The sequence below is a fragment of the Chelativorans composti genome, assembly GCF_039541695.1.
In the GTDB taxonomy this organism is placed as follows: domain Bacteria; phylum Pseudomonadota; class Alphaproteobacteria; order Rhizobiales; family Rhizobiaceae; genus Chelativorans; species Chelativorans composti.
This window is the reverse complement of sequence record NZ_BAABGS010000019.1, coordinates 1-57671: the sequence shown is the minus strand read 5'-3', so window position 1 is coordinate 57671 and position 57671 is coordinate 1. Positions and strand designations below refer to the sequence as shown.

48 protein-coding genes and 1 tRNA gene (1 of these 49 running past the window's edge) are annotated in these 57671 nt (G+C 62.6%); 18 read left to right on the top strand and 31 right to left on the bottom strand.

Features of this window, described 5'->3' with window-relative positions; all coding sequences use genetic code 11:
* Positions 1 to 6: the beginning of a 30S ribosomal protein S21 gene (gene rpsU / locus ABD906_RS07165; RefSeq protein WP_345098817.1), read on the bottom strand. Its footprint begins 222 nt before the window's first position; only the first 6 of its 228 coding nucleotides appear in the window; the start codon lies at positions 4 to 6; its stop codon lies beyond the left edge, outside the window.
* 261 nt (positions 7 to 267) lie between these two features.
* On the opposite strand from rpsU, the gene ABD906_RS07160 reads away from it, so the two are divergent.
* Positions 268 to 594, top strand: a complete 327-nt coding sequence (locus ABD906_RS07160) for a hypothetical protein (RefSeq protein ID WP_345098816.1) — start codon at positions 268 to 270, stop codon at positions 592 to 594.
* A gap of 109 nt (positions 595 to 703) precedes the next feature.
* On the opposite strand, the gene ABD906_RS07155 is transcribed toward ABD906_RS07160, so the two are convergent.
* The 8 genes from ABD906_RS07155 to ABD906_RS07120 form a co-directional block, all read right to left on the bottom strand.
* On the bottom strand, positions 704 to 1480 hold the full coding sequence (locus tag ABD906_RS07155; RefSeq protein WP_345098815.1) for an SDR family NAD(P)-dependent oxidoreductase: 777 nt from the start codon (positions 1478 to 1480) through the stop codon (positions 704 to 706).
* A 251-nt stretch (positions 1481 to 1731) separates the two neighbouring features.
* On the bottom strand, positions 1732 to 2214 hold the full coding sequence (locus tag ABD906_RS07150) for a MaoC family dehydratase (protein WP_345098814.1): 483 nt from the start codon (positions 2212 to 2214) through the stop codon (positions 1732 to 1734).
* Between the two features lie 106 nt (positions 2215 to 2320).
* Positions 2321 to 5440 carry an efflux RND transporter permease subunit gene (locus tag ABD906_RS07145; RefSeq protein WP_345098813.1) on the bottom strand — a complete coding sequence of 1040 codons (3120 nt, stop codon included), beginning with the start codon at positions 5438 to 5440 and terminating at the stop codon, positions 2321 to 2323.
* A 22-nt stretch (positions 5441 to 5462) separates the two neighbouring features.
* A complete protein-coding gene (locus ABD906_RS07140; RefSeq protein ID WP_345098812.1) occupies positions 5463 to 6443 on the bottom strand; it encodes an efflux RND transporter periplasmic adaptor subunit in 981 nt (326 codons plus the stop codon).
* Between the two features lie 651 nt (positions 6444 to 7094).
* On the bottom strand, positions 7095 to 7373 hold the full coding sequence (locus ABD906_RS07135; protein WP_345098811.1) for a death domain-containing protein: 279 nt from the start codon (positions 7371 to 7373) through the stop codon (positions 7095 to 7097).
* The gene (locus ABD906_RS07130; protein ID WP_345098810.1) at positions 7374 to 7688 is read right to left on the bottom strand and encodes a hypothetical protein; all 315 of its coding nucleotides are present in this window, start codon (positions 7686 to 7688) and stop codon (positions 7374 to 7376) included.
* 39 nt (positions 7689 to 7727) lie between these two features.
* The gene (locus ABD906_RS07125; protein WP_345098809.1) at positions 7728 to 8846 is read right to left on the bottom strand and encodes a mechanosensitive ion channel family protein; all 1119 of its coding nucleotides are present in this window, start codon (positions 8844 to 8846) and stop codon (positions 7728 to 7730) included.
* A gap of 76 nt (positions 8847 to 8922) precedes the next feature.
* Positions 8923 to 9129, bottom strand: a complete 207-nt coding sequence (locus ABD906_RS07120; RefSeq protein WP_345098808.1) for a hypothetical protein — start codon at positions 9127 to 9129, stop codon at positions 8923 to 8925.
* 158 nt (positions 9130 to 9287) lie between these two features.
* Here ABD906_RS07120 and ABD906_RS07115 point away from each other — a divergent pair, with 158 nt between their 5' ends.
* Positions 9288 to 10073: a nucleotidyltransferase family protein gene (locus ABD906_RS07115; protein ID WP_378187994.1), complete on the top strand. Its 786-nt coding sequence runs from the start codon at positions 9288 to 9290 to the stop codon at positions 10071 to 10073.
* The gene (locus tag ABD906_RS07110; RefSeq protein WP_345098806.1) at positions 10070 to 10786 is read left to right on the top strand and encodes a metallophosphoesterase family protein; all 717 of its coding nucleotides are present in this window, start codon (positions 10070 to 10072) and stop codon (positions 10784 to 10786) included. The genes ABD906_RS07115 and ABD906_RS07110 overlap by 4 nt, the downstream gene beginning before the upstream one ends.
* Positions 10787 to 11012: 226 nt before the next feature.
* On the opposite strand, the gene ABD906_RS07105 is transcribed toward ABD906_RS07110, so the two are convergent.
* The 6 genes from ABD906_RS07105 to cpdR form a co-directional block, all read right to left on the bottom strand.
* Positions 11013 to 11207, bottom strand: a complete 195-nt coding sequence (locus ABD906_RS07105; protein ID WP_345098805.1) for a hypothetical protein — start codon at positions 11205 to 11207, stop codon at positions 11013 to 11015.
* 218 nt (positions 11208 to 11425) lie between these two features.
* Positions 11426 to 12064: a L,D-transpeptidase gene (locus tag ABD906_RS07100; RefSeq protein ID WP_345098804.1), complete on the bottom strand. Its 639-nt coding sequence runs from the start codon at positions 12062 to 12064 to the stop codon at positions 11426 to 11428.
* Positions 12058 to 13302 carry an autotransporter family protein gene (locus tag ABD906_RS07095; protein ID WP_345098864.1) on the bottom strand — a complete coding sequence of 415 codons (1245 nt, stop codon included), beginning with the start codon at positions 13300 to 13302 and terminating at the stop codon, positions 12058 to 12060. Before ABD906_RS07095 ends, ABD906_RS07100 begins: the two co-directional genes overlap by 7 nt.
* Before the next feature lie 17 nt (positions 13303 to 13319).
* Positions 13320 to 15341: a hypothetical protein gene (locus tag ABD906_RS07090; RefSeq protein WP_345098803.1), complete on the bottom strand. Its 2022-nt coding sequence runs from the start codon at positions 15339 to 15341 to the stop codon at positions 13320 to 13322.
* 1748 nt (positions 15342 to 17089) lie between these two features.
* Positions 17090 to 17164, bottom strand: a tRNA-Val gene (locus ABD906_RS07085).
* A 71-nt stretch (positions 17165 to 17235) separates the two neighbouring features.
* A complete protein-coding gene (gene cpdR / locus ABD906_RS07080; protein WP_345098802.1) occupies positions 17236 to 17598 on the bottom strand; it encodes a cell cycle two-component system response regulator CpdR in 363 nt (120 codons plus the stop codon).
* Positions 17599 to 17785: 187 nt separating this feature from the next.
* Between cpdR and ABD906_RS07075 the strand changes: the two genes are divergently transcribed.
* Positions 17786 to 18679 carry an N-formylglutamate amidohydrolase gene (locus ABD906_RS07075; protein WP_345098801.1) on the top strand — a complete coding sequence of 298 codons (894 nt, stop codon included), beginning with the start codon at positions 17786 to 17788 and terminating at the stop codon, positions 18677 to 18679.
* A gap of 373 nt (positions 18680 to 19052) precedes the next feature.
* Positions 19053 to 19832 (top strand): histidinol-phosphatase, encoded by a 780-nt coding sequence (hisN, locus tag ABD906_RS07070; RefSeq protein WP_345098800.1) that lies wholly within the window; start codon positions 19053 to 19055, stop codon positions 19830 to 19832.
* A 102-nt stretch (positions 19833 to 19934) separates the two neighbouring features.
* On the opposite strand, the gene ABD906_RS07065 is transcribed toward hisN, so the two are convergent.
* The gene (locus ABD906_RS07065; protein ID WP_345098799.1) at positions 19935 to 20969 is read right to left on the bottom strand and encodes an alpha/beta fold hydrolase; all 1035 of its coding nucleotides are present in this window, start codon (positions 20967 to 20969) and stop codon (positions 19935 to 19937) included.
* A 363-nt stretch (positions 20970 to 21332) separates the two neighbouring features.
* Between ABD906_RS07065 and ABD906_RS07060 the strand changes: the two genes are divergently transcribed.
* A complete protein-coding gene (locus ABD906_RS07060; RefSeq protein WP_345098798.1) occupies positions 21333 to 21794 on the top strand; it encodes an Hsp20 family protein in 462 nt (153 codons plus the stop codon).
* 94 nt (positions 21795 to 21888) lie between these two features.
* On the opposite strand, the gene ABD906_RS07055 is transcribed toward ABD906_RS07060, so the two are convergent.
* The gene (locus tag ABD906_RS07055) at positions 21889 to 22935 is read right to left on the bottom strand and encodes a threonine aldolase family protein (protein WP_345098797.1); all 1047 of its coding nucleotides are present in this window, start codon (positions 22933 to 22935) and stop codon (positions 21889 to 21891) included.
* Positions 22936 to 23475: 540 nt separating this feature from the next.
* On the opposite strand from ABD906_RS07055, the gene gltB reads away from it, so the two are divergent.
* Together gltB and ABD906_RS07045 are read left to right on the top strand one after the other, a co-directional pair.
* Complete coding sequence (gltB, locus tag ABD906_RS07050) at positions 23476 to 28140, top strand: glutamate synthase large subunit (protein ID WP_345098796.1); 4665 nt, start codon at positions 23476 to 23478, stop codon at positions 28138 to 28140.
* Positions 28141 to 28269: 129 nt separating this feature from the next.
* The gene (locus ABD906_RS07045) at positions 28270 to 29724 is read left to right on the top strand and encodes a glutamate synthase subunit beta (RefSeq protein ID WP_345098795.1); all 1455 of its coding nucleotides are present in this window, start codon (positions 28270 to 28272) and stop codon (positions 29722 to 29724) included.
* A 95-nt stretch (positions 29725 to 29819) separates the two neighbouring features.
* Here ABD906_RS07045 and ABD906_RS07040 read toward each other — a convergent pair whose 3' ends face one another.
* Both ABD906_RS07040 and ABD906_RS07035 read right to left on the bottom strand, forming a co-directional pair.
* Positions 29820 to 31052, bottom strand: coding sequence for an SGNH/GDSL hydrolase family protein (locus tag ABD906_RS07040; protein ID WP_345098794.1), 1233 nt, complete (start codon positions 31050 to 31052; stop codon positions 29820 to 29822).
* An 11-nt stretch (positions 31053 to 31063) separates the two neighbouring features.
* A complete protein-coding gene (locus tag ABD906_RS07035) occupies positions 31064 to 32287 on the bottom strand; it encodes a lytic murein transglycosylase (protein WP_345098793.1) in 1224 nt (407 codons plus the stop codon).
* Positions 32288 to 32460: 173 nt separating this feature from the next.
* Here ABD906_RS07035 and galU point away from each other — a divergent pair, with 173 nt between their 5' ends.
* Entirely contained in the window at positions 32461 to 33336 is an 876-nt protein-coding gene (gene galU / locus ABD906_RS07030; protein WP_345098792.1) for a UTP--glucose-1-phosphate uridylyltransferase GalU, read from the top strand.
* A gap of 136 nt (positions 33337 to 33472) precedes the next feature.
* On the opposite strand, the gene ABD906_RS07025 is transcribed toward galU, so the two are convergent.
* Positions 33473 to 34951, bottom strand: coding sequence for an outer membrane beta-barrel protein (locus tag ABD906_RS07025; RefSeq protein ID WP_345098791.1), 1479 nt, complete (start codon positions 34949 to 34951; stop codon positions 33473 to 33475).
* A gap of 240 nt (positions 34952 to 35191) precedes the next feature.
* On the opposite strand from ABD906_RS07025, the gene ABD906_RS07020 reads away from it, so the two are divergent.
* A complete protein-coding gene (locus tag ABD906_RS07020) occupies positions 35192 to 36184 on the top strand; it encodes a KpsF/GutQ family sugar-phosphate isomerase (protein WP_345098863.1) in 993 nt (330 codons plus the stop codon).
* Positions 36185 to 36306: 122 nt separating this feature from the next.
* Here ABD906_RS07020 and ABD906_RS07015 read toward each other — a convergent pair whose 3' ends face one another.
* The 5 genes from ABD906_RS07015 to ABD906_RS06995 all read right to left on the bottom strand — a co-directional run bounded on the left by ABD906_RS07015 (position 36307) and on the right by ABD906_RS06995 (position 41682).
* Positions 36307 to 36768 (bottom strand): NfeD family protein, encoded by a 462-nt coding sequence (locus ABD906_RS07015; RefSeq protein WP_345098790.1) that lies wholly within the window; start codon positions 36766 to 36768, stop codon positions 36307 to 36309.
* Positions 36769 to 36777: 9 nt separating this feature from the next.
* A complete protein-coding gene (locus tag ABD906_RS07010; protein WP_345098789.1) occupies positions 36778 to 37737 on the bottom strand; it encodes an SPFH domain-containing protein in 960 nt (319 codons plus the stop codon).
* Between the two features lie 133 nt (positions 37738 to 37870).
* Positions 37871 to 38872, bottom strand: coding sequence for a ferrochelatase (hemH, locus tag ABD906_RS07005; RefSeq protein ID WP_378188008.1), 1002 nt, complete (start codon positions 38870 to 38872; stop codon positions 37871 to 37873).
* A 203-nt stretch (positions 38873 to 39075) separates the two neighbouring features.
* Positions 39076 to 39459: an outer membrane lipoprotein Omp10 gene (gene omp10, locus ABD906_RS07000; RefSeq protein ID WP_345098788.1), complete on the bottom strand. Its 384-nt coding sequence runs from the start codon at positions 39457 to 39459 to the stop codon at positions 39076 to 39078.
* Between the two features lie 375 nt (positions 39460 to 39834).
* On the bottom strand, positions 39835 to 41682 hold the full coding sequence (locus ABD906_RS06995) for a M3 family oligoendopeptidase (protein ID WP_345098787.1): 1848 nt from the start codon (positions 41680 to 41682) through the stop codon (positions 39835 to 39837).
* Positions 41683 to 41815: 133 nt separating this feature from the next.
* On the opposite strand from ABD906_RS06995, the gene ABD906_RS06990 reads away from it, so the two are divergent.
* Positions 41816 to 43276: a sigma-54-dependent transcriptional regulator gene (locus tag ABD906_RS06990; protein ID WP_345098786.1), complete on the top strand. Its 1461-nt coding sequence runs from the start codon at positions 41816 to 41818 to the stop codon at positions 43274 to 43276.
* A 255-nt stretch (positions 43277 to 43531) separates the two neighbouring features.
* Positions 43532 to 45334 (top strand): peptidoglycan L,D-endopeptidase MepK, encoded by a 1803-nt coding sequence (locus ABD906_RS06985; RefSeq protein WP_345098785.1) that lies wholly within the window; start codon positions 43532 to 43534, stop codon positions 45332 to 45334.
* Positions 45335 to 45468: 134 nt separating this feature from the next.
* On the opposite strand, the gene ABD906_RS06980 is transcribed toward ABD906_RS06985, so the two are convergent.
* Positions 45469 to 46110 carry a 2-dehydro-3-deoxy-phosphogluconate aldolase gene (locus tag ABD906_RS06980; protein WP_345098784.1) on the bottom strand — a complete coding sequence of 214 codons (642 nt, stop codon included), beginning with the start codon at positions 46108 to 46110 and terminating at the stop codon, positions 45469 to 45471.
* Between the two features lie 214 nt (positions 46111 to 46324).
* Here ABD906_RS06980 and ABD906_RS06975 point away from each other — a divergent pair, with 214 nt between their 5' ends.
* Complete coding sequence (locus ABD906_RS06975) at positions 46325 to 47017, top strand: GNAT family N-acetyltransferase (RefSeq protein WP_345098783.1); 693 nt, start codon at positions 46325 to 46327, stop codon at positions 47015 to 47017.
* Complete coding sequence (locus ABD906_RS06970; protein ID WP_345098782.1) at positions 47010 to 47207, top strand: hypothetical protein; 198 nt, start codon at positions 47010 to 47012, stop codon at positions 47205 to 47207. Before ABD906_RS06975 ends, ABD906_RS06970 begins: the two co-directional genes overlap by 8 nt.
* A 97-nt stretch (positions 47208 to 47304) precedes the next feature.
* Here ABD906_RS06970 and ABD906_RS06965 read toward each other — a convergent pair whose 3' ends face one another.
* The 3 genes from ABD906_RS06965 to ABD906_RS06955 all read right to left on the bottom strand — a co-directional run bounded on the left by ABD906_RS06965 (position 47305) and on the right by ABD906_RS06955 (position 50011).
* Positions 47305 to 48393: a nickel/cobalt transporter gene (locus ABD906_RS06965; protein ID WP_345098781.1), complete on the bottom strand. Its 1089-nt coding sequence runs from the start codon at positions 48391 to 48393 to the stop codon at positions 47305 to 47307.
* Positions 48381 to 49034: a DUF1007 family protein gene (locus tag ABD906_RS06960; protein ID WP_378188021.1), complete on the bottom strand. Its 654-nt coding sequence runs from the start codon at positions 49032 to 49034 to the stop codon at positions 48381 to 48383. Before ABD906_RS06960 ends, ABD906_RS06965 begins: the two co-directional genes overlap by 13 nt.
* Before the next feature lie 68 nt (positions 49035 to 49102).
* Positions 49103 to 50011 (bottom strand): LysR family transcriptional regulator, encoded by a 909-nt coding sequence (locus ABD906_RS06955; RefSeq protein WP_345098780.1) that lies wholly within the window; start codon positions 50009 to 50011, stop codon positions 49103 to 49105.
* A gap of 700 nt (positions 50012 to 50711) precedes the next feature.
* On the opposite strand from ABD906_RS06955, the gene odc2 reads away from it, so the two are divergent.
* Positions 50712 to 51845 carry an ornithine/lysine decarboxylase gene (gene odc2 / locus ABD906_RS06950; RefSeq protein WP_345098779.1) on the top strand — a complete coding sequence of 378 codons (1134 nt, stop codon included), beginning with the start codon at positions 50712 to 50714 and terminating at the stop codon, positions 51843 to 51845.
* 76 nt (positions 51846 to 51921) lie between these two features.
* The gene (locus ABD906_RS06945; RefSeq protein WP_345098778.1) at positions 51922 to 52530 is read left to right on the top strand and encodes a GNAT family N-acetyltransferase; all 609 of its coding nucleotides are present in this window, start codon (positions 51922 to 51924) and stop codon (positions 52528 to 52530) included.
* 239 nt (positions 52531 to 52769) lie between these two features.
* Here the strand turns inward: ABD906_RS06945 and ABD906_RS06940 are convergent, their stop codons facing one another.
* Together ABD906_RS06940 and ABD906_RS06935 are read right to left on the bottom strand one after the other, a co-directional pair.
* The gene (locus tag ABD906_RS06940; RefSeq protein WP_345098777.1) at positions 52770 to 52919 is read right to left on the bottom strand and encodes a hypothetical protein; all 150 of its coding nucleotides are present in this window, start codon (positions 52917 to 52919) and stop codon (positions 52770 to 52772) included.
* Positions 52916 to 53308: a MarR family winged helix-turn-helix transcriptional regulator gene (locus tag ABD906_RS06935; protein ID WP_345098860.1), complete on the bottom strand. Its 393-nt coding sequence runs from the start codon at positions 53306 to 53308 to the stop codon at positions 52916 to 52918. Before ABD906_RS06935 ends, ABD906_RS06940 begins: the two co-directional genes overlap by 4 nt.
* A gap of 666 nt (positions 53309 to 53974) precedes the next feature.
* Between ABD906_RS06935 and ABD906_RS06930 the strand changes: the two genes are divergently transcribed.
* The gene (locus tag ABD906_RS06930; protein ID WP_345098776.1) at positions 53975 to 56968 is read left to right on the top strand and encodes a DUF6923 family protein; all 2994 of its coding nucleotides are present in this window, start codon (positions 53975 to 53977) and stop codon (positions 56966 to 56968) included.
* A 425-nt stretch (positions 56969 to 57393) separates the two neighbouring features.
* Complete coding sequence (locus ABD906_RS06925; RefSeq protein WP_345098775.1) at positions 57394 to 57573, top strand: DUF6923 family protein; 180 nt, start codon at positions 57394 to 57396, stop codon at positions 57571 to 57573.
* Positions 57574 to 57671 lie beyond the last annotated feature (98 nt).

Here is a 57671-nt window from a genome sequence, read left to right as displayed (position 1 = left end):
TTGCACGTGGTCTTCCTGTAGATCTGTTGATATTAGGCCCTAAACCTCGGAGCGGTCCAGGCAACCAAAGGCCAGCGCTCCACGCGGGAATGCGCGCTGTTACCAATTTCTGGGCCGCTTGTCGAGTCTGTAATGCTTCAAATGGCCCGAAACTGCAAGGCCTTCCGTGCGATTTTGTGCCTCGAATGTCGGCGATTGGGCCTGATTTCAGGCAGAGGAACCGCCAGGCCCCCTTTGGCATTGTAGTTCCGACAGAAGGAGGTGCCGATGCAAGGTCGTGACAGGATGGAAGAACCAGCGATCGACCCGCAGCCCTCGGTTGATGATCTGGAAGATCAGCTTGATCAGGGCCTGGAAGATACGTTTCCCGCCAGCGACCCCGTTTCTGTTACCCGCGCGACCCGCACCGGAGCCCCCGGCGAATTCGCCATGCGGACCAACCGGAAGCCGGAGCCGGAGGAGCAGGAGGTCGAGCAGGAGCTGGAGGAGGGGCTGGAAGACAGCTTCCCTGCCAGTGACCCGGTGTCCGTGACCGTGCCGACGCGGGTGGGAAAGCCCCGAAACCCTCCTGCTGACGAACCTGCGGAGGAATGAGACAGAACGTTTGTGCCTGATATTGTCGGGCTCGGAGCGGTTCCCGCAGCACTGGGGGGACCGCTTTCTCGTGTCCACACGCTGTGCTGGCTGCTTCCTGAAGCGCGGCTCAGATGGCGCTGACGCCGCCATCGACGGCGATGGCCTGCCCGGTCATGTAGCTGTTTTCCGGGTGAGCGGCGAACAGGATGGCTTCCGCCACCTCCTCCACCTCCGCCAGGCGCTGCATCGGCACGAGACGAGCCAGGCTCGCCTCCGCCTCGTCGGGGTTGCGGAAGGCGACACCCAGCTTGCCCATGACCATTGGCGTGCGTGAGAAGGACGGGCAGACGGCGTTCACGCGCACGCCTTTCGCGGCGTATTCCGCCGCGGCGCTCCTTGTCAGCCCGATGACCCCGTGCTTGGCCGCCGAATAGGCCGCCAGCCTGGGTGCGCCCTTGAGGCCTGCGTAGGACGACACGTTGACGATCGAGCCGGGCCGGCCCGTTTTCCTGAATTGCTTTTCCATGACGGGCAGCTGGTGCTTCATCGCGTAGAACACGCCCATCAGGTTCACGTCGATGATGCGCCGCGCCTCGTCCGAAGGCAGCAGGTGAAAGCGCACGAAGGACTGGGCGATGCCCGCGTTGTTGATGGCGATGTCGAGGCTGCCAAAGCGCTCCAGCGCCAGTGCGACCAGCCGTTCCGAGGTTGACTCGTCGGCGATGTCGCCCGCCAGCGTCACGACCTCGGCGGAAAGCGATTCCGCCAGTTCCCCCAGCGGACCGGCGTCGAGATCGGAAAGGACCAGCCTTGCGCCAGCGTCCGACAGGCGGCGGGCAAGCTGAAGGCCAAACCCGCCCGTTGCTCCCGAGAGCAGGACGGTGAGCCCTTCAAACGACCTCATGCCGGAAGGTCCCGAAGCGAGCGGATGGCGTGGAATTGCGTTGATCCAGGTCTGTGGTCTCGCGTTGTCATCTGCTCTCCTCGTAGATGTCCTGTAATTTCACGAACGGGCCGAGGATTTCAAGACAGACACCGCGCCTTTAACCGATAGTTGCAGTGCAGGTCCAATAACCTGCAGGATCGTTCGGGGTCGCGTTTGCGGGAAGATGTGCCGTAGCAAGGGAACCTGCGCAGTTGCGACCTCGGGAACGTCTACGACTCGCCGTTTTCGTTCCGGTCCGGCATGGCGAGCGTGAGCCACCGCGCGGTCAGGGCCGGCTTGGCGTTGTTCTCGATCTCGACGCTGACGTCATAGGCGCTCTCGATGATGCCCGAGGGGCGGACCTTGAGGTCGGAAAGAACGAAGCGGGCGCGGATGCGCGATCCGGTGCGCACCACATTGGTGAAGCGGATCTTGTCGAAGCCGAAGTTGACGCCCACGGAAGCGCCCTGCAGGCGCGGCACGGCCTCGAAGATCATGGCGGACAGCAGCGACAGTGTGAGGAAGCCGTGGGCAATCGTCCCGCCATAGGGAGACTCGCGGGCGGCCCGCTCCGGATCGGTGTGAATGAACTGATGGTCGTCGGTGGCGTCAGCGAACAGGTCGATCATCGTTTGGGTCACGGTGCGCCATTCGGAGACTCCGATCTCCTTGCCGACCATCGCCTTTGCGTCTTCTATTGTTATGATCTTCATGAGCCGGTTCCATTCTGTTCCGCCAGCGATCGCGGCACACATACTAGGACAGGCCGCATTTGTCATGCGGCCTGTGTGGAATGTCAGACATGCAGTGGGTAACGCCTCAGTGACCCGTGGCCACCTCCGCGGCTTCCGTCAGCTCGCGCTCCAGCCGCTTTTCCTCCTCCACCTTCGGGGTGACGAAACGCCCGATCAGGAGGTAGGCCACCGGCGTCAGGTAGAGGGTGGCGATCGAGGCGAGGCCGAGGCCGCCGACGATCACCCAGCCAAGCGCAATGCGGGCTTCCGCGCCAGCGCCGGAGGCCAGCACCAGCGGCACGCCGCCCACGATCGTGCAGATCATGGTCATCATCACCGGACGCAGGCGGATGAGCGATGCCTGTTCCACCGCCTCGCGCACGGAGAGTCCCTTGTCGCGCAGCTGGTTGGCGAATTCCACGATCAGGATGCCGTTCTTCGCCATGATACCGACGAGCAGCACGAGGCCGATCTGGCTGTAGACGTTGAGCGAGGTTCCCGTGAGGATGAGGGCGAACACGGCGCAGGCCAGGCCCAGCGGCACCGTCGACATGATGATGAGGGCGCTGACGAAGCTCTCGAACTGCGCGGCCAGCACCAGGAAGATGATGACCACTGCGAAGCCGAACACCGTCGACATGCTGCTCGCCGTCTCGCCTAGCGTTGCGGCTTCCGCGAGCGGGATGATGCGGGCGCCGGAGGGAAGCAGCGGCCTGGCGATCTCCTGCACCGTGGCATAGGCGTCGCCCAGCGCGAAATTGGGCGCCAGGCCCGCCGTGACCTGCACCACGCGCAGCTGCTGCTCGCGGGCGAGCGACGGCGGCACCGCCTCCTCGCGCAGTAAGGCGATGGTCGACAGCGGCACGAAGCGGTCGTCGCTCGTCCGGACGAAGATGTTCTCGAGGTCGGTCGGATCGTTGATCGGATTGGCGCTCGACAGCAGCTTCACGTCGAAACTGTCGTCATCGATGAACAGCGTGCCGATCTTTCGCCCGTCGAGCAGCGCCTGGATCGACTCGCCGAGGCCGTCGATGTTGATGCCGAGATCCGCGGCTTTCTGCCGGTCGATTTCCACCTTCAGCTGCGGCTGCGAAGCGTCCTGCGACAGGCGTGGCCGGTCGAAACGGGGATCCTTCTCCATTTCCGCGACGATGGCCATCGCCGCTTCGGTGAGCTTCTCGTAGCTGCTGCCGGCAACCGCGAACTGCAGGCCGCTGCCGGAATTGCGGATGTTGAGGCTGTTCGGCTGGAAGGCGAAGGCCCGCACGCCCGGCACCCGGCCCGCGCGCTGGTTCACCTCGTCCAGGATCTGCTGCTGGGTCCGCTCGCGCTCCTCCCATGGGGCAAGGCCCAGGATCAACATGGCGCTGTTGCTGCCGCCCATGCCGACGATGGAGAAGGTCGTCCTGATCTCGCCATTGTCGATGAGCGGCTTGATCGAACCTTCGATCTGCTGGAGCTTGCTCGACATGTAATCGAGGCTGACGCCCTGCGGCGCGGTGATGCGCATCATCGCCATCGCCCGGTCCTCGTTCGGCGTCAGTTCGTTCTTCACGTTGGAGAACATGATGGCCGCTGCCCCGGCGAAGACGATGGCAACCGCAAGCACCACCAGCGGCGCGTTGAGGCAGGCGTGCAGTGTCCGCTTGTAGAGTGCGGCGCCGGCGGAGCCGACGCGTCCAAGCAGTCCGCCCACGCTCTCATGATGTTCCGTATCCTTGAGGAAACGGGAAGCGAGCATCGGGCAGAGCGTGAGAGCGACGATCGACGACAGGAATACGGAGAAGCCGAGAACGAAGCCGAATTCCTTGAACAGGCCGCCAGCCTGACCGGGCAGGAAGGAGAGCGGCACGAAAACGGCGATCAGCACGGCCGTGGTCGCGATCACGGCGAAGAACACTTCCTGCGCGCCGAGCACCGCCGCGGCGCGCGGGCCCATACCCTGGTTGCGCCGGCGGACGATGTTTTCCAGCACCACGATGGCGTCGTCCACCACCAGGCCGGTTGCAAGAACCAGCGCCAGCAGGGTGAGAATGTTGATGGAGTAGCCCATCAGGTAGATCGCGGCGATTGTGCCGATGAGCGCCACGGGGATCGACAGGCCCGGGATGATCGTCGCCCGCCAGTCGCGCAGGAACATGTAGATCACGCCCAGCACGACCGTCACCGACAGGATGAGCGCGATTTCCACCTCATGAATTGCGCCTTCGATGAAAACGGCGTCGTCGCCGGTGATGAAGATTTCCGTGCCTTCCGGAAGGATCTCGCGGATGCGCTCCAGCTCCGCCTTCACGCCCTGCGAGATATTGAGCGTGTTGGATTGCGCCTGCCGCAGGATGCCAAGGCCGATGCCTGTCTTGCCGTTGGCGCGCAGTTGGCTCTCGCCGATGTCCGGCCCGAGCATGACCGTAGCGACGTCGCCCAGCTTCACGTTGCGCGAGAGCTGGATGTTCTCCAGGTCCTCGGGTGTGGTGATCGTCGCCGTCGCGCGGACGATCAGGTCCTGCGTCGTGTTGGTGATCGAACCGGCCGGACTGTCGAAGGAAACCGACCTGAGCGCATTGCCGATGTCGCCGATGGTAAGGCCGAGGCTGGCCAGCCGCGCCGGGTCAATATCGACGCGGAAGATCTTGTTCCTGCCGCCGTAAACCTGGACCGTCGCGACACCCGGCACCGACGAGAGCCGGTCGACGATCTCGTCTTCCACGAAGACCGTCAGGTCCTGCACGTTCATGGTACTGGACGTGACGGCGAGCCGCATCACTGCCTGGGCGTCGTTGTCCGCCTTCACGACCGTCGGCGAATCGGCATCGTCCGGCAGACGGTTCTGGATGCGGCCCACGGCGTCGCGAACGTCGGAGGCCGCGGCATCGAGGTCCACGTCCTCGCTGAACTCCACGGTCACGCGACTGCGTCCGAAGGACGAGGAGGACGAGATCGACGTCACGCCAGGCACCCGCGCGACGGCGCCTTCGATTTCCGAGGTGATCTGCCGGTCGATGGTTTCAGCGGCCGCACCGGAGAACGTGGTGGTGATCGTGATGACCGGCCGGTCGACCTGGGGCAGCTCGCGCACCTCGACGCCGTAGAAGGCTGCGAGACCCGCCACGGCGATCAGCGTATTCACCACGAAGGCGAAGACCGGCCGCCGGATGAAGAGGGCGGTGAAGCTGCTGCCGGCCTGGACTATCTTTTCGTTGATCATCGCAGCATCCTGGTAAAGGGGCTCAGCTGCCCTGCCGTCTTCCCTGCATTGTCGAGTTTGCGGCTACCGGCACGTTCTGGCCCTCGCGGACCGCATGAACGCCCTCGACCACGACCTTGTCGCCGGGTCTGAGATCCCCGCTCACGAGAACATGGTCGGAGTTCCGCTGCATGATTTTCACCGGCACCTTGACCGCCACTTCGTTACGGACCGCCCAGACATAGGCCCCGTCATTGCTCCACTGAACGGCCAGCGGGTTGACGGCCGGATACTGGTCGCCCGGGAACTGCATCTCCACGCGGAACGCCATGCCGGAACGCAGCGTGTCCGTGGGGTTGGAGATGCGGGCCTGAACGCGCAGCGTGCGGCTGGCGTTGTCCACCTGGTTGTCGATGGCGCGCACCGTGCCTTCGTAGGTCTCGTCGGGGCGGCCGACAGACTGGGCGCTCAGCGGCGCGCCGATCTGGATCTGCCGCGCGTAGCGCTCCGGCACCCAGAAGTCGACGAGGATCTCCGACCTGTCGTCAATTGTGGCGATGTCGGTGGAGCTCGTCACGTAGTCGCCCGGCGAGACCGGCAGGATGCCGATAATACCGTTGATGGGGGCGCGGATTTCGCGGCGGTCGAGCGCGAGCTGGTTTTCACGCAGCTGCAGCTCGGCGGTCCGCACGGCCAGTTCGGCGTCGCGCAATTGCACGGGCGTGATGTTGTTGGACTTGGCGAGCGCCTGCGCGCGCTCGAGCTTGGCGTGGGCGTCCTCAAGCGTGAGTTCGGCCCGGTCGACAGCGATACGCTCGGCCTCCGAATCCATGCGGGCGATCACGTCCCCGGCTCTCACCTCGCTACCGGGCTCCACCAGGATTTCCGTGAGGCGTCCTGAGGAATAGGGGCGCACGGCGACGGAATGGAGCGCGCTGCCCGTGCCGATGGCCGACAGGCGATCGTTGATCGTCGCCGTACCGACGTCTTCCGTGATGATGACGGCAGGGACGCCCATGCCCATGCCGGGACCTCCGCGGCCCGGTGCTCCGCCCGGCCCGCCGCCGCGAGGCCCGCCGCCACCCTGACTTTCGGCAGGGGCCGGTCCCCCGATCCCGAGTTTTGCTGTGACCTGCGCTGCGCCTGAAAAGTATAGGTACCAGATCAAGGCGGAAGCCAGGAGGACGACAACACTGATGATTGCCTGCTTCCACCAGCTCATAGAGTTCTCCGCAAGTGTTCGTCAGCGCATTGCATGGGTCTTCAACCTTCAGTCCTGAATGGAGCGCATGTACGGCAAGAGTGCGCGGTTTTCAGCAACAATATCATTAAATTATTGCAATGATCGTGCGGCGACTCGTCGTTCCTGAGCCATTTGCGGAACTTCTCCGCCCGTTGTCCATTGGAATTTCCAACAGAGGAGAGACCGATGCCGAAGGGTCACAACAGGATCGAACGACTGTCCGATGAGCAGAAGAGGGACTTCCTGCGCCGCTCGTCGATCACCTATCTGGAGTGCTGCATCGGCCTTATGCTAACGCATCTGACCAGCGAGGAAACCGCGGAGATCCTGGAGCGGCAGGCCCTGCTGCTGCGCGAGCTGGGGTTGGGGACCATCCGATCCCGACTGTTACAAGGCTCCCGGTGCGGCCGGCGCCCCACGGCCGGCCCTTGTTCACTTCGCCTTGCGGGCTTCCGTGGTGGTCCCGATAGCCCGCGCCTCCTCGAGAATGAGCCGGATTTCGCGCCCCCGCGCGCCTTCGATCGCAAAGGCCGGAACAGGCACGGCGCCTGGGTCTTCCTGATGATCGTTGCTGCTCCCGGCCTCTGTCAAAGGTGCCAGCAGCGCCTCGACGTCGGCGCCCTGCCGCTCGGCCCAGGAGAGCAGAATGGCCAGAACCTGGCGCTGGGCGTTCAGCCGCCCTTCCAGTTCTTCGACGCTGATGCTTGGCATTCAGTCTCCCTCCGGCAGCCCCAGGCCGCATTGCTCACGGCGTGTACGGCTCACCGCCGTAACGATGGTCGAGTAGGAGTCCGGGCGGGCAATGTGGTTCGCCTTGCGCAGGAACCGGAGCGGAAACAGCATTGCCTCGATGTTGGCAGACGAGATCTGGTCCGATCGCTGCTTGTCGGCGGCCAGGAGTTCCTCCGCGCGCCGCAGGATGTCGTCGATGTCCTCTTCCTCGACCAGCCCCTTTTCCCTGAGCAGTCTGCAAATGGCCGCCATCGCCATCAGAACGCCTTCAAGCTGCAGGTTCGCGGTGTTCATAGGTCTCCTCCCACCTTGCGCCACCGCCCCGCTTTGCCGTCAGGAAGAAGCGGGGCTCTTGGTCTTGCTATCTAGGGGTGGCTGCTGCGAAGGCAATGCAGCGAGGGGTAGCGCCCGCGGATGGTTCTCGACCAGATAGGTGACGAGCTGTTCGCGCAGGAGGGCGGCGAGTTCGGAGGCCGCGCTGGAGTTCTTCGCGCCTGCCGTGATCCGGACCTCCATTTTTGTTTCCTTGAGGTTCGTCACCGTCACGGCAAAACTCTTCCTGTCCCACAGCGGCGATGCTTCAACCAGCTCGCGCGCCTTCTGCCGCAGGGCGTCCACCGGTGTCGAATAATCCACGTTCATGATGGCGACGGCCGTCACGCTCGTGTTCTTGCGGCTCATGTTGAGGAAGGGCTGTTCGATGAAATAGTTGAGCGGCAGGATCATGCGCCGCCCGTCCCAGGTCCGGACCACCACGTAGGTGGAGGTTATCTCTTCGACCGTTCCCGTCTCACCCTGGACCTGGATGGAATCGTCGATGCGGATCGGCTGTGTAATCGCCAGTTGGATGCCGGCAAACACGTTCTTCAGCATCGGCTGAAGTGAGAGGCCGACGACCAGGGATGCGGCGCCCGCCGAGGCCAGCAGGCTGATGCCGTACTGCCGGACCGGATCGAAGGTCATCAGCATCGCGCTGATGCCGATCACAAGGATGACCGTGGTGCCGATCCGCTGCAGGATTCGCGTCTGCGTGACATGCTTGCGGGTCATCAGCTCGTCCTTGGATTCCTTGCTGATCCGCCGCAGGTGAAGCGACACGAACAGCTGCAGCGCGAGCTGGGCGATCCGTGTGAGGACGCCGATGAAACCGAGTGTCAGCACGTGCCGCAGTATGGTGGAGCCTGTGTCGGACAGAGGCGCCAGCGGCACGGCGAGCGCGAGCGAGAACAGGATCAGGCCGACGCAGATGAGGGAGGACGACTGATCCAGAAGTTTGCGCCAGAACTCATCCTGCCGCCCGACAAGTCGGCGAAAGATCGCCATCAGCACGGAATGGACAAGAAGCGCGGCGCAGACTGCGCCGCCGAGAACCAGCGTCAGGATAAGCCAATCGGGCCGAGCCCCGGCGATGGCTTCCACTTGAACGGCACCTTCCTGGAGCAACTCTTCCATGATCCCTCAGGACAAATGAGTGAACAGCTGCGAGCGCGCCCGGCACTCGCTTGAACCTTTCCCTGACGTGATCGATTCAAGCGCCTTCGGAGCGTTCGATGGGAGGGGCGGCTCGGGCTGCCTGTTCGTTGGACCGCTGCCTGGCCAGCGCATCCTGCAGCTCAAGGGCGAGCTTGAGCAGCCGCTCGGGCACTCGCTCTTTCTCGATCGCCGCGAGGATGGAGGTGATGTCGGCCGGCAGGCCGGCCGGTTCCTGGTGCGCGGTGTCGTCGAACGTGCTCATCGGTATTCCCGATTTTCCCCATGCCGGGAGTTTTGACAGGTTCGCGTGCTGTTGCAACAGCAAATAAGTATGATCGCATATTGTTGTGCGCGTCCCGGCGGGAACTGGACGGCTCGCTGCATGTTGATGGAAGCGGACTGTTATGTGCGCTGATCAGAATGGAGCAGGCCTTGCAGCAGCTGACGATCGTCGCGCGAGCGAAGCCCGTCCTCGGGACTGCCGAGCAGGAAGCCTTTTATGCCGGGGCCATCCGTGTTCTCGCCAGGGCCCGCATTCCGTTTCTTGTCGCGGGTACTTTCGCGCTCAGCGCCTACACGGGCATTTCCCGTCCGACCAAGGATTTCGACATCTTCTGCAAGGCGGGAGACTGGCCGCGCATTCTGTCCCTCTTCAAGGAGCTGGGGGATGAAATCCGCATCGAGGATGAGCGGTGGCTCGGCAAGGTCACCCGGGGCGACGCCACCTTCGATGTGATTTTCGGTTCATCCAACGGGGCAACGCCGGTCTCGGACCTCTGGTTCGAGCACGCCCGGAAGGGCAGGGCGCTGGGGCAGCAGGTCCGCTTCGTCAGTCCCACCGAACTTGTATGGTCCAAGTGCTTCATCCAGAACCGCGACCGCTACGACGGTGCCGACGTGGCGCATCTGATCCTGCGGGCCAGCGAAGAGATCGACTGGGAACGTCTTTTGCGCCACATGGAAGTCCACTGGGAGGTGCTGCTCATTCATCTGCTGAACTTCCGCTTCATTTATCCGAGCGAACGGGAAAGGATCCCGGGCTGGCTGATCGACGAGCTTCTCGACCGTCTGATGCACCAGCGCCGCCTCCCTTCGCCCGACAGGAAGATTTGTCGCGGACGCATGTTTTCCGCGGCCGATTTCGAGATTGACGTCCACAAGTGGGGTTTCACCGATATCCTCGGGGGCAGCGGAGGCACGGCATGAATGCTGCGGTGACGCGGGTGGCCGCGATCGGTGATCTCCACGTGCAGGAGGACGGCTCGGTGAGCTATCGTGACATCTTCGCCGAAATGTCGGAGCGGTCAGACGTCATCGTGATCGCCGGCGATCTGACGGATCTCGGCAAGCCAGCGGAAGCGCGGCTGTTGGTTGAGGACCTGCGGGCCTCCCGCGTGCCGGTCGTTGCCGTATTGGGCAATCACGATCACCAGAGCGATTGCGTCGAGGAAGTATCCGCCATCATCCGGGAAGCGGGTGTGTATCTGCTCGACGGCACCGCCGTGGAGCTGAAGGGTGTCACTTTCGCTGGAGTGAAGGGTTTCGTCGGCGGCTTTGGCAGGCAGATGCTGGCTTCCTTCGGCGAGGCGGCGATCAAGGCCATGGTTGCCGAATCGCTCAACGAGACCATCAAGCTGGAGAACGCGCTGCGCCAGATCCGCACCCCGAAGTCACTGGCGCTGCTGCACTATTCGCCTACCGCGGATACGGTCGAGGGTGAGCCTCCGCAGATCTGGCCGTTCCTTGGATCCGCCCGCCTTGGGGAAGTTATCGACCGCTACAGGGTGAGCGCCGTGGTTCACGGCCATGCCCACCACGGCACGCATGTGGGCAGGACCGCCGGAGGCATTCCCGTCTACAATGTCGCCCGTCATATCGAGAAGCCGGAAGGCAGGCCATATATCGTCCTGAAGCTCTAGGCGGTTCCAGGAAAGTGAAGACCGGTTTTCCGTCCGGAACCGCGACAAAACAATTACTTAGGAAATTCACAGTTCCGCGAAAATCTGAATTGCTCTAGGCTCTGGAAAGGCAATCCCCAGGCAGCCGGCAGCAGCAATCGTTAACTGGAGCGCCTCATGGTCCCCTGTGTCACGTGGAATGCCCCGGCCGCCGCGAACGCTCCCGGAGCCTTCTTTCGTGACAACCTCACACCCGCGTACCGCATTGGGTGCAGCGGTAGTTTCCCGCGCTCATGACGGTGATGATCAGCCAGACGATGCCCCACAGCCCGCCGGTGAAGATGGTGAGCAGCAGATGCAGGAGGTGGTTGGGCTTCACGCCCTGCGCCAGCACGCGCTTCTGGCATTGCGGGCAATAGGCGCCCTTTTGCTTGATGGACATTTGCTAGACACTCTGTTGGCCACGGCACTACATATGGTCTTCCGGCGCCCGTTGCGCCAGGCCTTTCGCCGCATGGGCAGACATGCGCGGGACGGAAGTATCCGGCCAGCCAGTGGGCACCGGTTTCCGCCTGCAATGGGTTCTCCTCCCGGACGGGGAAACAGATCGCCTGGAGCCCTTCAGCGGTTTCCGGAATGCTGGCCGCTCAAGGACGATCGTCAGATCACCTTCACCACGGCCCCGTTCTGCACCCGGTCGAAAAGGTCGATGACGTCCTCGTTAAGCATGCGGATGCAGCCGGAAGATGCCTCGGTTCCGATGGTCCACGGTTCGGATGTGCCGTGGATGCGGTAGAGCGTGTCGTGGCCGTTCTGGTAGAGGTAGAGCGCACGCGCTCCGAGGGGATTGTGCGGTCCCGGTTCGATGCGTTGCGGTAGGTCGGGCGTTTCATTGCGCATGTCGTCGGTAGGATACCAGGCCGGCCATTTCGCCTTCCTTCCGATTACTGCTGTGCCGGACCACGCATGGCCCGACGTGCCGACCGCGACGCCGTAACGCCGCGCTATGCCGTTCTTCTCGATGAGATAGAGAAACCGCTTTCGGGTATCAACCAGGATCGAGCCTTCGGGCATGCCCTCCGGGGCCGGAACAATGGTAGGGTGGAATCGCTTGTCGAACTTGGCCCGGTTGACAATGCGGACCTCGTAGGGCTCGTCCGCGTAAGCGAGCTTCAGTTCCTCGATGGACGGAGTGGGGTAACTGCCGGCCGCGCATCCGGCCAGCAGCAGGATCAAGCCCAGCAGGGGAGTCAGGGAAAGACGGCCATTCGGAATGGCCGCCGTCTTGCTCGCTACCACTTGACCCTCAGACCAACTGTTCCGGCGACCCGGTGGCCGTCGCCGAAACTGTTGAGGCTGGTGCTCACGGAAGCCTCGCCGAAGACCGAGTACTTGTCGTCATCCCAGTTCAGCGTGGCGCCCAGCCCGATGCCTCCCCAGCTGCGGTCGTTGCGGCTGGTGAACTCGGTGCCGGCGACGCTCACCCGGTAGCCGTCTAGGAACTCGTGGTACAGGTTGGCGATGCCGTACACGTTGGCCCTCGATGTGGTTCCGTTCTCGGCCTTCCAGCGCGATTCGTATTCTGCTGCCAGGCCGACCCGGCCGCGCAGGCTGTCGCCATCCCGGAGCACGACGCTCGTCTCGAGCGGATCGACGAACCTGTCGAAGTCGATGCGCGAGTAGACGAGCTGCGCCTGCGGCGTGAGCGACCAACGGTCGTTCAACGCATGCCTATACCCTGCCTCGAGGCCGAGCGCATAGCCGAAGCCCTTGTTGCCGTCCGCAAGGTCCATGTTGGTGTTGGCCGACCGGATGTCCGACTTCAACCAGGTAGCCTGCCCCTGGGCGTCGACGTAGAAGCCGTTGTAGCCGTACCAGGTGAGGCTGCCGCCGATGCCATATCCGTTGGCCTTGATGCTGCCGCCGCCCGCGGTTGAGGTGATATCGCTGCGAATGTGGCCGTAGCGCGCCGAGATACCGCCGATCAACTTGCCGCTGTCATTTTCGGCGAGCAGGCCGTCGAACCCGGCCTGCACGTGCCAGGTGGTTGCATCGTATTCCGCGTCGATGGTTGACACGGCCGCCTCATAATGACCGTGCGCACCCTCGATCCGTCCCCACACGGCGCCGGTCTCGATGGTCACGGCGCCATCCTCGCTGATGTAGTAGCTCGCCTGCTCGGGCGTGACGGTGCAGCGGAAGTTCTGGCTGGCATCCTTGCAGAACACGGTTTCGGCCGGAGCCGCCGGGGCTGGATCTCTCGAGTGCCGGTTGCCGGCGCGCTGCTTGAGCGTCGGCAGTTCGACCAGCGGTACCAGAACCTTCGGATACTCCTGATAGACCGGCACGGTCGGCGCGAGCGCCACGTTGCGCAGGTACCAGTTGCCGTCTGCGGCATTCTCGTCGACGCCGTTGTGGTACAGCCCGTAGCTGTAGACGCCGGCGATGATGCGCTGCTCGCCGTTGTCCACGTAGTCGCCCTGCAGCGTGAAGACGCCCGGCGCGGAAGCTTCCTTGTTGCGAACCTCGACGAGCAGGATACCGTTGTCGGTCGTCAGCGCGCCGGAACGCTCGCGCCGGTCGATGACGTGACGATCGTCGTGGGGGCGGTGCCCAGCTGTGTGCCGTCGACCACCAGGACGTCGGACTGGGAACCGGAACCGCCGCCGGGTACCACGCCTGCATTGAGCACGGTGTTCAGCAGCAGCGTGCCGCCGTTCGAGATGAATACCCCGCTGCCGGGATCGCCGCCCGCCTGCGGGTTGGCGGTAATGACGAGCGTGTTGCCGATCTCAGGGCCGCGCAGGTCGATCACGCCGGCATGGCTGAACGTGCCCAGGTTGACAAGCTGGCCCTGAACGATCCCGTTGCGCCTCAGGTCATAGAACCCGGCGTCCAGCGGGATGCTGCCGGTCCCTGTGGTTGGCACGTAGTAATCCGTTGAGTCGGTGTCTGCGTTGTCGAGAACCTCGGCCAGCCGGACCGTTGCTCCTGCCTGGTTGTCGAAACTGCTGTCCGGATCGCCGAAATCGGAGATCGAGACCCGCTTGATGTCGCGCACGCCGTCGCCGTCGATGTCCGCGAAGTGACGAATGTCGAACAGGCCACCCGCGGCGTTGGTGAAACTGTTGTCATCGACGTCGGCAAGCTCCACATAGCCGGTGACGGTGCCGCGGTTGTTTACTGTCAACTTGCCGACCTGATCGGAAGCGCCTCCCCCAACAATGATTGCCAAGTCCGACCCGGCAAGGACGCGGCCAAGATTGTTGATGATGCTGCCGTTGGGTGAGGCGACCGCCACGCCCGATGCTCGCCTCCTTCCGGGATTCGGCGTAAGGGATTGCCAGCCGCCTTCCACGAGCGCATCCGTGCCAATCGTTAGGGTCACTGTAGTCGCGTCAGACAGGGCCACAATGCCGACGCCATGTTCTCCAGTCGCACGAATGGTGCCACCGTTATCGACGGAGGTATCTCCACCGATTCCCAGCGCATAAGCGCCAAAGGAACCGAAGCCGGTGACCAGAATTTCTCCGTGGTTAACGATCTCTGCTTTTCCGATGCCTGAATGGAAAACATAGGCACCGTAGGCGTTATCGCCAGAGGTAGCGATCATTCCCGAGCCAGAGATATTGATCAGCGCCGTCTGGTCGTTATTGCTGTTTCCAATGAGTGCCAAGGCGCCATCCGCAAACTCACCGGACGTCTCGATGGAACCATGGACATTGATGGTCGCCGCGCCTTGACCGAGGTTGTACGCATAAATACCGACCGATTCTTGCCCGATCGTGGTAATTTTGCCGTCCGGGTCCAGGGTCACGGTAGTATTCTTTTCGGTATCAGCATTCGTTATGCCGGCAAACATCCCGTAACCGTACAGCCCGTTGGTATTGATGGTACCTGCGGATGTGACGTCGACGGCTCCAAGGCCGTAGGTCCACGCGTAGATGCCGACGGTCGCATAGCCCTGCACATCGATAACGCTGCCCGCCCTCTGCTTGACGGTAACGTCCTGGTTATTTCCGCTGTATTGAACCCTGGCCTCCAAGCCAGCGGTGGTCTCCATGTCACCTTCATCGGCGTCCGGATCGGTAGCGATCACTGTGATATCCGCCCCCGATTCGATCCAGATTCCCTGGTTCGAGCCGCCCCCGCCTGGGACAGCATGGACCTGCACGCCGTCGGAGAATCTACCCTCTGTGTAGAGCTTGACATCATCGCCAACGATGACCTTCAACAGACCGGAACCACCGCCCACGCCGTCCAGTCTAATCGCGTTCGTGTCAGTTCCGCCAATTCCGCGGCGGTCAACCACCAGATCATCGACGGTCAGTGTGAAATCGTTGGCTGAACTGCGGTCTATGCCCGACAGGTGGTAATTCGGGTCACCGGGATCGTCTCCGATACATACTTCACCGACGGGATTCGCCGAAGGGACGCACTCGGCAAGAGCAGGCGAAGCGTTGAGGAAGACGCTTCCAGCTGCGAGCACGTGAAACGGCAGGGCGATCGCCGCCCCCTGCAGCATTAATGAACGGGGAACTGGTCTGGATTTCTGGGGAGCTGTGCCACGCGCCATCTATACCTCCTCTGCGGCACTGGGTGTTGCCAGTCACCACGCTCCTGCTGAGGAAGCCAGAAATGTGAGGATGAGGTCTCATCGGATCGTCCACCTGGGCTGCCTCCGCATGGCGGAAGCTTTCCGGGCCGATCCATGCGGCAGCGCAATCTTCAGTCGGAACACTCTTGGAAATGTCGTGTGCAGCTGACGTTGGAATTTGCGGTTCCGGCTGGTGGAAGGGGGCCGAACTCCCCTGTCACCAATGCAAAAGCTTGCAAGACCGCGCTTTGGAAGAATTGCCAAAGCAGGACGTACCCCCTCGCCCCTCAATGGGGAGCAATGATAACTATTAATATGCTAATAAGAAATTCTGCAGCTCCTCACAACAAGAAAACACTTGGCCATTCCAATGGAGTTGCATGCGAAGCTCCATTTGTAGTACGTCATTTCAATGATCGGCAGAATGGTAGAAAAAATCTTCTACGATAAATAATGAAATGGAAACCTGATTTCTAAATATGCTTGGTTTCTCGCCGAAATCGCGAAAATGTTTCTTGTTAGCATGTGAGGTATCTTGCCGCCTGCGGGCGAGACATACCCTGAATCGAAACGCCAGACACTGCCGACCGGCCGGCAGGGATAGATGCAAGGCTGGGCTTATCAGCCTGGTGAAACTGTCTTGCGTGCAAGCTTAAGGCGTCAGGGGTCGTCGCCGATAGCTCCGGCCGCGGGCCTGCCGGGCAGTATCAGTTCAGCCGAGGCGGGTGCCCGCCCTGACGAGAAACTCCAGAGCTTTCCATGAAAACGGTTTCGGGGTCGTTCGCTTGTGCCATGGTTGGGCCAAGTCGGTGTTTCTCACACCCGGCATTGCCGCAGTCACCCTGATGCCCCGCGTTGCAAGCGCGCACGCGATTGTCGTAGCCGCGTCTGGAACGCTCTTCTTGGTGCGGCACGGATCGCTTTGGCCGGCGCGGCAATCCCAGGCAGGGCGATGCCCAGGCAGACGGTGGAGATGTTGAGTGTCTTGCTAGAGCCGTCTTAGAAAGGTGGAACCGGTTTGCCGTCCGGAGCTGCCACAAGACAATCGGGATGTCTGGGCAACGATCAACGTCTGTGAGTCCTTGGTGTCCGGTGGGGTTTTCAGCGTCATGTGGCTTCTCGAAAAAAGTTTCGTGCCGGCTGTCGCTCGGAGCCGGTGGGGCATTGGAGCCCTTAGCTGACTGGCTGGGAGCCAAGGACCTGCACATGACCGAGTAAGGCACCTCGCGTCGAAGGGCGGGGCAGGAGGCGGGCCCGTGCGGACAGCGCCCACCATCGTGTCACAAGCAAACCGCGGCGGGAACTGCGCTCTGGCACGCGACCAACCTTCCCCGCTTGTCCCGGAATGGCGAGCGGTCCTGTCGGCGCCGTGTCACCGTCCCATGAGTTTTCCGGCTGAAGAAGACCGAATCGATTCGCTGATTCGCAGAATCATCTGAACGGATGTGAGGGCGGCGCAAGCGGAGCAGCTGCGACGAGCGGGCAGCCCCTGTTTGCCGTATGAGAGCGAACGGCTGCGCTGGAAAGCCATGTGCCGAACCAGACAGGTTCTAGGCCTTGAAGAAGGACTGGCTGATCCAAGGAAAGAGGGAGGGTTCCAGGCGGTTTTCCGTCAGCCCCGGGAAGCGCGAGACGTCATAAGTTTGCGCTATGCGGTTCAGCGCCTGACGGGAACTACGTTATCCGCCTCTCCGCCGCCATGAAGCATTGATTTTATTGGTGGTAGATGGTGGGCGTGACAGGGATTGAACCTGTGACCCCTACGATGTCAACGTAGTGCTCTCCCGCTGAGCTACACGCCCATCTGACGCCGCGCATACACCACATAATGATGCCGGCCGTCAAGAGCCGAAAACGGCTCGCGACAAAAATTCTATGCTGCCTGGAGCAGCTTATCCACTTCCCTCACAAGCTCGCGCAGATGGAACGGCTTGGACAGGATCTTGGCGTCCCGCGGAGCGTTGGAATCGGGGTTCAGTGCCACGGCGGCGAAGCCCGTGATGAACATGATCTTCAGGTCCGGATCGATTTCGCTCGCCCGGCGGGCCAGCTCGATTCCGTCCATTTCCGGCATGACAATGTCGGTGAGAAGAAGCGAGAAAGGCTCCTCGCGCAGCCGCCCGTAGGCATCTGCTCCGTTGTCAAAGTCGACGACTTCATGGCCGGCGCGCTCCAGCGCCTTGACGAGGAACCGCCGCATATCCTCATCGTCTTCCGCAAGGAGAATTCGTGCCATCACTGCTTCCGAAAAAACAAAACCCGATATCTGTAATGAAAGCGCCCTGAGGGCATAGGCTATATGATTCCGATACGGTAAATATCAAGTGAATGTTGACTTATTGAAGGCTTGGAGAGTGCTGGACAGCGCCTGACGCGGGTGGCAGGCTGGACGAGGTGAAGAACAGAGCGGGCGAACTGAACCAATGACTGCGGCTGCGGACTTCTCCGAAATCCCCCCCTTCGTCCTGTTTGCCGGCCGAAACGGGCAGACGGTTCCGTTCGTCTTCAATTCTCCGCACAGCGGCCGCCACTATCCGCCGCGCTTTCTGGCGATGAGTCGGCTGGATCCGCTGTCCATCCGCCGGTCTGAAGACTGCTATGTGGACGAGCTGTTTTCCGGTGCGCTCGATGTAGGCGCCACCTTCCTCTGCGCCAATTTCCCGCGCGCCTATCTGGACGCGAATCGCGAACCGTGGGAGCTCGACCCGCGCATGTTCAGGGAACGTGTGCCGCCCTATGCCAATACCCATTCGCCGCGGGTGATGGGCGGTCTCGGTACGTTGCCGCGTCTGGTCGCTGACGGCATGGACATCTACCGGCACCGCCTTCCGCTCGAGGAGGCCATGTCGCGCATCGAGCACTATTACATGCCCTACCATGCCACCCTGCGCGACCTGCTGTATCGGACGCGGACGCGATTCGGCCGTGCCATCCTGATCGACTGCCATTCGATGCCGAGCACGATTCGCACGCCCCAGGGCAACATGTCGCCCGACATCGTCGTGGGTGACCGTTTCGGAACCTCGGCCTCCTCCGACCTGTCACGGCTTGCGGTCTCCCTGCTGGCGGCACGGGGCTTTGCGGTGGAGCAGAACCGGCCCTATGCGGGCGGTTTCATCACAGAACACTATGGCCGTCCGGCTCAGGACGTTCACGCGCTTCAGATCGAGGTGAACCGCGGGCTCTATCTCGATGACGATACGCTGGAGCGCTCTGACGGTTTTGATTTGCTACGCCAGCAGCTGAGCGAGTTTATCGCCGATCTTGTGTCGTTCTCCGCCGATATTCTGCCGTCGCGACCGATGGCCGCCGAATAGGCGCGATTCCGCAATGCAGCAATATCGCCTGACGCAAGCGGCGCTGATTTGGTCATGATCTGCAGGCAAAAAAAAAGACCGCATCGAAATGCGGTCGAAGTCTAGGGAGGAAACGCCCGTAAGGGCCGGATAGAAACTATCCTGAAAATTACTTTATGCTGCACTGCACAAATGTCAAGGGAAAATTGTTGCGTTGTTGTGCCTTGCCGCAGAACCATCGCCCCTGCTAGAGCGGTTTCGGAAAATGCGGGTCCGGCTCCGCTCCCCGGTCGGCACCGCGAAGAATGTGAGCTGTTGGGTGGCTAAGGCTCGTGTTAAGTCTGAGCCGCTCCTGCTGTCCGATCCGAGACGTCCTTTGAAGAGGTTGGCCCGCATGACGATCTCTCCCTCGCCGGAATTTTTCCGCCGTCTGGCGGCGGCTGCCGCTGCCGAGACGCTGCCGCGCTTTCGCGACGGCGGGCGTGTCATGAACAAGCGCGCCTCCGGTTTCGACCCCGTGACCGAGGCCGACCGGGCGACGGAGCAGGCGATCCGGGATCTGATCGCGCGGGAGTTTCCGGACCACGGCATCGTTGGCGAGGAATACGGAAACAGCAGTACCGACAGCCGTTTCCAATGGGCAATCGACCCGATCGACGGCACGCGTTCATTCATCTCCGGCATTCCCCTTTGGGGAACCCTGGTGGGCCTGCTCGTGGACGGAACCGCCGTGGCCGGGATGATGGCTCAGCCCTTCACCCGCGAGCTGTTCTACGCGGATGGCAACGGTGCCCGCTACGAGGGACCGGACGGGAACCGGCCGCTCTCGGTAAGGAAGGTCACCGACCTGTCCGAGGCGACCCTCTGCACCACGAGCCCGTTCCTGTTCGACGAGGAACGTCTGCCTCGCTACCAACGCGTCGAGCAGGCCGTCCGCCTCGCGCGCTACGGCACCGACTGCTATGCCTACTGCATGCTGGCCTCGGGCAACATCGACCTGGTGATCGAAAGCGGCCTCAACGCTTACGACATTGTCGCGCTCATCCCGATTGTCCGGCAGGCCGGCGGAATCATCACCACCTGGTCGGGCGACCGTCCGGAAAAGGGTGGCGACATCATTGCCGCTGTCACCCCGGAGCTGCACGCGCAGGCCCTGGAACTTCTGAACCGGTAGTGCTTGTTGCCGGCGCGGGTTCAGGGCAGGGGGATCGCCGTTCGGTCCGAGCTGGCAAACCCGGGGTGCGGCGGTTCGTGGCCCTCTTGAGGGTCCAACGCTCTAGGTCACGCCGGGTTCGCTGCGTTCGCCGTTTTCGTCGGGCTTGGCCGTTTCCGTTCGTTCCGGCTCGATCGTTTCCGCCTCACCCGGTTCCTCGGAGGTCATCCGGCCCGTTACGAACGCGCGGAACGCGGCCAGCGCCTGTTCCCGATAGATGTCGGACTCCTGCAGGAGTTCATGCCTTGCTCCGTCGACCACAAGGCAATGGCCGGAACGGATCCGGCGCGCATAGTCCTCGATCGCGTCGTTTGAAATCATCGCGTCCGATCCCGCGGCGACCAGCAGCAGCGGCGTCCGGTTGGCAGCCATGAAGCCGGTTTCATGCACGCGTTTTATGGCGTCGCAGGCCGCCTGAACCCACGCCGCCGTGGGTCTGCCGACCGTCAGTTCCGGAAATGTGAGCTCGATCGCCCTGTTGCGCTCGAACCGTCGTCTGTCGCTCGTCACCCTGTTCCCTTCAAACGCGGTGAGGCGTCCGCGGTGCCTGGTCTGGGGGAAGTAGCGCGACCCCAACCCGAGGCCGCACAACAGGCTCGCGATCTTCCCGATCCACTTCTGGTCGATGGCTTCGTTCAGCCCGAGCAGCGGGGCGAGCAGCACCGCCCGCCGGACGTGCTGTGCCAGCTGGGGCAGGGCCAGCAGCGTCACCAGTCCGCCCATCGAGTGGGCCAGGATGAAGTAGGGTGGCCGGCAGCTCTGCAGTACCACCTCGTTGAAGAACAGGGTCAGATCCTCGACGTAGTGGTCAAATGACCTGACATGTGCGGCCATCCGGTCGCGCAACATTCGGTCCGATCCGCCCTGGCCGCGCCAGTCGAGCGTGGCGCAGTCGAAGCCCATGGCCCGGAGGTCACCGATGGTCTCGAAATACTTTTCGATCGCCTCGCATCGTCCCTGCAGCAGCACCACGGTGCCCGGGCCGGGCTCCTCCCGGGACAGGAGGGCATACCGCAGCTTCAACCCCTTCTTCGCGGTGAGATATCCCGAAATGATGCCTTCTGGGAGTGGATTGTCTTCGGTGACGCGCAGGGTCATGAAACGGAATCTCCGGAACAGAGACCGCATTTTGCCCCAAACGAGGGGGATGAAGCAAAGATTTCGGAGGATCGCAAAAAAGTGTGGGGATGGCAGAGCCATCCCCGAGCGAGGCTTCGGATCCTGGAAGGGACGGGACAGGGGCCGAAGCACTGTGATGAGACTAGCAGCCGGCGAATGAACGGAAGCGGAAGGATTTGTTCATCCTGCGTTCATTCGCGGCCTTTCCGCGGGACTTGAAACGGTGGGATCCCCCACCCAAATTACAGTTGCGGCAGCCGGAACGGGGCCGCGGTCACAGGGGAACGCCTACAGGGGTCCCTGCGTGATCAACGCAATTGTTGCTCGAAAGGAGAACAAGTCATGCGTCAGATTGATTTCTCGCCTCTGTACAGATCGACTGTCGGTTTCGACCGGCTGTTCTCGTTGCTCGATGGACGGAGCCAGTTCGAGACGCAGTCGTATCCTCCCTACAACATTGAGCGGACCGGTCCGGATTCCTATCGGATTTCCATGGCCGTCGCTGGTTTCTCCGAGAACGACCTGGCCATCGAGTCGCACCAGAACACCCTTACCATCAAGGGCAGCAAGTCCGAGGAGCACAGTGAGGAGCAGTCCGAGATCCTTTATCGTGGTATTGCCTCGCGCAGCTTCGAGCGTCGCTTCCAGCTTGCCGACTATGTCGAGGTAAAGGGCGCGACCCTCAAGGACGGCCTGCTTCACATTGATCTTGAGCGGAACGTTCCCGAAGAGATGAAACCGCGACGCATCGAGATCAAACGTGCCGGCGGTGGCGCCAAGCAGATCGAGGCTTCGGTGAACTGAGGCAGTTCACATCGCGCCACGCAGGCGCAGTCTGAAGAGTTTCATGGCGGCGCATTGCGCCGCCATTTGCATTTGAGGGGCCGGGCCAGCTTGCTCAGGCGCTCATGATCGACCGGATCGCCTCGATGTCTTCCTTCCGTGTCGCGAAAGATGTGACGAACCGGTAGAGCTTTTCATCCGGCTCAAGCGCGAGGCCTGCCGGCGGGTTCCAGTCGTAGAAGTTGACGCCGGCATCCATCAGCCGCTTGGCCTGCGGATCGCGGATGATCGGGAAGACCTCGTTGGCGTCGGGCATCCAGGCGATCCGCGAATGGGCGGACGTGCGGAACACCTCGGCCAGCTCCTGCGCCATGGCGTTCGAGTGGCGTGCCGTATCGAGCCACAAGCCGTTGCTGAGGTAGGCCTCGAACTGCGCGGCGATGAACCGGGACTTCGAGAACAGTTGTGCGGAACGCTTGCGGATGAACGGCATGTCGCGCGCCCTTGCCGGATCCATGACGACGACGGCCTCTGCGCACCAGCAGCCGTTCTTGGTGCCGCCGAAGGAGACGACATCAACGCCCCGCTTCCAGGTCATTTCCGCCGGCGTGGTGCCGAGCGAAACGAGCGCGTTCGCGAAGCGAGCGCCGTCCATATGAAGGGGCAGGCTATGTGCCTTGGCAACCGCCCCGATCTTTTCGATTTCCTCCAGGGAATAGACCGTACCGATTTCCGTCGACTGCGTGATGGACACGGCCATCGGCTGGCCGTGATGGACGAACTCGGCCGGAAACAGACGGATGGCGCGTTCCAGATTGTCCGGATCGATCTTGCCCTTCTCTCCTTCCACGCCGTGAAGGCGGGCGCCCGCGGTAAGAAACTCGACCGCTCCGCCTTCGTCCTCGATCATGTGCGCCTTGGTTTGGGCAAAGATCACCCCGCCCGGCCTGTTCAGCAGGGCCATTGAAAGGGAGTTGGCCGCCGTGCCGGTGGCCACGAAGAAGACGGCGACTTCGCGCTCGAAGATTTCGTTGAAGAGCTGTTCAACGCGCTTGTCCAGATCGCTCTGCCCGTAGGCGGTGGCAAATCCGCTGGCGTGCTTCACAAGGGCTTCAGCGACTTGGGGGAGGGCGCCTGCCCAGTTGTCTGAAGAGAAATTCATGGGAACCTCTTGGCGCCTGCCGGTTGTATGCAGGCAATGTCGCGATGAGATGGCTCAGGTCGGGAAACGATGCAAGGGGTTTGACTGCCGCGCCCGATGTTTCTCTAGGATTGTGGGTATCCGCAGTTCAAGGGGGAAGGTCTCGCGAGGCATGAAAATTGCTGGATGGATAACACTGTGAGCAATTTTGTTACGCATTTTTGCGCATTTTTTTGCGGAACCGACTTGTGTGTGCGCTAAATTTCTGTCAAAGATGGGCCGAAATAGGACAGCACTGCTGTCTTATTTTGCCGCGCTGGGCGCGGAAATGGTTGGGAAACGCTGATGCGATCCACGCAGACCAGAGTGCGTGGGTCGGGCTGCGCTGTGAGACAAGGATCAAATGCGCGGCCCTGGAAGGGACAGTACCATCTGTGTGGTACCTGGTTTCTTCGCACTAAGTGAAATGAGACCGCTCAATTTAGGCCGGACCGAACGATGAGTTCTCCGGAAAGGTGACGCGACCCCGAAAGTCGGGGCCCAAATGTGGAGTGTAGAGAGATGACGGAGCAGAGAACTGCTGCAAGAATTGTGCCCGCTTCTAGCCTGCAGGCCGCCGTCTCCAAACGTACCTCTACCACCCAGGGCCTGCCAGACGTGAAAGGGTTGTACGATCCCGATTATGAACGAGACGCCTGCGGTGTCGGCTTCATCGTTCAGATGAAGAACGTCCGCAGCCATCAGCTCGTCGAGGACGGCCTGGCGATGCTGGAGAACCTCACCCACCGCGGTGCGGTGGGCGCGGACCCGCTCGTGGGCGATGGCGCCGGCATCATGATCCAGATCCCTGACCGCCTTTTTCGTGAGGAAATGGCTAAGCAGGGCGTGGAGCTGCCCGGGCCTGGCCAGTATGCCGTCGCGCATTTCTTCATGCCGCAGGATGCCGGCGAGCGCGAGTTCGTGCATCAGATCATTCACGAGGCCAGCCAGTCGGAAGGCTTCACGGTGCTGGGCATCCGTGACGTTCCGGTCGACAATTCCTCGCTGTCCAGGGCCCCGCATATCGTTGCGTCGGAGCCCTATCACCAGCAGGTTTTTTTCAACCGGCCGGAAGGCTACACGGATGAGCAGTACGAGCGCCGTCTTTACATCCTGCGCAAGGTGATTTCGGGCCGCCTCTATGCCCATCACGGCAACCGTGACGTTGGCGCCTACTGCGTGTCCATGTCCTCGCGGACGATCGTGTACAAGGGCATGTTCCTGGCCTATCAGGTTGGCGCGTACTATAAGGACCTGCGCGATCCGCGCACCGAGTCGGCGCTTGCGCTCGTGCACCAGCGCTTCTCNAACGGCGAGATCAACACGCTGCGCGGCAACGTCAACTGGATGGCCGCCCGCCAAGCCTCGGTCGACTCCGAGCTGTTCGGCACGGACATCTCCAAGCTCTGGCCCATCTCCTATGAGGGTCAGTCCGATACGGCCTGCTTCGACAACGCGCTCGAGTTCCTCTACCACGGCGGCTACAGCTTGGCCCACGCAATGATGATGCTTATCCCTGAGGCCTGGGCCGGCAACAAGCTCATGGATGAGGATCGCAAGGCCTTCTACGAGTACCATGCCGCACTCATGGAGCCGTGGGATGGCCCGGCCGCCGTCGCCTTCACGGATGGCCGCCAGATCGGCGCGACGCTCGACCGCAACGGACTGCGTCCGGCCCGCTACGTCGTCACTGACGACGATCGCGTCATCCTTGCCTCCGAGGCTGGTGCCTTCACGGTCCCGGAAGAGAAGATCGTCCAGAAGTGGCGTCTCCAGCCGGGCCGCATGCTTCTCATCGACCTGGAGCAGGGCCGCATCGTCTCCGATGAGGAGGTCAAGTCGTCCATTGCGAAGAAGCACCCCTACAAGGAGTGGCTGAAGAACACGCAGCTCATCCTCGAGGAGCTGAAGCCCGTCGAGGCGCGCGAGCTGCGCAAGGACGTCTCGCTGCTCGACCGACAGCAGGCCTTCGGCTACACGCAGGAGGACCTGAAGCTGCTGATGGCGCCGATGGCGACCACCGGCCAGGAGGCCGTGGGTTCGATGGGCACCGACACGCCGATCCCGGCCATGTCGGACCATCCGAAGCTGCTTTATAACTACTTCAAGCAGAACTTCGCGCAGGTCACCAACCCGCCGATCGACCCGATCCGCGAGGAGCTGGTGATGAGCCTCGTCTCTTTCATCGGCCCGCGCCCGAACATCTTCGATCTGGTCGGCACCTCGCGCCGCAAGCGTCTTGAGGTTCGCCAGCCGATCCTCACCAACGAGGACCTGGAGAAGATCCGTTCGATCGGCCACACCGAGGAGCGGTTCGACACCAAGACCATCGACATAACCTATTCGGCCAACGAGGGCGCCGAGGGTATGGAAGCTGCCATCGAGCGCATCTGCGAGCGTGCCGAGGCGGCGGTTGCCGGTGGCTACAACATCATCATCCTGTCTGACCGTCAGGTCGGTCCGGACCGCGTCGACATTCCGACGCTGCTGGCGACCGCAGCCGTCCACCACCACCTGATCCGCAAGGGCCTGCGCACCTCGGTGGGTCTGGTCGTCGAGTCCGGCGAGCCGCGCGAGGTGCATCACTTCTGTTGCCTGGCGGGCTATGGTGCGGAAGCCATCAACCCGTACCTCGCCTTCGACACGCTGATCGACATGCACAAGAAGGGCATGTTCCCGCCGGAGGTCAGCGAGCAGGAGGTCGTCCAGCGTTACATCAAGGCGATCGGCAAGGGCATTCTGAAGGTCATGTCCAAGATGGGCATCTCGACCTACCAGTCCTACTGCGGCGCCCAGATCTTCGACGCCGTCGGCCTGCGCTCGGATTTCGTCGAGAAGTACTTCACCGGCACGGCTACCAGCATCGAGGGTGTCGGTCTCGAGGAGATCGCCCGCGAGACGGTTGCCCGCCACGCCCGCGCCTTCGGCAACGATCCGCTCCTGAAGAGCGCGCTCGAAGTGGGCGGCGACTACCAGTACCGCCAGCGCGGTGAGGACCACGCCTGGACGCCGGATGCGGTGGCGACCCTGCAGCATGCCGTCCGCAAGAAGTCCTTCGCGACCTTCAAGGAGTTCTCGAACCTCGTTGACGGCGAGAGCGCCAAGAAGAAGACCATCCGCAGCCTGTTCCAGATCAGGCGCGCGGAGGATACGGGCCGCAAGCCCGTTCCGCTGGACGAGGTCGAACCCGCGTCCGAGATCGTGAAGCGCTTCTCGACGGGCGCGATGTCCTTCGGTTCTATCAGCCGCGAGGCGCACACCACGCTCGCCCGCGCGATGAATGCCATCGGCGGCAAGTCCAACACCGGCGAGGGCGGCGAGGAGCCGGATCGCTTCATGCCGCTGCCGGACGGCTCGCGGAACCCCGAGCGCTCTGCCATCAAGCAGGTGGCGAGCGGCCGCTTCGGCGTGACGGCGGAGTACCTCGTCAACGCGGACATGATCCAGATCAAGATCGCTCAGGGTGCGAAGCCCGGCGAAGGCGGCCAGCTCCCCGGCCACAAGGTTGACGCGACCATCGCGAAGACCCGCCACTCGACGCCGGGCGTGGGCCTGATTTCGCCGCCCCCGCACCATGACATCTACTCGATCGAGGATCTGGCACAGCTGATCTTCGATCTGAAGAACGTCAACCCGTCGGCCGACATTTCGGTCAAGCTGGTGGCGGAAGCCGGTGTCGGCACCGTTGCGGCAGGTGTGGCCAAGGCGCGCGCCGATCACATCACGATTTCCGGCTACGACGGCGGAACGGGCGCATCCCCGCTCACCTCGCTGAAGCACGCCGGTATTCCGTGGGAGATCGGCCTTGCCGAGACGCACCAGACGCTGGTGCTGAACGGCCTGCGCAGCCGCGTCGCCCTTCAGGTCGACGGCGGTCTCAGGACCGGCCGCGACGTCGTCATCGGCGCGCTGCTGGGTGCGGACGAGTTTGGCTTCTCGACGGCTCCACTGATCGCGGCTGGCTGCATCATGATGCGCAAGTGCCACCTGAACACCTGCCCGGTGGGCGTGGCCACCCAGGACCCGGTCCTGCGCAAGCGCTTCAAGGGCACGCCGGAGCACGTCATCAACTACTTCTTCTACGTCGCCGAGGAAGTGCGCCAGCTCCTGGCTGAGATGGGCTACCGCAAGCTGGACGAAATTATCGGCCAGTCCGACCTGCTCGAGAAGCGTGCGATGATCGAGCACTGGAAGGCGCGCGGCCTGGACTTCTCCCGCGTGTTCTTCAAGCCGGAGGCGAAGCCCGAGGAGATCCGCTGGACCGAGCGCCAGAAGCATCCGATCGACGATGTTCTGGACCGGAAGCTCATCGCCGCGGCTGCTCCAGCTCTGGAGCGCAAGGAGCCGGTGTCCCTGGAGTTCGACATCCACAATACCGACCGCTCCGCCGGCGCGATGCTCTCGGGCGAGATAGCCAAGTGCTTTGGTCACAAGGGCCTGCCGGACGACACCATCCAGGTGAGGTTCACGGGCACCGCCGGCCAGTCCTTTGGCGCGTTCCTGGCCCGTGGCGTGTCCTTCGAGCTCTGGGGCGACGGCAACGACTATGTCGGCAAGGGCCTGTCGGGCGGCCGCATCGTCATCCGTCCGCCGGAGAATGCGAGGATCGTGCCCGAGCAGTCGATCATCGTCGGCAACACGGTGCTCTACGGCGCCATTGAGGGTGAGTGCTACTTCCGCGGCGTGGCGGGCGAGCGCTTCGCCGTCCGCAACTCCGGCGCGGTGGCAGTCGTCGAAGGCGTGGGCGACCATGGCTGCGAGTACATGACCGGCGGCATCGTCGTGGTGCTCGGCAGGACCGGTCGCAACTTTGCGGCTGGCATGTCTGGCGGCATCGCCTATGTTCTCGACGAGGAGGGCGATTTCGCCAAGCGCTGCAACATGGCGATGGTCGATCTTGAGCCGGTTCCGGAAGAGGACGACATCCTCGAGAAACTGCATCACCATGGCGGTGACCTTGCCCACATGGGCCGCGTCGACGTCTCCGGTGACATGACCCGTCACGACGAGGAGCGTCTGGCGCACCTGATCTCGAACCACTATCGGTTCACGGGATCGGAGCGGGCGCGGCAGATCCTGGACAACTGGTCCGAGTATCGGGCCAAGTTCCGCAAGGTCATGCCGGTCGAGTATCGCCGCGCGCTGGAAGAGATGCAGCGCAATCGCCTGGCGGGTGCAGCCGCCTGAACTGAGGGAACTGTGGGCCGTCGCCGCGCGTCGGGACGGCCCATGATCGGAGTTGGATTTCCCGGAGTTCGCTGATTGCGGGCTCCGCTGCTGCCCCGGCCCCGCGGGCCAGGGGAACAAGGAACAACGATGGGTAAGGTTACAGGTTTTCTCGAGATCGACCGCCAGGAAGCGAAGTATCAGCCTGCGGCTGATCGCATCCGGCACTTCCGCGAATTCGTCCTGCCGATGACCGAGCAGGAGGTCAGGAAGCAGGCCGCCCGCTGCATGGATTGCGGCATTCCCTTCTGCCATGGCCCGACCGGGTGTCCGGTTCACAACCAGATCCCGGACTGGAACGACCTCGTCTACCAGGGCAACTGGGAGGAGGCGATCCGCAACCTTCTTTCGACGAACAACTTCCCGGAGTGGACGGGCCGTGTATGTCCCGCTCCCTGCGAGGAGGCGTGCACCCTCAACCTTGAGGACGTGCCCGTCACGATCAAGAACATCGAGCAGGCCATCGCCGACAAGGCGTGGGAACTCGGCTTCATGCGGCCGCAACCTGCGGAGGTGAAGACGGACAAGCGCGTCGCGATCATCGGCTCGGGCCCGTCCGGCCTCGCCGCTGCCCAGCAGCTTGCCCGCGCCGGCCACGAGGTTCACGTCTATGAGCGTGAGAGCAAGCCGGGCGGCCTGATGCGCTACGGCATCCCGGACTTCAAGATCGAAAAGATCCATGTCGACCGCCGCATTGCCCAGCTCGAGGGCGAGGGTGTCACCTTCCACTGCGGCGTGAACGTCGGTATCGACAAGCCGGTGGCTGAGCTACTCGCGGATTACGATGCCGTTCTCTACTGCGGCGGTTCGGAAAAGCCGCGTCCCGCGGGCATTCCGGGCGGCGATCTCCACGGCGTCTATGATGCGATGCCTTATCTGGTGCAGCAGAACCGCCGCATCGGTGGCGAAAACATCGAATCCGTCGCCTGGCCGGCCGAGCCGATTTCGGCTGCGGGCCAGCACGTGGTGGTGGTCGGCGGCGGCGACACGGCCTCCGACTGCGTCGGCACGGCCTTCCGCCAGGGTGCGGTGCGCGTGACGCAGCTCGACATCCGTCCCCGTCCGCCGGAGAAGGAAGACAAGCTCACCGTCTGGCCCTACTGGGCGACCAAGATGCGCACCTCCACCAGCCAGGCCGAGGGCGCGGTGCGCGAGTTCCAGGTGGCGACGCTCGAGTTCGTCGGCGAGAACGGCAAGCTGACCGGCGTGAAGTGCTGCCGCGTGGACGAGAGCCGCAAGCCGGTCCCGGGCACGGAGTTCATCATCAAGGCGGACCTCGCCTTCATCGCGATCGGCTTTGCCGGACCCAACCCGACGGGTGTTCTCTCGGAGCTGGAAGGCAAGCTGGCCGTCACCGTCGACCGCCGCAATTCGACCAACGTGGTTGCGAACGACGTCGACTACCGCACCAACATCGACAAGCTGTTCGCTGCCGGTGACGTGCGCCGCGGTCAGTCGCTGGTTGTTTGGGCGATTCGAGAGGGCCGTCAGGCCGCCCGCGCCATCGACGAATACCTGATGGGAAGCAGCGTCCTGCCGCGCTGATGCAACCTCGCCCTCACGGTGAACCTCTCGAAGCGTGAGGGAAGGACGGCATTCGGGCGCCGGAAGCACCCGGGGTTTGAGATGGCAGGATGGAATTATTGCGGGGCTGGCGGCGTGCCGTCGCCGGCCCCGTTCTTTTTCTCAGGCTTGCCGACGAGCTGGAAGTCTGCCCGTCCAGGCTGCGGCTTGAACAGGTTCGCGGCGGGCGCCGCGCCGTTGGGCCGCTCTCCGCCGAGCAGCGCGCTGCTCGTGCTGAGTTCCGGCCCTGCGAGGGAGATGGGTGCGGTTCGCGTCAGATCCCGGACCGGGACCATGGCCGCCGCTGGAGCTTGTTCTTGTCCGGGCTGTTCGCCGGACGCCGCCGGCGAGCCTGCGGGGGCCGCGGCCGCCCCAAGAATCTGGTTGAGCGGCTTTTCCAGATAGAATGCGATCTTGCGCCGCGCCTCGCGGGTGAGATTGATGCCGTCGCTTGAGCGCAGCCGCACCGGCTGGCCGTTCATGTCCGGGCCGGTGTAGGTGAAGGCGCCGTTCTCGTCCACGAACCCGTCCCAGATGTCGATGAACGTGCCGCCCGCCGATTCGGCCGCCTTTTTCTGGATGTCGTTGAAGGCGAGCATGTCGGACGTCATCGCCGGCGACTTGAATGGCGGCAGCCCTACCCACAGGAACGGGATGCTGCTCTTCGCCAGCGTTTCCGCGAAGGCGTTCACGCGCTTCGTGTACTCGGCTGTCCACTCTTCGGTCTGTGGGCGGAAGGTTTGCCCGTCCGCAGAAATCTGCTGCCGGTCGTTCGAACCGAGCATGACCACGACCGCCGCCGGCTTCACCGTCTCGAGGATGGGGCTGATTTCCGCGTTCCAGTTGTAGTAGTCGTCGCGCACGAAGCCCGACGAACCCTTGCTGCGGTCCTCGATCCGCACGCTAGGGACTTCCTCGTAAGCCGAGGCAAGGCCTCCTGCGACGCCGCCAGCCAGAAAGTCGCCGACGACCAGAACAACCTTGGCATCGGGCTGCTTCTCGACTGCAGGCTTGGCGGAAACGGCGGCGCCCTGTCCGCTGCGGGCGGCGGGGGAGCCCTGGCGCTGCTGCCGCCGCGGCGCCCGGCGCTGCTGTTGCGGTTCCTGCGGCGCCATGACCGAGGGTGGCTGACGCCTTATCCCGAACAGCCGCTCGAACAGGTTCGGCTTGCGCACGACATAGTATTCCGGCCGCTGCTGCGCGCTGGCCGTGTCCGTGCCGACGGAAAGGACGAAACAGCCGCACGCGATGGCCAGGGCCGCCACAGCCTTTCGCATGGACAGACGGGTGGAGCGGCGGAACGTGACCATCGGATCTGATCCTACTGACCTCTGAGCCTGCGCAACACGTCCTTGGAAGGATGGCCGTCAGGGTTGATGCCAAGCCGCTGTTGGAAGGCGCGGATAGCGTCTCGCGATCCCGAGCCGACCTTACCGTCAATCGGGCCGCTGTAGTAACCTAGTGCGCTGAGCCGCTGCTGCAACTCCTGCGTCTCGGTGAAGGACAGCCGCTCGAACGGTCGGTTCCAATCCCGCACCAGGCCGCCGTAGCCGGCGATCTCGTCGGCCAGCAGGCCGACAGCCAGCGCGTAGGTGTCCGCATTGTTGTAGCGCTTCAGTACGAAAAAGTTGTTCGTCATCAGGAAAGCCGGTCCCTTGCGGCCGTCCGGCACCTTGAGCTCGGCCATGTCGGAACCGCGCGGGAACGGCTTGCCGTTGGCGCGCACGACGCCGATCGAAGCCCACTTGCTGAGCGGCATGGACCCGGACGGGAACTTCCGGCCTTCCGGCAGGATAACCTCGTAGCCCCAGGTCTCGCCGGTGCGCCAGCCGTTCTTGCGTAGCAGGTTGGCTGCGGTAGCCAGCGCGTCGGGGATTGAATTCCAGATGTCGCGGCGACCGTCGCGGTCCGCGTCGACCGCATAGGCCTGGTAGCTGGTCGGGATGAACTGGGTGTGGCCCATGGCTCCCGCCCAGGAACCCTGCAGGTGATGCACGTCGATGTCGCCGGACTGCAGGATCTTGAGCGCCGCAATCAGCTGCGTCCGGGCAAACTTGGCCCGCTTTGGATCCGCATAGGCGAGGGTGGCGAGCGACCGCGGCACGTGGCGCATCACGCGCTCGTTCCGGAGAGCCTCGCCATAGTTCGTCTCCATTGACCAGATGGCCAGCAGGATGTAGCGGCTAACGCCGTACTGCCCCTCGATATGATCGAGCCACGGCTTCAGATCGCGGGCGAGCTGGCGGCCCCGGGCGATGGTATGCTCGTTGATCCGGTTGTCGAAATATTCCCACGGCTCCGCCTTGAATTCCGGCTGGTACCGGGCCTTTTCAAGCACCTCCGGATCCGGCGAGGTCACGCCCTTGAAGGCGCGGTCATAGACCGACGGCGAAATGCCGCTCTGAATGGCGACCTGGCGGAACTCGGCAATCCAGCGCTGAAATCCTGCATCGGCGAGCACTGGACCCGTGCTGAGTGCGACCAGAATGGCGGCGAAGGAAAGCCTGATTGCTGTGAGGGCTTTGTGGGCACTCGGGGCAAGCATGACAACCTCCAAACTACACGACAAGCCACCTTCTTCGCCGATTGCGGTATAGAAATAGTTTACCATATAAAATCGGTGGCCAAATCGGGTCGTTTTTTGATCCTAGATCAGGAACCGAGGGTGGCGCTGAGCTTTGAGTCACTCGGCCATCGTGTTTTCTAGAGGGGTTGTTGATGAGAAAAATCCGTAAGGCCGTTTTCCCTGTTGCGGGCCTGGGAACACGCTTCTTGCCGGCGACCAAGGCATTGCCCAAGGAAATGCTGACGGTCGTGGACAGGCCCGTCATTCAGTATGTTGTCGATGAGGCGCGTGAGGCGGGCATCGAGCATTTCATCTTCGTGACTGGCCGCAACAAGCATGCCATCGAAGATCATTTCGACGTTCAGGTCGAGCTGTACGAGACGCTCCGCCGGCGCGGAAAGCTGGACATTCTTGAGCGTCTAGAGGCCATGCAGCCCAAGCCAGGGCAGACCAGCTACACGCGCCAGCAGGTGCCTCTGGGCCTCGGCCACGCCGTCTGGTGCGCGCGCGAGCTGGTGGGCAACGAGCCCTTCGCGCTGCTGCTGCCGGACATGATCATGCAGTCCGAGCGGGGGTGCCTGAAGGAAATGGTCGAGTTCTACGAGCAGACCGGCGGTAACGTCCTTGCCGTCGAGGAGTGCGATCCATCGGAGACCTACAAGTACGGCATCGTCGGCCGCGGCGAGGACCTGCACACGGGCTTCCGGATCACCTCGATGGTGGAAAAACCGAAGCCCGGTACCGCGCCGTCGAACTTCTATATCGCGGGCCGCTACATCCTGCAGCCCGAGATCTTCGATCTCCTGGAGCATCAGGAGAAGGGTGCGGGCGACGAGATCCAGCTTACCGACGCCATGCTCCGCCTGCATCGGGAACAGCCCTTCTATGCTCATATCTTCCGCGGCAACACCTATGACTGCGGCTCGCCGGAAGGTTTTGTTCTCGCCAATCTCGCGTTTGCCTTGCAGAATGGGGAAATGCGGCCGCATCTGGAACGCGCGCTCCGCGAAATCGCGGGCAAGCTCTGACGGTTCTGCGGCGCGGGGCTTCACCCGCGCCGCTCTTGTTTTCTCGCCTTCCTCATGCCAAGCTTGTCAAAGCATGACCTCGTAGCAGAGAAGCCGGTGTAGCGGCCCCTTGCTCCCGCCCGGGGTCGCGCAACCATTACCGTTGCAGCTTCATGCCGACATAGATGCTCGTCCCGTCGTATTCCCGTGACGGGTCGCTGCTTGTCTGCCGTTCGTAGCGCAGGCGAGTGACTAGCGCCGCGTACCGGTTCAGCCACCAGGCGAGGCTTGCCTCGCCATGCAGGGTCAGGTCGTGGCCTCCCGCCTCGTAGTCCCGCCATGCACCTCCGAATTCGAGGCTGCCGGTGAGGTTGGCCCGCATCTGCCGCTCGACCCGGAGACTAGCGAGATAGCGCAGCGATCCGCTGTCGCCGCCGCTGCCGTCCTCCAGGTTGGTGGACGCGTCGAAGAAGACGTTCGTGCCGCGAATGGGCGACCACTGGATCGAGGCGGCAAGCGCCAGGCCCGCGAGCCTGCGCAGCCGGTCGTCGTCAAAGTCCTCGGCGATCCAGCCGGCCGAGATTTCTCCCCTGAGCTTTTCACCCCGGTCGAACTGCACACCGGCCCGTGCGCCATAACGGCGGGAGGAGCGCTTGTAGCCGGCGCTGTCGGTTTTCTGATCATAGTTGCGCCGTCCGCCTTCGATTTCGACGAAGGGTACCAGCGTCGGCGACAGTTCGTAGCCTGCCCGCAGTGTCGCCAGCGCCAGCGTAGAATTGCGGTCGGACTGAGGGAACGTCGTGCCGTCGTCGAGCCGGGCCGGCCCGAAGGTCTCGCGGACGATTCGGCCGCCCGCGGTGAGCCGCAGCGGCCCGAGACTCTTCTCGATCGCCGCCGTGCCGGTGATTTCGTGCTGAAGTGGCTGCTTGTCCACGCCCGCCACGGCGTGGGGGGAGTTGAAAGACTCGCGCTCCGCCAAATAGGCGATGCTCGCGTGGCCGGTGACCGACCGGGAAATGTCGACTCTCAGGGCTACTTCTGCATTGCCCTTGAGTTCCGACTCCGCATCGCCGGAAAGTGCGCCTTCGTAAGTGAGGTTGCCGTTGAAGTCGAGCGCATGGCGCGACCAGTCGGAACTGGCGCTCAGGCGCAGTGTGGTTTCGGAGAAGGTCGCGCTCCGTCCGCCCGGGCTGCTGGTGCCGTTGGTCGAGGCCGTGACACCCTGTTCCAGTGAGGGAAAGAGATTGAATGTGCCCGCGCGCAAGCCGATCGGTGCATGGGGGTCGTCGTCCCGTCGCAACATTCCGCCCTGGAGCGCCGCCGCGCGGGGATTCTGCCGCCCCGTCACCGGCTCCGTGGGCTCCGCGCGCGTGTTCATGCGCGATCCGGCAGTTGCTGAATCACTGGAAAGGGAAGGGGTGACCTGCGTATCAGGCTCGTTGTTTCGCCGCGCCGGCCGGTCGCCCGACAGGTCGATGCTGTGATCGGCGGCGAGTTCCTCATCTGGCCACAGCGCGCCGGAACTGAAAGGTTCGTAGGGACCGCCGCCGATTGCGCCGGTCTCGATCGGGTCGGGCTCGGGCGGCACCAGGCCGGGCAGGACGGCGGATTCGTCGATTGTCCCGCGCAGTTCCAAAGTTTGGCCATAGGAAGATGGCGTAGATGGCAGAAGGCCAGCTACGGTCAGGAGACAGAAGACTGAAACGCCGCTCCAATAACCTCGAAACGCCATATACTGCGACCACCCTGTCAGCGCCGACTGCGCCTCGGTAACTGATCAGTAAATGGCTATGGTTAATACAAGATTGATGGATAACCCGGCCGGCCGCCTGTGAAGGGCGTGACAGGACGCCGCCAAAGCGTTAATCGCGTGAAGATGTTCAAGAAACCGATCAAAGCAGATCCCGCGGCCGCCATCGCGTCAGCCGCCCGAACCCTGGAAGCCGAGAAGGAAGCCCTGGCCGCGCTGGAACACGCGCTGAACAACGGCCTGGCGGAGCCCTTCTCTCGGGCCGTCGAACTGATTTCGGGAATTTCCGGCCGGGTGATCGTGACCGGCATCGGCAAGAGCGGCCACATCGGCTCCAAGATTGCGGCCTCGCTGTCGTCCACCGGCACGCCGTCCTTCTTCGTCCACCCGGTGGAAGCCAATCACGGCGACCTTGGCATGATCACTCCCGATGATGTCATCATCGCGTTGAGTTGGTCGGGCGAAAGCGTTGAGCTGAAGGGCATCGTTGCCTATGCGCGCCGTTTCTCGATTCCGCTGATTGCCATCACGGCGGGCGTAAACTCGGCGCTCGCGCGGGAGTCCGACATCGTGCTGGGGCTGCCGAGGGTTCGCGAGGCCTGCCCGCACAACCTGGCGCCCACGACCTCCACGCTGCTGCAGCTGGTGATTGGCGATGCGCTCGCGGTCGCCCTTCTGGAGGCACGCGGCTTCACGCCGGACAATTTCCGCGTCTTCCACCCTGGCGGACAGCTTGGTGCGAACCTGCGCCGCATCAGCGACGTGATGCACACGGGCGACGAGGTGCCGCTGGTCTCGGTGGGGACACCGATGGGCGACGCCATCCTTGAAATGTCGCGCAAGGGCTTCGGCTGCGTCGGCATAGTCGATGGCGACCGCAGGCTCGTCGGCATCATCACCGACGGCGACCTGCGGCGGCACATGAGCGAGAAGCTCCTGTCCCTGACGGTGGAAGAGGTCATGACGCCGAACCCGAAGACGGTTGCGCCGACGATCATGGCCGCCGCGGCCCTGCAGATCATCAATTCCTCGTCCATCACCACGCTGATGGTGGTGGATGATGGCAGGCCCGTCGGCATCGTGCACCTGCACGACCTGCTGCGAATCGGCGCGGCCTGACCGGCCGCTTTCCATCAGTCCGATACTCGCAACTTGCCTTACGGTCAGCTCGTGGAAGCAGAGGGGCGGCCACGACGTTTGCGGCTCGCCCCTCGTGGCTCAAGGGAGTGGGGAACGTCGGCCTAAGCCGCCTCCACGTGCAGCTCCGTGCCTTGAACCGATACGACCTTGACCCGTGATCCGGCGGGCAGGTCCGGCCCGCTCACCCGCCAGACCGTGTCGTCCAGCCGGATGCGGCCGCGGCCTTCACGGATCGGCTCGGCGAGAACGGCCGTCCGGCCGATGAGCTGCGCCGCGCGCATGTTTAGCAGCGGCTCGTCGGAATCCCGGGCCGCCGCGCGGTCGCTCCAGCGCTTGCCGGCGATCACCATGACCACCGAGAACACCAGGAACACCACCACCTGTACCTGCCATGTCCAGATGTCGAGCGACCAGAGCTGGAGCGACACAAGGCCGGTAACAAGTGCGGCCAGTCCGATCCATAGCAGGAAGACGCCGGGGACGAGGATTTCCAGCAGGAGCAGGATGGCGCCGAGCAGCAGCCAGCTCCATGCTCCCAGGTCAGCGATAAATCCGAGGATCATGCCGGCATCCTATTCCTGGGACGGGCGCGTTACCGGCGGACGTGCCGAAGTGTGGCGGCGCGGCTGCTGCGTTGCCTCGTCGCCTGAGCCGAACACTTCCTTGGCGATCGCGCCGATGCCGCCGAGCGAACCGATCAGTGAAGCCGCCTCGATCGGCATGAGCACGATCTTGTTGTTGCTGGACGAGCCGATGGTTGCCAGCGCCTCGGTGTACTTCTGCGCCACGAAATAGTTGATCGCCTGCACGTCGCCGGCGGCGATCGCCTCCGACACCATCTGTGTCGCCTTCGCTTCCGCCTCAGCCTGGCGTTCGCGGGCCTCCGCGTCGCGGAATGCTGCCTCGCGGCGGCCCTCGGCTTCGAGGATCTGCGCCTGCTTGCGTCCCTCGGCCTCCAGGATCTGCGCGCGCTTGTTGCGCTCAGCCATCATCTGGCGTGCCATGGATTCCACAAGGTTTTCCGGCGGGTTGATGTCCTTAATTTCGACGCGGGTAACCTTGATGCCCCACGGATGCGCGGCTTCATCGACGATCCTGAGCAGGCGCTCGTTGATGGCGTCGCGGTTGGACAGGAGCTCGTCCAGATCCATCGAGCCCATGACCGAGCGGATGTTTGTCATGGTGAGGTTGAGGATCGCGGTCTCGAGATCGGCGACCTGATAGGCTGCCTGTGCGGCATTCAGCACCTGGTAGAAGGCCACGCCGTCGACGGCGACAGTGGCGTTGTCGCGGGTGATGACCTCCTGCGTCGGCACGTCGAGCACCTGTTCCATCATGTTCATGCGCGCGCCAATGCGGTCGATGAACGGGATGATGATGTTGAGGCCAGGTGTCAGCGTGCGGGTGTACCGTCCGAACCGCTCCACCGTGTAGGCATATCCCTGCGGTACAGTCTTGGCGCCGGCGAACAGCGCCACGATGACCAGAACGACCAGCACAGGGATGAGAATGTCAAAACCGGAAAAGCCCATTTCAACTCCAGACCGTGTGTTGTGATGCAAGCGTTGAAGAGGCCTCCCTTTGACCTCCCCCTTATGCTCGTATCACAACTCTTGGGTGTTGCGTATGGGGCGTTACGGTGATGTGATCGAACGGAGCCGGCCGTCAGACCCAGCCCTGAAGTTCCCGCCGGACCATTGTCTCGATGACGGCCATGCCTTCGTCGGAAGCGTTGAGGCAGGGAATGTGGGTGAAATGCTCGCCGCCCGCCGACTTGAAGATGTGCGCGGCCTCGACGGCAATTTCCTCGAGCGTTTCCAGACAGTCGGCGACGAAGCCGGGGTTGAACACCGCGATGGATTTCACGCCTTCCTTCGCCAGCTTCTCCACGGTCTTGTCCGTGTAGGGCTGAAGCCATTCTTCCGGACCGAATCGCGACTGGAAGCAGGAAATGAGCTTTTTCTCATCCCAGCCAAGGCGCTCGCGCAGCAGCCGCGTCGTTTCCAGGCATTGCTTCTGGTACGGATCGCCCTTGCGGTCGTAGCTCTGAGGAATGCCGTGATAGGAGGCGATCACCACCTCCGGATCCATGCCCGTCTTGTCGAGGTGCCGCTTGATCGAAGTCGCCAGCGCGTCGATATAGACCGGCTCGTTGTGGTAATCCGGGACAATGCGGATGGCTGGCTGGTGGCGCAGCTTCATCAGCGCCTCGAAGAACTTGTCGTTCACCGTGGCGGTCGTGGTCGCCGAATACTGTGGATAGAGCGGGAACATGACGACCCGCTCGCAACCCTGCGCCAGCAGTTTCTTTGTCACCGCCTCGATGGAGGGGTTTCCATAGCGCATTGCCCAGTCGACCACGACATGGTCGTATTCGCCGAGCGACACCGCCAGTTTCTCAGCCTGCTCGCGCGTGAAGGTGCGCAGTGGCGATTCGTTGCGTTCCGTGTTCCAGATGGAGGCATAGGCGGCTCCGGACTTCTTCGGGCGCGTCGAAAGCACGATGCCCTGCAGGATGGGCTGCCAGATGGCGCGCGGCCACTCGATCACCCGCCGGTCGGACAGGAACTCGTTGAGATACCGGCGCATTGGCCAGTAGTCGGTCCCGTCCGGCGTTCCAAGGTTGACGAGCAGGACGCCTGTTTTCCGCTTGGGGGATGCCTTCATCGGAGCCTCAGCCTGTGAACCCTCTGCCGTAAGAACCGAAACCATACCCTGCATCATGACTGCTGCTCCTTGCTGGCTGCTACCTAGACAGTCTGGTGCGAATTTCAATGATGCCAGAGGCCGCAGGGTCCCGGAAAACGAGAATGCGCGCGACGCGCCGGTGCACGTCGCGCGGGAAACGCCATAACCGCGCGGAAGGTGTGTTATCCGCGGCGGATCAGGGAGAACTGCTGGCCGCTGTCATTGGTGCAGTTCAGCTGCGTCGGCGTCACGAGTGCGCAGTTGATGCGCGACTGGGTCTGCCGGATCAGCGAAGTCATCGAGATTTCGACCGTGCCGTTTCCGGTCACGCGGTAGGTGCCCTCGGACACCTTGTTGCCGGTGTCGGTGGCCACGGACTGGAATGCGCCGCCGGAGAAGGTCGAGATGGCGATACCCCCCTGGTCGGTCCATTGGCCGTCAACAAAGCTGGAAGCGGCTGGACCGCGGCCCGAGCCGTACGGTGCCTGCGGGGCGGAGACGCACCCGGCAATTGCCAGGGTGGAGGCCAATGCCAGGGCGGAGGCGTGCTTGAACGATAGCGTCATCGGGGTCTCCTGGGGTTGCTCATAGTCTCATACGCCCTTGTCTTTACTAAAAATCAAGCGTTTCGGACCGTTGGCAACATTTAGCGCTGTTGAATGTTGCGTAAATGCCATGATCCGGCGCGCTCTTGCTATGCCGGACCACCCCGTTTGCCTGCTGCAACGTTGCCCTTGCTTCCAACGGGGAGGCGTAATGTTTCCCGGCCCGTGTTCCGGTCGCAAGGGCTCGCCATTGGCCGGAAAAGCTCCGGTCGCTGGGCGGGGCCCCACCCGCTCGGGTGGCCTTCACCGCACCGGGAGCAACGGTGTCATCCTCGATGTTCCTGTGGTGCCGCCCCGGATGCTCTGCCAGCGGGTCGTGGCGCAACCGCGCTTCCGTCAGCCGGACTGGCCGTCAATCGCCGCCAGTTCATCGATGAGCGATTCGATCATCGCGAGGCCCTTCCGCCAGAACGCCGGATCGCTCGCATTCAGCCCGAACGGCGCCAGCAGTTCGGAATGATGCTTGGTGCCGCCGGCCCGGAGCAGATCGAGGTACTTGGCCTCGAAATCCGGATCGCCGGACTGGTAGACCGCATAGAGCGAGTTCACCAGGCAGTCGCCGAACGCATATGCGTAGACGTAGAACGGCGAGTGGATGAAGTGGGGGATGTAGGCCCAGAAGACCTCGTATCCGGGGTGGAGGGCCACTGCCGGGCCCAGGCTGTCCTGCTGCACCGACATCCAGAGCTCGCCGAGTTGCTCTGCGGTGAGCTCTCCCTTCCGGCGTTCGGTGTGGACCTTGCGCTCGAACTCGTAGAAGGCGATCTGGCGAACCACGGTGTTGATCATGTCCTCCACCTTCTGCGCCAGCATCGCCTTGCGCTCAGCCCGGCTTGCGGTCCTGTCCAGCATGGAGCGGAAGGTCAGCATTTCGCCGAACACGGATGCGGTTTCGGCAAGCGTGAGCGGCGTCTGGCTCATCAGCATGCCCTGCTCCCCGGCCAGCACCTGGTGGACGCCGTGACCCAGCTCATGGGCAAGAGTCATCACGTCGCGCGGTTTGCCGAGATAGTTGAGCAGGACGTATGGATGCACCGACGGCACCGTCGGGTGGGCGAAGGCTCCCGGCGACTTGCCGGGTCGCACCGGTGCGTCGATCCAGCGCCTGTCGAAGAATTGGCGGGCGATCTCCGCCATCTTCGGCGAAAAGGCATGATAGGCGGACAGCACCGTCTCCTTCGCCTCTTCCCAGGTGACGGTGGCCTGCGGCGTTTCGGGCAGCGGCGCGTTCCTGTCCCAGTGGTTGAGCTTGTCCATGCCCAGCCACTTTGCCTTCATCGCATAGTAACGGTGCGAGACGCGCGGAAACGCCTCGCGCACCGCTGCAACCAGCGCTTCGACCACTTCGCGTTCCACCCGGTTCGCGAGATGCCGGGAATCGGCGACATCCTTGAAGCCGCGCCAGCGGTCGGAAATTTCCTTGTCCTTGGCAAGCGTGTTCGTGATGAGCGTGAACAGGCGGACATTGGCCTGGAGCGTGGTGGAAAGGGCCTCTGCGCCCTTGCGCCGCACCTCGGGGTCCGGGCTCTGCATCAGGTTGAGCGTCGGCTCAAGCGGCAGCTCTTCTCCATCCACGTTGAACCGGAGCGTTGCCATGGTCTCGTCGAACAGGCGGTTCCAGGCCGCCGCTCCGGTCAGCGAGGTTTCCTGGAACAGCTGTTCCAGCCTGTCTTCCAGCTGGTAGGGCTTGTCCTTCCTGAGGTCGAGCACCCAGGGCCGATAGTGACCGAAGGCAGGATCTTCAGCCAGCGCCTTCTCGAGAAGGTCTTCTTCGATCAGGTTGAGTTCCAGGGGGAAGAAGATCGTGCGGGTACTGATCTCGGTGAGCGTCTGCTGAAGATCGCCGAAGAACTTCGCGATCGCGGGATCCGCGGTGTTGCCGCTGTAGAGCAGACCGCCGTAGGAGGCGAGCCTGCCGCACAGTTCCGACAGTGCCTCGTACTCCTGCACCGCCGCGCCGAGCCTGCCGTTCGCGCCTTTCGCAGCCTCTTCCGACAGGCGGCCTTTCCAGCGCTCCTCGAATGCAGCGGCATCGCGAACCGCGCGTTCCAGGTCTCCGCGCAGCTCCGGGCTGTCCATGCCCGGATAGAGATCGTCAAGGTTCCAGGTCGGCAGTTGGCCGAGATCCTGTCCGTTTGCCGCGCCGCCCGCGCTTGCCTGGCTTCTCGTATACCCTGGACCCATTGAAATCTCCCGTATCAGCCGAGTGTGCAAGGACTCATCCGTCCGTTTGTCGAAGTGGGTTTAAAGTCATGGCGATAATGTGCCAAGGTAGTGAGGCATTTTGGTGCCTGTAGAGTGAATGGCAATCGCCCCGATGTCTGACCAGGTTCTGATTGTAGATGACGATCCCACACAACGGCGCCTCCTTGAAGCCATGGTGGAGAAACTCGGTTTCGCCACCGTTCTCGCGGAAGATGGTGAGGCCGCCCTGAGGCTGACGGAAGGCGACCTGTCCGACCTGCGGGCAATTGTTCTCGATCTTGTCATGCCGGGGCTCGACGGCATGGAGGTCATGCGGCGCTGGCGTCGGCAGGGCATCCGCGTTCCGGTGATCGTGCAGACCGCCAGCAGCGCCGTCGAGACGGCCGTGGCAGCCATGCGCACGGGAGCCTTCGACTTCGTGGTCAAGCCGGTGTCGCCCGAGCGGCTGGCCGAAGCCCTGAACGGAGCGCTGAAGGTAGAGGCTCTCGAACGGAAACGCGTTCGGCGCGTCCGCAACATTTCGCTGGACAGTATCGAAACGAAAAGTCCGGTGATGCAGAAGACGCTGAACCTCGCGCGCAAGGCGGCCGCCTCTGACATTCCGGTTCTGATCGAAGGCGAGTCGGGTGTGGGCAAGGAACTGATCGCCCGCGCGATCCACCGCGCCGGGCGGCGCAGCCGCAAGCCTTTCGTCACCGTCAACTGCGGCGCCATTCCGGAAAACATGGTCGAAAGCATTTTGTTCGGCCATGAGAAGGGGGCGTTCCCCGGCGCCACGGAACGCCATGTCGGCAAGTTCGTGGAAGCCGACGGCGGCACCCTTTTCCTCGACGACATCGCCGATCTGCCCGCGAACGTTCAGGTGAAGCTGCTGCGTTCGGTGCAGGAGGGCGAGGTCGAGCCGATCGGTGCGAAATGCCCGGTGAAGGTCGACATCAGGCTGATTTCCGCGACGAACCAGGATCTGATGGAGGAGGTGCTGCGGGGCCGTTTCCGCGAGGATCTCTTCTATCGCCTGAACGTATTTCCGATCCGCGTGCCGCCGCTGAGGGAGCGCAAGGAGGACATTCCGATCATCGTGCGGAATCTCATCGAGCGCTTTGCCGAGACGCTTCCGAGCAGTGTCACTGGCATCACCCCGGCGGCCCTGCAGCTGCTGTCCGCCTATGACTGGCCGGGCAACGTGCGAGAGCTTGAGAATGCGATTTTCCGGGCCATCGTCCTGAGCGAGCGCAGCGTGCTGTCCGTTCACGAGTTTCCGCAGATCCAGGCCCAGGCGGAGGGGCCGATACCGACGGAGGAACCCGGCACTCCCGAGGTCGACCAGGCCGTCAATCCGCAGCCTCCGGCGTCTCCCCGGCCTCAGAACTTCATCGCCGTGTTGAACGAGGAAGGCCATGTCCGCACGCTCCAGGAGCTGGAGCATGAGCTCATCCGAATCGCCATCGACCATTACGGGGCGCAGATGAGCGAGGTGGCCCGCAGGCTTGGAATTGGCCGTTCCACCCTGTACCGCAAGCTGAAGGAATTGGGGATTAACGTGGCTGAGAGAGCGGTCGGAGAGGACGCTTGATGCGGTGTGCGGGCGGTCGATTCGGTGGGGATTTTCCAGCGTTTACAAACTGTTCACCATAAGACATTCTAAACTGGGTCCGTCACTTTCTTGCCACGGTCTAGATGCAATTTTGCTTCAATAAGTTTCAATTAACCATTATGGTTGAGACTTTGAAGTGCGACGCGAGGGTTTTCTCGTGGGGACAACTCCAGCCAATAAGGCCGCATTTTGACAAACGATGATGTGGGATTTCGCCAGTCGGAGAGGGGATTCATGGGCTTTCGCCATGTGGCAGCCGGCCTTGTTCTTGGGTTGGCGGTAGTTTTTGCGACTTTGTCCGGTGCCAGGGCGGAGACCCGCACCCTGAAGCTCTATTTCGTGCATACGAAGGAGCGGGCAGAGATCACCTTCAAGAAGGATGGGCGCTACATCAAGAGCGGGCTTGACCAGCTGAACCGCTTCCTGCGTGACTGGCGCCGCGGCGAGTCCACGAATATGGACCCGCGCCTGATGGACCTGCTCTGGGAGGTTTATCGCGCCTCCGGTTCCCGCGAGTACATCCACGTCCTTTCCGCCTATCGCGCTCCCGCGACGAACAAGATGCTCCGTTCCCGCTCCAAGAGTGTGGCAGAGAACAGCCTGCACATGCGCGGCAAGGCGATCGACTTTTATCTGCCGGATGTGAAGCTCGTTACCCTGCGGAATCTTGGCCTGAAGATGCAGGTTGGCGGCGTGGGCTATTATCCGCGCTCCGGTTCTCCCTTCGTGCACCTGGACGTCGGCAGCGTGCGCCATTGGCCGCGCTTGAGCCGCCAGGAGCTCGCCCAGGTTTTCCCGGACGGCAAGACCGTTCACATCCCGGCTGACGGCAAGCCGATGCCCGGCTACCAGCAGGCGCTCGCCGAACTGAAGCGCCGCGGTAGCGACGTTCCGATCATGGTTGCCGACGACACGACCCAGAACAAGCGCCGTCGCGGCGGCCTGCTCGCGTTCCTGTTTGGCGGCGGCCAGGAGGAGGCTGATGATCTCGCCGATGCGGCAAGCGTTCAGGTCGCGACCGCGGCGCCTGCGCGCCGGCAGGCTCCGGCGGCTGCAGCCGCGCCTGCTGCGGCTCCGGCTGTTGCGGCTGCGCCTGTGCCGCCTGTGACCCAGGACGTGGCGGCCCTGCCGTCGACTGCGCCGCTTCCGGCTCCTTCGCCGCTGGCGCGCCAGATGGCTGCTGTCCAGTCGCAGGAACCCGCCCAGGCCGCGCCGCAAGTCATCCAGCCTCCGGCTCCGGGCGCGCAGGCCGCGGTTCTGGCTGCCTTGCCTGCCACGATTCCGTTGCCGCAGGCGGCTCCGCGCCGTTCCGCTCAGCCTGAGGCTGCCGCGGTGGCCGCTGCCCCGGCTGCTCCGGATACGGATGAAGTTGCGGCCCTGCTCGCGGCTGCCAATGTGCCGCTGCCGATGCCGCGTCCGGCCAGCGCCCCCGTGGCTGCGCCTGCGGATGAGGTTCTTGTGGCATCTGTGGACACCGGCGACATCGGTCTGCCCACCGTTGCTTACGCGATGCCGTCGCGCCGTCCGGACGCGCCCTCGACGGTTGATGCCATTGCCAACCTTTTGGCTGGCCAGCAGGGTGCCGCACCGGCCTTGGCCGAGGCCAAGCAGGCTGAGTCGGTCGAGGATGTTGTCCTGGCTGCCTATGCGAGCGAAGCTCCCGTTCAGCTGGCCGCCAGCAGCGCGCCCGTTGCCGCTTCTGCCGCGCAGGCTCTGACGGAAGCCAAGCAGCTGGCCCGTCCGCTTGCCACTTCGCCGAAGGTTGCGCCGAAGGGCGGCCGTCCGAGCGCTCAGGATCTTCCCAAGGCGCCCAAGCCGCACGTCAAGCCGGTGACGGCCAAGATTCCCGAGGTTCTGCTGGAGCAGGTCTCCGTGGCCCGTGCCAAGCGCCAGATCGAGCAGCCGGCCTACTCGCCGCGTCTGGCCGAGGCTCCGACCGCCGTCTACACCATGGGTTTCACGCACGGGAACAATGCGGATCCGCGCCGCTTCTCCGGCAAGGCCGTGGAGTTCATGGCGATCGCCAAGTTCCAGTAAGCCGACCGTTATCCGGTTATCAAAACAGAGGCGGCGCCTCCGGGGCGCCGCTTCTGTCTTAGGTATCTGCCTTTGACTGAATTCTGGCCCGGTGTCTCCGGCCGTTACGCCCGGGCCCGGTTGATCCGTTCGCCTCAGCCCTTGCGGAGCCCCGCCGCTTCGCGTGCCAGTTCCTCGATGCGGGTCCAGTTTCCGTTCTTCAGATCCGCATCCGGCGCAACCCAGGATCCGCCGACGCAGATCACGTTCGGCAGGGTTAGATAGTCACCCGCGTTCTTCAGCGAGATGCCGCCCGTGGGGCAGAAGCGCACGCCCGCAAGCGGCGAGGCGAGCGCCTTCAGGAACGGCGCGCCGCCCGACTGTTCGGCAGGGAAGAACTTGAGGATCTCGTAGCCGCGCGCCTTCAGTGCCATGATCTCGCTCGGTGTCGCCGCGCCTGGAAGGAAGGGCACGTCGGATCTGTCCGCTGTATCGAGCAGCTCGGCGGTCGAACCAGGGGAGACGATGAACTTCGCCCCTGCCGCCACTGCGTTGTTGAAGTCTTCGCCCGAAAGGATCGTTCCCGCGCCGACGATGGCCTCCGGCACCTCCCGGCTGACGGCACGCAGGGCCTCCAGCGCCACCGGCGTCCGCAATGTGATCTCGATTGCCGGTAGGCCGCCGTTCACCAGCGCACGCGCAAGGGGAACCGCCTGGGCAAGATCGTCGATCTTCAGGACGGGAATGACCGGCTGGCCGTTGAGAAGCGCAAGCAGTGTCTCGGTTTTCTTCTTCATCGTCGGCTCCTTGGCGAGTGTGGAACTGTCTTACGGGAACTTCGGTCAATGTGGAATGGGTCTTGACGGTTCTGTGGCGCTGTTCGGCCACGCGCCACTTGTCCACTGCCGCGCGTGCCTGATGGCTCGACACGGCGCCGGCAGGAAAGGCATTGCCAAATGCGTTTAGCCCGCGCATGGTCGCGCGGAAGTTTTTGAGGTCTGGAGGATGCGAGTGTCGGAAGATCTGAGCGCTTGGGTGGCAAGGCCATTCCCGCCGAGGGAGACGCTGGTGGGCCGCTATGTTCGGTTGGAGCCGCTTGATCCCGACCGTCATGGCGACGGCCTTTATGCCGTATCGTCGACCGAGGAGGCGGCTGAACGCTTCCGCTACCTCCATGATTATCCACCGCGCTCGCGCGAGGATTTCCAGCCCTGGCTGGAAAAGGCTGCCCGCTCGCAGGATCCGCTCTTCTTCGTTCTCGTGGAGAAGGCCACGGGCCGGATCGGCGGACGCCAGGCCATCATGCGCATCGACACGGGCAGCGGCGTGGCGGAGATCGGCAGCATCTATTGGGCGACGGGCTTCGCACGCACCCGGCTTGCCACAGAGGCCTTCCATTTGATCGCCTCGCTGATCTTCGACCGCCTGGGCTATCGCCGGCTGGAGTGGAAGTGCAACGACCGCAACGAACCGTCGAAGCGCGCCGCTCTGCGTTTCGGTTTCTCCTACGAGGGCCTGTTCCGCCAGCACATGGTGGTGAAGGGCGAGAACCGCGACACGGCCTGGTTCTCGATCATCGACCGCGAGTGGCCTCTCATCCGCGCCGCGAATGAGGCTTGGCTTTCGGAGGAGAATTTCGATAGGGAAGGCCAGCAGCGGGAAAGCCTGCAGGCCATCAGGAGTCGTTTGTCCGAAAATGAGTGAGCAACAGCGCAACGCCATCGCCGCCGCCGTCATCATCCTGGTCTTCGGCGTGGGGTTCTATTTCATGCCGGCGATCATGCAGGCGCTCGGCAGCGTCTCCGTCTACGTGGCCTTCGCCTTTGCGGCTCTGTTCGTGCTGGCCTTTTTCGGAATCTTCTGGATCCGCTCGCGCAAGGACGAAGACAGGTAGGGACGCAGCCCGGCGCCCGCGCCGAAATGCCGCCCTTTCCTTTCGGTCCGTTGCTGAAGCTGCTCCCTCCGCCTGGCCGCGGGGGAGCTGCGGTTGCTCAGGCCGTCAGGCTTGCGCCGAGCAACAGCAGGCCCAGCAGGAGCACGGCAAGCGCGCCGCAGATTTCTATCCCCTGGTGCACCCACTGGCCCCAACGCCCGCCATCCGTGAGGGCAAGGGCGCGGTCCTTCGCGAAGACTGCAAGGGTCGCCAGAACCGAGACCGTGATTGCGGTCCCGATCGCCATTGCGAACACGGAGAGGATGCCACCGAGCCAGAGACCATTCAGGAAGGCGAAGGTGAGCACGATCAGCGCGCCCGAACACGGCCTAAGGCCGACCGCCACCACCGCCGACCAGCCGGCCTTCCAGTCGAGCTTCTCGCCTGAGAGCATCGCCGGGTCCGGCGCGTGGGAATGGCCGCACCCGCAGTCCGGTCCGTGAACATGCCCGTGATCGTGCGCATGCTCATGGCAGTCGCAATGGCCGCTGTTATGGTGATGATGGCTGTGCTGATGGTCATGCTCGCAGGCATGGACATGCGCGGATGAAAGGCTATGGCCGACCGGTTCCCGCGAGATCATGAGCGCCCGTACCTTCTTCCACAGCAGCCAGCCGCCGAACGCGGCGACCAGCGCAAAGCTCGCCGTCTCCAGGGCCCGCGTGGCGTCGGTCATGGAAATGGTCGTGCCGCGCAGGAACAGGAAGACCGCGGCGATGACCGCGATTGCGGTGATGGCCTGCATCAGCGCCGAAGCGAAGGAAAGGCCCACGCCTCGCCGCAGCGCCACCTCGTTCGCGAGCATGTAGGAGGAAATCACGGCCTTGCCGTGACCCGGACCCGCCGCGTGGAACACGCCATAGGCAAACGACAGTCCGATGAGCGCCCACATGCCGGATCCACCGTCGCGCATGCTCTTCAGCGCGCCCGTCAGTTCCCGGTAGAAGGCCTGCTGCTGCGTATTGATCCACTGGAAAAGGCCGGCGAACGGCCCGCCGCTCACGTTGACCGAAGGCTCCGCCGTGCCGATGCCGAGCGAACTCTGGGCGAGCGCCTGGGCACATCCGAGCGCAAGCAGGAAAGCGGCAGTCACCAGCGTCGGCGGCACGCGCCGCCTTGGGGCGGTACGATCCGTCAGTTGCCGCATGTCACCTCCAGGCGCGTGGCCATGATCTTGCTCAGGTCGTTGCCTGTCGGGTCGTTGAAGAAGTCTTCCGTGAGCATGTCCTGGTTCTGCGCGATCGTCTCATCGGGATCCGGCCGAATCACCTGTTTGGTGCATCCCGCGGGCATGTCCAGAACCGCGAGGTAATCGTCCCTGGTGAACTCGATGGCCGTGTAGAAGGTGGGATCGTACACACCGAACGATGTCGTTCCCGCAAGCTCCAGCCTGTCCTTCGGCCGGCTCTCGAAGAGCAGGATCAGCTGGTTGTCGGCGAAATCGGCGAGTATTTCCGCCGGAGCCTCCATTTCGACGTCCTTGCCGTTGGACGTGACGAACTGGAAATAGTTGAAATCCGCCAGGGACTCGTGAACCGTCGCGCCGACCTCCTTCAGTTCGTCAGCGTCCAGCTTGAGGTCCTTGTTCTTGTCGAACTCGACGAGCACCGTGCTGGAAAAGACGTCGTCGAACCGCCAGACATGTCTCAGCGCTTCCACCTGACGGTCGCCGTTGACGGCCACGTCCAGCCGCGCCTCCGCAAACACATGGGGATGCGCCTGGCCGTCCTGCGGAAGCAGGAGCAACAGCAGCGCACCGGAGAGCGCCGGGGATTTCATGAGTCTCATGGGCATGCTGTTCTGCTTGTCCCTGTCCTGGCGGTTAAATTCTTCATGAAAGCGGCAAAAAATGGTCGTCAGTGCCCGATGGCGTGCTGATGCTGCTTCAGCCATTGCGCCAGGAAGTCAACGAGCGCACGCACGCGGGCCGGCAGATGGCGCCGGTTGGGAAAAACCGCGAAGATGCCGCGCCCGTCTTCGAGATAGTCTTCCAGCAGGCTCACAAGCTGTCCGCTGTCGATGGCCGGCTGTGCGATGAAATCCGGGATGAGGGCAAAGCCGATGCTGGCGATGGCTGCGGCGCGCACCGATAGCGGACTGTTGGCCTCGAACCGGCCCTGCACCGGCACCGATATGTGCGCCCCGTCCGGCTCCCGGAATGGCCAGCTGTAGCGGTAGCGCGCATTGGTATCGACCACGCATGGAAGGTTCTGCAGCTCGCGCGGATGCTTCGGAGCGCCGTACCGCTCGATCAGGGCTGGGGAAGCGCAGAGCAGAATCCGGGATGGGGCGAGCTTGCGGGCGATCAGCGCGGAGTCGGCGAGCTTGGTGATCCGTATGGCGAGGTCGTAGCCTTCTTCCACCAGGTCCACAACCCGGTCGTCCAGGCTGATGTCGAGCACGATGTCGGGATGCTGGGAGGCGAAGTCGATCAGCGACTGGCCGATCGCCGCGTCTGCGAACGTGCGCGGAGCAGTGATCTTGATCCGCCCCTTCAGGTCGCCCGCCGAATCGCGGACCGTCTCCGCCAGGTTGTCGATCTCGCGCAAGATTTCGGCCGCGCGCTGATAATAGGTCTGCCCCGCCTCGGTGAGAGAGAACCGGCGGGTGGTACGGTTGATGAGCAGCACCCCCAGCTCGTCCTCGAGCTCTCGCACATATTTCGACAGCAACGCCTTGGACCGGCCCAGCTTGCGCCCCGCCGCGGAGAAGCCTTCCGCCTCTACAACCTGCACAAACGCGCGCATTCGAGTAAGGGTGTCCATCTGCTGCTGTTCCAACGCCGCCGACATTCAACCGGCTTATAGCATGAAACTCCAACCGTGGCTCTTGCTGCCCGGCGGAGGTCCCATCTTGTCCCAAACGGCATACTCCCTTCCGAGACAGTACGGATTTCTCCGCTCTGACAGGTCCGGACGCGGGCGTGCTGGCGGCATCCCTGTCAGAAACTGCTGCACCGGGGATGGAATGATCGAGGTCAAAAAAGAACTGAACAGGAAAAATTTCCTGTTGAACCCTAGGAGCGAACGGCCTATATGCGCCTTTGCCCAAAGTCGCACGTGCCTGTGGGTGTCCGCCGGCCCTCATAATGGTGAGGGGAACGGTACGGTACCTGGACCTAACCGCTCCAGTCGATTCGCGGCCAACCGATGAATCGAGGACACCTTGAAGCAACGACGGTGCGGGCCTTTCTGGTGTTTCGCCGGTTGTCCAAAAGCCGGGGTTACTAAAGAGGCACACCTTCATTGCCGGCAGTGCGGAGGGGTTTCCCTACCAAAGCTGAGGCAGACAGAGCGAACTTTCGCCGCGAGGCGGAAGCTCAAAATGCACACATGACGATCGCGGTCCGGCGTCATCCACCCGCCGGAAGTCGGGATGGTCCGGTGCATCCTTTGTCCACCGCGGGCTTCGGCCCGTCCGCTTGAGCTTTTTTGCGGCTGAAGCCGCGTGATGAGGGAAACTGACATGGCAACCCAGCGCATCCTGGACTTTCTTGCGACCCGACGTCCGGAAGGACCCTGCCTCGTCGTTGATCTGGAGGTGGTGCGTGACAACTACCAGGCCTTCCGCAAGGCGCTGCCGAATTCCCGCATTTTCTATGCCGTGAAGGCGAACCCCGCCCCGGAGATCCTTCGTCTTCTGGCGTCGCTCGGTTCGTGCTTCGACACCGCTTCCGTCGCCGAGATCGAGATGGCGCTCGACGCTGGCGCCACGGCGGACCGCATTTCCTATGGCAACACCATCAAGAAGGAGCGCGACATCGCCCGCGCCTACGACCTGGGCGTTCGCCTCTTCGCGGTCGATTGCGTCGAGGAGGTGGAAAAGATCGCCCGCGCGGCCCCCGGCTCGCAGGTCTTCTGCCGCGTGCTTACCGATGGCGCTGGCGCCGAGTGGCCGTTGTCGCGCAAGTTCGGCTGCGTGCCGGAGATGGCGGTCGACGTGCTGCGCCGCGCCCACCACCTTGGCCTTGATGCCTATGGTGTGTCCTTCCACGTCGGCTCTCAGCAGACGGATCTCTCTGCCTGGGACCGCGCGCTGGCTGACGCCCGCAGCGTGTTCGTGAAGCTTGCGGCCGAGGGCATCAACCTGCGCATGGTGAACATGGGCGGCGGCTTCCCGACCCGCTACCTCACGGACGTGCCGACGGCTCAGGCCTATGGCGAGGCGATCTTCGACGCGCTGTCCAAGCATTTCGGCAACCACATGCCCGAGACGATCATTGAGCCGGGTCGTGGCATGGTCGGCAATGCCGGCGTCATAAAGTCGGAGGTCGTGCTCATTTCCCGCAAGTCGGAGAACGATGAGGCCCGCTGGGTGTACCTCGACATCGGCAAGTTCGGCGGCCTGGCCGAGACCATGGACGAGGCGATCCGCTATCCGCTGGTGACACCGCGCGATGGCGACGAGGTCGGCCCCTGCATCATCGCCGGCCCGACCTGCGACTCCGCGGATGTGCTCTATGAGAAGAACATGTACCCGTTGCCGGTCTCGCTCACGATCGGCGACGAGGTGCTGATCGAGGGCACGGGCGCCTACACGACCACCTACGCCTCGGTGGCCTTCAACGGCTTCGAGCCGCTCAAGGCTTACGTCATCTGAGCACACCACTGCCTGCGGCCGTTATGGCCGCAGGCCCTTTTCCCTGTGGTTTTCTGTTGCTGAAAGGAGTGTGGCGATGGATGCCGCGCACCCTGTCGACTCTGCCCGGAATGACGTTGTTGGGACCCCGGTTTCTGCGCCTGTCTTTGTCATCGGCGAGGAGGAGCCGGGCGACGTTGCCGCTCGTGAGGCGCTGCTCGACCGCGCCATGGGGCAAAACCGCAAGCGCAAGTCGTCGGAAAAGCTCCGCCGCGGCCGTCTGCCGGCGCGGGGCCTGGCTCTGGTCGCCCGCGCGTCCGACGACACGCTCGTTGGTACCGTGCGCCTGTGGAATGTAACCCTCGGTGAAGGCGGTTGCGACGCACTGCTGCTCGGACCTCTGGCCGTGGAACCGGAGCGGAAGGGGGAGGGCATCGGCAGCGCGCTGATGCTCGAGGCGATCGCGCGCGCTCGCGTGCTCGGCCACGCGGCAATCGTTCTGGTCGGCGATCCGGAATACTACGCCCGCTTTGGCTTTTCGGCAGAAAAGACGGGCAATCTTGTGATGCCTGGTCCGTTCGAGAAGCGCCGGCTCCTGGCGTTGGAACTTGTCCCCGCTGCACTTGATGGTGCAAGCGGCATCATCTCCGCGTCGGAAGCAATCGACGCAGGCTCCAGCAGAAGCAGGATCAGGGCTGCCGCCTGACTGCGGGACGGTTGCAGAGCCTTATTCGGCTCTTCATACGAGAGGGACAGACCGGGAGCGCGGCCGCCGGCGCGTCCGGTCATCCGCCAGCTCATGGGGCGGCGGTGGGGCGATCAGGCGAGTGCGCTCAATCGGGATGGATCGCGTATTTCTGAAATGCGAAGCCGGGTGGCTACCGTTCGTTTACAGTAACCGTCCCGGCTTTTCGCCAAGAGGACAGGAATAACGACGCTGCGGACTTATTTGCTGTTGGCCGCCAGGCGGACCGGCTTGCCGTCATTGTCCGCAGCCAGAAAACGGTCCAGCAGATCAATCAGGCGGTTGAGATTGTCCCTGCCGCCCAGTCTGGCCACGAGCCGCTTCTCGTGCTCCTGCCAGAGCGAGGTCATCTTCTTGACAAAACGGATGCCCCATCCGTCAGGTAAAGCGAATGGGAGCGACGGTCATTCTTTTCCTTGTGACGCACGGCGAGCCCGCGGCTCTCGATGCTGTCCATCAGGAACACGAAATTTGCCCGCTTGATGCCGAGCATCTCCGCGATTGTTGTTTGTTTCTGGCCTGGGTGCTGGGCGATCATGGCCAGTACGGAGAACTCGGCCGGACGGATCTTCAGCTGCGAAAGACTTTCTGAGAAATCCTGAAACGCGAGCAGCTGCGCGCGACGGAGCTTGAAGTCCAGCAGTGACGTTGTGCAGGGAAGGTCTGTGCAGACATCTTCGGCGTTGCTGGCGGAAGTCTTCTTCACCTTACCGTTTACATCTTTCGTAATCGTATGCATCTCGTGCAATAAACTCTCTTGAAAACAATTGGCGCGCCCAATATGAGCGCAAATGCCAGTTACAAATAGATATCTTAATCGTAAATTACAAGCACAGTTTTCGAAAAGTTCAGAAAGCGATGATGTATTTGCTTATTAAATTGTAACTGCAGTGATTTGTTTCAAGTTAGTTCCTGACAGCACGCTTCCTTTCTGTAAACCTATTGTCGTTGACTGTCATCGTGCCAGGCGAGAAGGACTGACCGTAATATTGCCGTTAGGCGGGTTGCGCGATTACGCTTTTCGATTGCCTAGTGAGAGAGGGTCCCCTGGCCGAAATGCTGCACTTGGCGCCCTGAAACGAATTTCCAGTGTCTTTGACCATCGTATCGTATCCGCGGTGGTGGTTCTGCTCGGTCATGGCGCGGGTCTCCTGGATGTATCTCGTCAGTCTGTCTGGAGGCGCTTGTCTCTTCTTCCCGAATTGTGTGCCTGGCATCCCTTGTAATTCTCTTGGGCAGCCTGTCGCCTGAAGTCATGGCGTCTCGTCAGTGACCGTTTCCGCGCCTGTCTGTGCTTTCAGGTCGAAATGACCGGCGTGCTCTCCCGGTAAACCGTATCCCCGGACGGTGGGGGCCTCCGCTCCGAGCTGGCAATGCGTCTGATTTTCCTTTCAGGAGGTTTTCGATGATAGATGTTCACGGGAAAGGATTTGCTCGCCTCTTGTGGGGCGTTTGCCTGCTTGCGCTGGCAAATCCCGTGCAGGTACATGCTGACAACCAGTACCCGCCGATTGTGCCCATCGGGGCGATGGAGCCATTTGAGTGCGATGGCAGGATCTTCATAGCGGAAAACATATTTGATGGCGTCGGGGACATCTCGGGGGTTGATCTCGGCACGATCAACCTGACGGAACCTCCTTTGCTGAAGCTTGATCTTATTCCGTCAAGTCACCGGGGTGGCTATACGTACAATGCAATGGGATATAATCCCATTGATAACTTCATTTATGCAATCAAACGGGACAACAATGGCGCCGATAGCCATGACCTTCTCAGGATCTACAGGAACGGCAACGTAGAATATGTGAAAAGTCTTGGTGAATTTACTGAGTCTGTTGTCGCTGATTTTGATGATGAAGGAAATTTCTATATTGTTGATTACGATTATAAACTTTTCAAGTATCGCATAGATGGAAACAATGTTGAGCTTGTAGATAGCAAGCCGCTCAATCCGCCGGTACCCCTTCAGGACATGGGGTATTATGATGGTGCGCTTTGGTCGATCCAGGTAAATAATCAGAACTACTCGATTGTCCGGATTGACCTCGATGATTTTGGCGCGGTCACTGCGGGGCCTTTCCAGTCCGGCACGGGCGAGATCCTTTCTTTCACGTCGGTATTTGCGGCCAAGAATGGCGTTTATGCATATGACACCGACTCGGGCAATTTCGTTCGTATCGACATGTCATCGGGCGACATTTCGCAGATGAGCCTGCAATTCCTTGCCAAGGGCACTGAAATGAGCAGTTCCGACGGCGCGAAGTGTCTGCACGCCCCCCTCGGTCTGCCGGTGGACATCGAGGTCACGAAAACACCCGCTCAGGATGCATATCTGCCGGGCCAGTCGGTATCGTTCACGATCGTCGTGAAGAACAATGGCCCCTGGGGCGCTGCGGACATTCAGCTTGTCGACGCGCTTCCGCCCAATGCGGTCAGCGCTTCCTGGTCCTGTACTTCGAAAACGTCGGCGGCAACCTGCGCCCCGGCGAGCGGCACGGGCGATCTCAACGCGACCATCACGCTTCCGCAATCAGGGGTCTCAGTCACCTATCAAGTGACCATAGAGACAAGCCCCACTGACATGTCGGATATTGAGAACACGGCCTCGGTGGTTGTTCCGGAAGACTTTGCGGATCAGGTGCCGGACAACAATACGTCGACGGTTGTGGTGAAGGGGCCGCGCCTGGTGCTGGAGAAGGCCGGTCAGTGGATTGATGCGAACGATATCGGGGCGCCGGAGGTTGGTGAGGTCATTCAGTATACCTTCACCGTGACCAATGACACGGGCGTCGAGGTCAAGGAAGTCACGATTGTTGATCCGCTTCTCTCCTCGGTCGAACCCGCCTCCCTGGCGGTGTTGGGGCCGGGCGAAAAGTTCGTGTTTACCGGCAACTATCCGTTCACCGAAGCTGACATTCTGAACGAGAACGTCGTCAACGTGGCTGTTGCGACGGCCGTGCTCGGCAGCACTCTGATGCAATCCGAAGAGGCGTCGGTAAGCGTCCATCTGCCGCCCCCCATGCCTGCTCTCTACACCAAAAAGTCCACGGCGTTCCTGGACGATCTTGTGCCCAACAAGCTGCCTGACGCTGGCGAGCGGCTGGAGATTCGTGTCCTGGTGAGGAACGAGGGCAATGTCAGCATGACGGTTCTTCAGCCCGAGGATGCCGGTCCGACCTTCAATGGACAGAAGGGAACCGGAACCATGACCCCATTCGCGCCGGAACAGCAGGTCATTCCGCGGAATGGGGAAGGGGTTTTCGTGGCCTACTACTACCTGACCGAGGAAGACATCAGCAACTCGGCTGGTCTCACGGACGGCATCATGAACGTCGTGGTGACGCCGGCCCTGACCCCTCAGGATGTGGCTGCTGGCCGTGCGCCGACTGCCTATCCTCTGCTGGTTCCGGCCATCGCCACACTCCCCGGCTATATGATCAGCAAGGGCGCGCAGATCGGCCAGGTGACACGCGGTCAGCAGGTTCCGTACGTGATTACCATTGAGCCGAAGGACACATCGGGCTCGATTTCCGTCGTCGACCGCATCCCAAAGGGCTTCGCCTATCTCCCTGGTTCCGCGCGTGTGGACGGAATTGCGTTCGAACCGAAGCGTGAGGGCACCGCCCTGGTATTCGACCTGGAGGTGAATGCGGAGAGGCGGATTGATTATGTTCTGGTTGCGACCGGCACCGCGATCCTGGGCACACACACCAATATGGCGCAGGTGTTTCAGCTTGGTGAGCTCAAAAAGCCCGTTTCAGTGATCGCGAGGAGCGAAGTCGAGCTGATCCCGGATCCTGTCTTTGATTGCGGCGATGTGATCGGCAAGGTGTTTGACGACAAGAACCGCAATGGTTACCACGATAACGGCGAACCCGGTATCGCTGGCGCCCGGGTGGTGACGGTTCAGGGCATTTCGGTGACCACCGACAAGCATGGCCGCTTCAGCGTGGCGTGCGCGGATCTGCCGAATGCCCGTGTCGGTTCCACATATGTGATGAAGCTCGACCCGCGTTCTCTGCCTACGGGGTACCGGATCCTGAGCGAGAATCCCCGCACTGTAAGGCTGACCCCGGGCAAGGCGACGATCCTGAACTTTGCAACCAGCATCGGCCGCGTCGTACGTCTGGATGTCAACGACAGTGCATTCAGACCCGGGGAGTATGCGCTCGAGGAAAGCTGGGAAGATCGTCTCGGACAGCTCATTGATACGCTGGCGGCAGAGCCATCGGTGTTGCACATCGCGTACCTGGAGGCGTCGGCTGACCGGGGCCTCGCCGGAAAACGTCTGACGGAGCTGAGAAAGCGGATCACCGAACTCTGGAGGGACCGCTCCAACCGGTACCGGCTGGAAATCGAGACAGTGATGATCAGTGCGTCTGACGTGGCCGCCAAGTGAGACCTCCCTTTGACGGACAGTCGGGCGAGCGGCAATCCTGCCGTCGGGTCTGGATCATTTCTGCGACCTCTGAGGTCCGAAATGGTTCAGGCCGTCGGCTGAACCGCGAAAAAACGTCCATGTCTGATGTCGTTGCCGGATGCGCTTCTTCCGGACCGGGTGGCATCTGGGGGCTGCCTGGGATGCGCCATCAGGCACGGAAACACGGCGACATCAAAAGGGATCGGAGATGGTTTCAGGCGCTCTGAGGTCTACGCTTTTCGGTCCTCTTTCCATTGCGCTTGTCGGATTCCAGCTGGGCGGCCCCGCCCTTGAATGCCCAGAACTTGCAGCCACCCATTAATTTTGCCGGGCAACAGGTCCCTTTTCCGAACTGTGACAACCGCATTTTCGTCGCTGAAACGTTCATTGACGAAAATGATGGCATGATTTCGGGAGTTCAGCTTGCAACGATCGATCTGACATCGCCGCCTCCTGAGCTGAACATCGTCAGCATCGGTTCCCAGAAGCAGGGCTATGCCTACAATGCGATGGGATACAACCCACTGGACAACTACATCTACGCGATCAAGAAGGTCAGCGACGGCAACGACTGGAGAGTGTAGTGGCCCCATAAATCCCCGGACACGATCTCCCACTTGTTAAGTGTTAGGAGTAATGTGCCCATTATGACCAGTCACATACCTAAGATAGAAGTGCTGTC

Coding starts and splice junctions, on each gene's coding strand:
- ABD906_RS07125 (WP_345098809.1), bottom strand. CDS start 8,846: ATGGAAGAGTTGCTCCAGGAAGGTGCCGTTCAAGTGGAAGCCATCGCC.
- hisN (WP_345098800.1), top strand. CDS start 19,053: ATGACGATCTCTCCCTCGCCGGAATTTTTCCGCCGTCTGGCGGCGGCT.
- ABD906_RS07020 (WP_345098863.1), top strand. CDS start 35,192: ATGTTCAAGAAACCGATCAAAGCAGATCCCGCGGCCGCCATCGCGTCA.
- ABD906_RS06940 (WP_345098777.1), bottom strand. CDS start 52,919: ATGACCTCGCTCTGGCAGGAGCACGAGAAGCGGCTCGTGGCCAGACTG.
- cpdR (WP_345098802.1), bottom strand. CDS start 17,598: ATGGCACGAATTCTCCTTGCGGAAGACGATGAGGATATGCGGCGGTTC.
- ABD906_RS07130 (WP_345098810.1), bottom strand. CDS start 7,688: ATGAACACCGCGAACCTGCAGCTTGAAGGCGTTCTGATGGCGATGGCG.
- ABD906_RS07015 (WP_345098790.1), bottom strand. CDS start 36,768: ATGATCCTCGGATTTATCGCTGACCTGGGAGCATGGAGCTGGCTGCTG.
- ABD906_RS07160 (WP_345098816.1), top strand. CDS start 268: ATGCAAGGTCGTGACAGGATGGAAGAACCAGCGATCGACCCGCAGCCC.
- omp10 (WP_345098788.1), bottom strand. CDS start 39,459: ATGACGCTATCGTTCAAGCACGCCTCCGCCCTGGCATTGGCCTCCACC.
- ABD906_RS06935 (WP_345098860.1), bottom strand. CDS start 53,308: ATGCATACGATTACGAAAGATGTAAACGGTAAGGTGAAGAAGACTTCC.
- ABD906_RS07140 (WP_345098812.1), bottom strand. CDS start 6,443: ATGGGCATGGGCGTCCCTGCCGTCATCATCACGGAAGACGTCGGTACG.
- ABD906_RS07120 (WP_345098808.1), bottom strand. CDS start 9,129: ATGAGCACGTTCGACGACACCGCGCACCAGGAACCGGCCGGCCTGCCG.
- ABD906_RS06965 (WP_345098781.1), bottom strand. CDS start 48,393: ATGCGGCAACTGACGGATCGTACCGCCCCAAGGCGGCGCGTGCCGCCG.
- ABD906_RS07040 (WP_345098794.1), bottom strand. CDS start 31,052: ATGGTCACGTTCCGCCGCTCCACCCGTCTGTCCATGCGAAAGGCTGTG.
- ABD906_RS07045 (WP_345098795.1), top strand. CDS start 28,270: ATGGGTAAGGTTACAGGTTTTCTCGAGATCGACCGCCAGGAAGCGAAG.
- ABD906_RS07115 (WP_378187994.1), top strand. CDS start 9,288: ATGGAGCAGGCCTTGCAGCAGCTGACGATCGTCGCGCGAGCGAAGCCC.
- ABD906_RS06980 (WP_345098784.1), bottom strand. CDS start 46,110: ATGAAGAAGAAAACCGAGACACTGCTTGCGCTTCTCAACGGCCAGCCG.
- hemH (WP_378188008.1), bottom strand. CDS start 38,872: ATGAAGGCATCCCCCAAGCGGAAAACAGGCGTCCTGCTCGTCAACCTT.
- ABD906_RS06990 (WP_345098786.1), top strand. CDS start 41,816: ATGTCTGACCAGGTTCTGATTGTAGATGACGATCCCACACAACGGCGC.
- ABD906_RS07135 (WP_345098811.1), bottom strand. CDS start 7,373: ATGCCAAGCATCAGCGTCGAAGAACTGGAAGGGCGGCTGAACGCCCAG.
- ABD906_RS07065 (WP_345098799.1), bottom strand. CDS start 20,969: ATGACCCTGCGCGTCACCGAAGACAATCCACTCCCAGAAGGCATCATT.
- ABD906_RS07010 (WP_345098789.1), bottom strand. CDS start 37,737: ATGGGCTTTTCCGGTTTTGACATTCTCATCCCTGTGCTGGTCGTTCTG.
- ABD906_RS07060 (WP_345098798.1), top strand. CDS start 21,333: ATGCGTCAGATTGATTTCTCGCCTCTGTACAGATCGACTGTCGGTTTC.
- ABD906_RS06970 (WP_345098782.1), top strand. CDS start 47,010: ATGAGTGAGCAACAGCGCAACGCCATCGCCGCCGCCGTCATCATCCTG.
- galU (WP_345098792.1), top strand. CDS start 32,461: ATGAGAAAAATCCGTAAGGCCGTTTTCCCTGTTGCGGGCCTGGGAACA.
- ABD906_RS07105 (WP_345098805.1), bottom strand. CDS start 11,207: ATGTCCATCAAGCAAAAGGGCGCCTATTGCCCGCAATGCCAGAAGCGC.
- ABD906_RS06930 (WP_345098776.1), top strand. CDS start 53,975: ATGATAGATGTTCACGGGAAAGGATTTGCTCGCCTCTTGTGGGGCGTT.
- ABD906_RS07150 (WP_345098814.1), bottom strand. CDS start 2,214: ATGAAGATCATAACAATAGAAGACGCAAAGGCGATGGTCGGCAAGGAG.
- ABD906_RS07145 (WP_345098813.1), bottom strand. CDS start 5,440: ATGATCAACGAAAAGATAGTCCAGGCCGGCAGCAGCTTCACCGCCCTC.
- ABD906_RS06995 (WP_345098787.1), bottom strand. CDS start 41,682: ATGGGTCCAGGGTATACGAGAAGCCAGGCAAGCGCGGGCGGCGCGGCA.
- ABD906_RS06945 (WP_345098778.1), top strand. CDS start 51,922: ATGGATGCCGCGCACCCTGTCGACTCTGCCCGGAATGACGTTGTTGGG.
- ABD906_RS07110 (WP_345098806.1), top strand. CDS start 10,070: ATGAATGCTGCGGTGACGCGGGTGGCCGCGATCGGTGATCTCCACGTG.
- ABD906_RS06925 (WP_345098775.1), top strand. CDS start 57,394: ATGATTTCGGGAGTTCAGCTTGCAACGATCGATCTGACATCGCCGCCT.
- ABD906_RS07055 (WP_345098797.1), bottom strand. CDS start 22,935: ATGAATTTCTCTTCAGACAACTGGGCAGGCGCCCTCCCCCAAGTCGCT.
- ABD906_RS07035 (WP_345098793.1), bottom strand. CDS start 32,287: ATGCTTGCCCCGAGTGCCCACAAAGCCCTCACAGCAATCAGGCTTTCC.
- ABD906_RS07090 (WP_345098803.1), bottom strand. CDS start 15,341: ATGGCGCGTGGCACAGCTCCCCAGAAATCCAGACCAGTTCCCCGTTCA.
- ABD906_RS06955 (WP_345098780.1), bottom strand. CDS start 50,011: ATGGACACCCTTACTCGAATGCGCGCGTTTGTGCAGGTTGTAGAGGCG.
- ABD906_RS06960 (WP_378188021.1), bottom strand. CDS start 49,034: ATGAGACTCATGAAATCCCCGGCGCTCTCCGGTGCGCTGCTGTTGCTC.
- ABD906_RS06985 (WP_345098785.1), top strand. CDS start 43,532: ATGGGCTTTCGCCATGTGGCAGCCGGCCTTGTTCTTGGGTTGGCGGTA.
- odc2 (WP_345098779.1), top strand. CDS start 50,712: ATGGCAACCCAGCGCATCCTGGACTTTCTTGCGACCCGACGTCCGGAA.
- ABD906_RS07155 (WP_345098815.1), bottom strand. CDS start 1,480: ATGAGGTCGTTTGAAGGGCTCACCGTCCTGCTCTCGGGAGCAACGGGC.
- ABD906_RS07075 (WP_345098801.1), top strand. CDS start 17,786: ATGACTGCGGCTGCGGACTTCTCCGAAATCCCCCCCTTCGTCCTGTTT.